The organism is Xanthomonas sp. LF02-5 (assembly GCF_034105325.1).
In the GTDB taxonomy this organism is placed as follows: domain Bacteria; phylum Pseudomonadota; class Gammaproteobacteria; order Xanthomonadales; family Xanthomonadaceae; genus Xanthomonas_A; species Xanthomonas_A sontii.
The window spans coordinates 56,194-104,065 of record NZ_JAXGGF010000011.1 but is presented as its reverse complement, the minus strand read 5'-3'; the positions used below and the strand labels follow the sequence as shown (position 1 = coordinate 104,065).

The following is a 47,872-nucleotide window of genomic DNA, read 5'->3' as shown; positions in this document are numbered from 1 at the left end:
TCTAGCCGCGCAGCAGCAGGAACGGCAGCAGCACCAGCGAAGCGACCAGCAGCATGCCCAGCAGCGTCGCCAGCACGAACAGCGGGCGCTGCCGCAGCAGGCGGGCGAAGGTCTCCGCGCTGCCGTCGCGCAGCGCCGCGGCACGCTCGGCGCGGGCGCGTTCGCCGCGCTGGGCCTGGTACTCGGCCAGAAGCGTCTTGGCCCGCGCCTGCTCGGCGTCCTCGCGCAACCAGATGCCACCGGCGGAGATGCCGAAGGTGCCGGCGCGGGTTTCGTAGTAGCCGATGCCGGCAGCGTCGAGCAGCGCGCAGACCTCGGCGCGTTCGTCGTCGGGCACGTGACGCAGATTGAGCAGCAGTTTGGCCATGCGCCGCATGATAGCCGCTGCGGCGATGCGCTACCCTTGCACGTCCTGCCCGCCGTGGACGTCCCGCATGCGCCGAATCCTGCTGCTGTTGAGCCTGTCGTTGCCGGCGTGGCTGCTGATTGGCTGCACCCCGCCGGGTCCGCCGCCCGGCGGCAGCATCGCCGCGTTCCAGGCCACCGACGAGCGCGTCGGCGACGGCGCCGAGGCCCGCCCCGGCAGCCGGGTCACCGTGCACTACACCGGCTGGCTGTACGACGAGCACGCCAAGGACAAGCGCGGCGAGAAGTTCGACGCCTCCGCCGACCACGGCCAGCCCTTCAGCTTCGTGCTCGGCGCCGGCCAGGTGATTCGCGGCTGGGACGAGGGCGTGGCCGGCATGCGCGTGGGCGGCAAGCGCCTGCTGATGCTGCCGTCGGACTACGGCTACGGCGACAGCGGCGCCGGCGGGGTGATCCCGCCGGGCGCCTCGCTGGTGTTCGAGGTCGAACTGCTCGATGTCCAGCCGCGTTGAGTCGACTGCGCCGATGCCCGCCAGCAAGCACGCCGCGCCGGTGCGCGGCCGTCTCGCCATCGTCGGCGGCGGTCCGGCGGGGCTGATCGCCGCCGAGACCGCGCGCGCCGCCGGCGCCGAGGTCGACGTGTACGAGGCCAAGGGCTCGGTGGGACGCAAGTTCCTGATCGCCGGCAAGGGCGGCCTCAACCTGACCCACTCCGATCCGTTCGAGCGCTTCGTCGCCCGCTATCGCGAGCGCGCGACGGCGGTCGGCGAGTGGCTGGCCGACTTCGATGCCGACGCGCTGCGCGCCTGGGCGCAGGCGCAGGGCGTGGAGACTTATGTGGGCAGCTCCGGCCGGGTGTTCCCGCTGGATCGCAAGGCCGCGCCGCTGCTGCGCGGCTGGGTGCGGCGGCTGAAGGACGCAGGCGTGCGCTTCCACGTGCAGCAGCGCTGGCTGGGCTGGGACGCGGACGGCGCGCTGCGTTTCGCCGGCGCCGACGGCGAGCAGCGCGTGCAGGCCGATGCCTGCGTGCTGGCGCTCGGTGGCGGCAGTTGGCCGCAACTCGGTTCCGACGGCGCCTGGCAGGACACGCTGCGCGCGCGCGGCGTGGAGGTGGCGCCGCTGCAGCCGGCCAACTGCGGCTTCGACGTGGACTGGAGCGCGCACTTCCGCGAACGCCACGCCGGCGCGCCGCTGAAGCCGGTGGTCGCGCATTGGCACGATGCGCAGGGCCAGGCACAGTCGCTGCAGGGCGAGTGCGTGGTCGGCGAGCACGGCATCGAAGGCAGCCTGATCTATGCGCTGGCCGCGGATCTGCGCGATTCCATCGCCGCACACGGCCCGGCCACGCTGTGGCTGGACCTGGCACCGGGCCGCGACCTGCCGCGGCTGCAGGCCGAACTGGGCAAGCCGCGCGGCGGCCGCAGCTTCGGCGAACACCTGCGCCGCCAGGCCGGCATCGACGGGGTCAAGGCGGCGCTGCTGTTCGAGATCCTGGGCAAGCAGGCCGGCCAGGATCCGGCGCTGGCCGCGGCCACGCTCAAGCGCCTGCCGCTGACCCTGCTGCGCCCGCGCCCACTGGCCGAGGCGATCAGCAGCGCCGGCGGCGTGCGTCTGGAAGCGTTGGATGCGCAGTTGATGCTGCGGGCGCTGCCCGGCACCTTCTGCGCCGGCGAAATGCTCGACTGGGAAGCGCCGACCGGCGGCTACCTGCTCACCGCCTGCTTCGCCAGCGGCGTGCGCGCCGGGCGCGGCGCGGTGGCCTGGCTGCAGCGTCAAGCCGCGCACTGACCTCCAGCGCACGCGGCACGCGGCGCTCAGAGCACCGCAATCTGTACCCGCGCCTGCGGATCGCGCTTGGCCACGTACATGGCCTCGTCGGCGCGCTGCGTCAGCAGCACCGGATCGAAACCGGGCCCGGCCTGCACGGCGATGCCGATGCTCGGCTGCAACGGCAGGTGCCGACCACTGACCTCGCAGCCGTCCGCGCATGCCTCCATGATCCGCGCCGCGGCCGCCAGCACTTCGCGCCTGGCGTCGGCCAGACCTTCCAGCAGCACCACGAACTCGTCGCCGCCCAACCGCGCGATGCTGTCCTGCCCGCGCAGGCAACGCTGCAGCAGCCGCGCGAAGTGCACCAGCAGCGCATCGCCGACGTGATGGCCGAAACGGTCGTTGACGCTCTTGAAGTCGTTCAGATCCAGGAACATCACCGCCACCTGGCCTTGGCCACGGCGCTCGTTCATGCGCCGCCGCAGGGTCTGGTTCCAGGCCATCCGGTTCGGCAGCCCGGTCAGTTCGTCGCGCAGCGCGCGCTCTTCCAGCAGCCGCGCCAACCGGGTCTGCCCGGTGATGTCGCTGATCATCAGATGCAGTCCGATCCGCTGCGGCGCCAGGGCCACGTCCGGAATCAGGCTGAAATGCATGATCCGCAACGCATCGGTGGCATCGCAGAGCTCGGCGTCGAACTGCGCCGGCACGCCCTGCAGCGCCGCCGGCAGGTGGGGTTGCAGCAGGGCCAGTTGCTGCGGATCCAGCACCTCGTGCAGGCGGCGGCCGACGATGCGCTCCGGTGCCAGCGCGAACCACTCCGCATATGGCCGATTGACGAACTGGTAGCGCAGGTCGCGGTCGAGATAGGCGATCAGCGCCGGCGCATTGTCGGCGATGGTGCGCAACTGCGCCTCGCTGTCGCGCAGGCGGTGTTCGGCCAGGTGCTGCTCGGTAATGTCCTGAATGTGGGTGACGAAATGCAGCGGGTGCCGCTGTTCGTCGCGCACCAGCGACACCGACAGACGCGCACGCACGGTATGGCCGTCGCGATGGCGGTAGCGCTTTTCGCTGCGGTAGTCGCTGCGGCGGCCGGCGATCAACGCAGCCACCTGTTCCATGTCCTCGGCCAGGTCCTCGGGATGGGTCAAATCCTGGAAGCGCAGTTCCAGCAGCTCCGCGCGGCTGTAGCCGAGCATCGCGCACAAGGCGTCGTTGACGTCCAGCCAGTGCCCTTCCAGCGACACCAGCGCCATGCCGTGCGCGGCCGCCGAGAACGCGCCGGAGAAACGCTGCCCGGCCAGCAGCGCCGCATGCGACGCCGCGCGTTCGACGCTGACGTCGCGCATCACGCACACCGCGCCCAGGCTGCGCCCATCGCCGCCCTCCAGCCGTTCCGCATTGCACAGCACGCTGCGCGGCGGTTGTCCCTTGGCGGCGATCACCATTTCCGCATCGCGCACCGATTCGCCGCGCCAGGCACGGACCAGCGGCACCTCGTCACTGGTCAGCAGCCGCTGGCCGCTGGCGTCGAACAGGTCGAAGTACTTCGCCCACTGTTCGGGCGGCAAGGCGCGCGGATCGGCGCCGTGCCACTGCCGCGCCACCTGGTTGAACTCGCCCAGCGTGCCGTCGGCCTGGCACGACACCACGCCGTCGGGCATGGTTTCCAGCAGCAGGCTCAGCGTCTTGGCCTGGTCGTGGGCGATGCGCGCATCGCGGCGCGCCTCCAGATGCGCGGTGACCTGCCTGGCCAGGCGCTGCAGACCTTCGCGCTGGCGTTCGTCCAACTGCCGCGGACGGATGTCGATCACGCACAGGGTGCCGTAGCTGTAGCCCTGGTCGCCGATCAGCGGCATGCCAGCGTAGAAACGCAGGTGTGGCGCGCCGCACACCAGCGGGTTGCCGGCGAAACGCGGATCCAGCGTGGCGTCCGGCACCTCCAGCAACTGCGGCTCCAGCAAGGCATAGGTGCAGAACGCCATCTCGCGCGGATACCCGGTGGTGCCGGCAGGCAGGCCGCAACTGGCCTTGAGCCATTGCCGGCGCTCGTCGATCAGCGAAATCAGCGCGATCGGCACCTTGCACAACTGGCTGGTCAGCCAGATCAGGTCGTCGAACGCCGGTTCCGGTGCAGTGTCCAGCATCCCCAGCTCGGCCAGCGCGCGCAGGCGCTCGGCTTCGTCGACGGGCAGCGGCGCGGGAACGACGTCGGGGACCGAGGGCTGATTCATGCGCGGCACGCTGAGAAGGAAACGGCACGATAACGGGCGGCGGCAGCGATGGCGAGCATGCGTGACCGATGCGGCGATGCAAAAAAGCGAACGCCCTGCCCCGCCGCTGTCAGAACGCATCGGTTGTGGGATGCCTACCTCACGGCACCGCCGGCGCGGCGCGCTTCTCCATGAACACGCAATCGAGGACGATCCCGCAGGGATGCGGGTAGCTTCCCTCGCTTACCACGGCATAGCCCTGCGCAAGGTAGAACGCCACCGCATTCAGCGCCGCGGCGAGATGGATGCGCGGACACGGCGCCAGGCGCTGCTCCAGCGCCTGCAGCAGGCGCCGGCCGCAACCGCGCCGACGGCGCCTCGCTCATTGCGACTTGCTGTCGCGCAGGCGCCGGATCCTCTCCGGCGGCTGGAACGAATCGCTGCGCGCGTCGCCCCAGTAATCGTGGAAGACCGCATGGTCGGGCACGGTGCGCAGCAGTTCGCCCGGCTCCAGGTAGCGGTACAGCGAGGCCAGCGAGCGGATCTCCACCTGCGAGATGCGGCGCAGGATGTGCTCCGGCCCCAGTTGCGAAGGATGCGTCAACCCGGCGGCGCTGAGCAGTTCGCGCAGGGCCTTGAGCGTGTTGGCGTGGTAGTGCGCGACCCGGGTGGCCTTGTCGGTGGGGTCCAGATGCTGCCAGCGGCGACGGTCCTGGGTGGCGATGCCGGTCGGGCAGCGGTCGCTGTGGCAGCTCAGCGACTGGATGCAGCCCAGCGCGAACATGAAGCCGCGCCCGGCGTTGCACCAGTCCGCGCCCAGCGCCAGGGTGCGCGCGATGTCGAAGGCGCTGGTGATCTTGCCGGCGGCGCCGAGCTTGATGCGCTCGCGGATATCCAGCCCGACCAGGGTGTTGTGGACCAGCAGCAGGGCCTCGTGCATCGGCACGCCGACATGGTCGATGAACTCCGCCGGCGCCGCGCCGGTGCCGCCCTCGGCGCCGTCGACGACGATGAAATCCGGGTACAGGCCGCTTTCCTGCATCGCCTTGGCGATGGCGAACCATTCCCAGGGGTGGCCGATCGCCAGCTTGAAACCGGTGGGCTTGCCGCCGGACAGTTCGCGCAGCCGCGCCACGAACTGCAGCAGCTCCAGCGGCGTGGAGAACGCCGAATGCCGCGACGGCGAGACGCAGTCCTGGCCCATGGCGACGCCGCGGGTGGCGGCGATCTCGGCACTGACCTTGGCCGCCGGCAGCACGCCGCCGTGGCCCGGCTTGGCGCCCTGCGAGAGCTTGATCTCGATCATCTTGACCTGCTCCAGCGTGGCGTTGGCGACGAAGCGCTGCGGGTCGAAGCGCCCCTCCTCGTCGCGGCAGCCGAAGTAGCCCGAGCCGATCTCCCACACCAGGTCGCCGCCGCACTCGCGGTGGTAGGGCGAGATCGAGCCCTCGCCGGTGTCGTGGTAGAAGCCGCCCTGGCGCGCGCCGGCGTTGAGCGCGCGGATGGCGTTGGCCGACAGCGCGCCGAAGCTCATCGCCGAGATGTTGAACACGCTGGCCGCGTACGGCTGCGCGCAGCCGGCGCCGATGGTGACGCGGAAGTCGTGGTCGGCGATCTCGCAGGTGGCCAGCGAATGGTTGATCCATTCGTAGTCCGGCGCGTAGGTGCTGCGCTGGGTGCCGAACGGCACCACGTCCATCACGTTCTTGGCGCGCTGGTAGACCAGGGCGCGCTGCTGCCGCGAGAACGGCGCCTCCTCGATGTCGCTCTGCAGGAAGTACTGGCGCATCTCCGGGCCGACCGATTCCAGGCCGTAGCGGAAATGCGCCAGGATCGGATAATTGCGGCGCAGGGTGCTGCGGGTCTGCAGCAGGTCCACGGTGCCCAGCACCGCCAGCACCGCGAAGGCGGCCACGCCCCAGCCCCACAGCGGCCAGATCGCGCACAGGGCGATGGACAGCGCCAGCAGCACGCAGCTGGCGATATAGGCTAGGTAGCGGTGCATCGCGGTCCTCGCAGGCGTCGTAAGCCGGCGAGTGTAGAGGGTGTCGCGCTCATGGCGTTGCAACCGTCATCGGGGCCGCTTGGCGCAGGTACAGCCAGCGCATGCCAATGCGCCGGTGACACCAGACGGTACGCGCGCCCGAGAACTGCGCTACAGCCGGTCGTCCACCGCCGCGCGCGGCCACACCGACTTGACGTCGTAGACCACCAGATCGGGCGTGCCGAGCGCGCGGATCTGCGCTGCGTCCAGGTCGCGGTAGGCCGCGTGCGCCACCGCCAGCACCACCGCGTCGTAGCGGCCGGGCACCGGCTCGGGCAGCAGGTCCACGCCATGCGCCTGCGCCGCCTGCGGATCGGCCCAGGGATCGCAGGCATCGACGCGGGCGCCGGCCGCGGCCAGCGCCTGCACCAGCTCCAGCGCGCGGCTGTTGCGCAGGTCCGGGCAGTTCTCCTTGAAGGTGACGCCGAGCACCAGCACGGACGCATCGGCCATCGCCACGCCCTTGCCGGCCAGCAGTGCCTGCACCCGCGCGGCGACATGCGCGCCGACCCGGTTGTTGACCTGGCGCGCGGTGTGGATCAGGTCCGGGTGGTAGCCCACGCTCTCGGACTTGTGCAGCAGGTAGTACGGATCCACGCCGATGCAGTGGCCCCCGACCAGGCCGGGCCGGAACGGCAGGAAGTTCCACTTGGTGCCGGCCGCGTCCAGCACGTCCTGGGTATCGATGCCGAGGCGGTCGAAGATGAGGGCGAGTTCGTTGACCAGGGCGATGTTGACGTCGCGCTGGATGTTCTCGACCACCTTGGCCGCCTCGGCCACGCGGATCGACGGCGCGCGCCAGGTGCCGGCCGCGATGATGCCGGCATACAGCGCGTCCACCGCATCGGCGGCGGCCGGGTTCGAGCCCGAGGTGATCTTGCGGATGTCGGCCAGGCGCCGCTGGCGGTCGCCGGGATTGACCCGCTCCGGGCTGTAGCCGCAATGGAAGTCGACGTCGCAGCGCAATCCCGAGCCCTGCTCCAGCAGCGGCACGCAGACTTCCTCGGTGGTGCCCGGGTAGACGGTGGACTCGTAGATCACCAGGTCGCCGCGCTTGAGCACGCCGGCCAGCAACTCGCTGGCCTGGCGCAGCGGCTGCAGGTCGGGCTGCTCGTGCGCGTCGATCGGGGTCGGCACGGTGACGATGTACACGTTGCGGTCGCGCAGCGCCGCCGCGTCGTCGCTGTAGCGCAGGTGCACGCCGGCGCGCAGTTCCTCGGCCTCCAGTTCCAGGGTCTGGTCGTGCCCGTCGCGCAGTTGCGCCACGCGCTGCGCATCGATGTCGTAGCCGAGCGTGTCGTGGCGGGCGCCGAACGCCACCGCCAGCGGCAGGCCCACATAACCGAGGCCGATGACGGCGATGCGCGGCGGCGCGGAGTCGAGCACGGGAGCAACGGGCATGCCAGTCCTTTGCGGGCACCAGCGGCGGCGGCCGTCGGCGCGTGAGGGGGAAACGGGGTGCCCGCGGACGCGGACCTCGTGCATGGTAAGCCGCTGCAGCGGCGCGGACCAGATTGCTCGGCGGAACGCCAGGGTCGCAGATGCGCGCCTCGCATTCACACGCCGCGTCGGCCTCCTTCACAACGCTGCGTGTGAAAGTCGGCGCCCGAGATCACGCTTTGTCGCCGCGCAGGTGCGCGTCTTGTCATGCACACCACATGAGCACCACCTCACCTTTACGCGCCGCGGCCTAGGGTGATGGAGCGGTGGCTGCCAGGGGGGCACCCTCCGCCTCCCTCTTTCCTCTCACTCAAGGAGAACTCGCGTGAGTCACGCTCCGAGCCTGCTCGTGGATGTCGAAGCCGAATTGGCGCATTGGAAGGCGCTGCACGCGGCGGGCAAACTGGGGTCGCAGTCGTTCAGCGAACATGCGCGCCTGATCAAGATGGCCTGCGATGTGTTCCTGCAGTTGCCGCGCGAATCCAACGACGTGCGATTGCAGCGCCTGCGTCAGCGCTACGACGCCGAACACCCCTGGCCGCGCATCGCCTGGAGCGATGCCGAAACCCTGGTCGTCGCCTGCTGGGCGCGCCTCGACGGCTCCGAGCAGCACGACCGCCATCCGGATCCGGCGCCCACCCCCGCCTGATCCAGGAGGTTCGTCATGTCCCCGCCCGCCAACCGCGACAACGCCCACGACTCCCAGCAACGCAGCCACACGCCGGACAAGATCCACAACGACGACGCGCAGTGGAAGGATCGCGACCAACCCGACAGCGACCCCGAGCGCGACCACGCCGATCCCGAACACGACTATCCGCGGCCGGACGGCAGCGAGTAAGGACGCCACGACTCCCGCTGCGGCACACCACGGTCGCCGCAGCGGCCCCCTGCCCAACCGCACCGAACGCCGACGGTCAGCGTAGGCTCGAGCCGCGCACGATGCAGCGGCCACTGAGCACCACCTTGCGGGTCGGCTGCGTCGGCGCATTCATCCGCTCCAGCAGCAACGACATCGCGGTGCGCCCCATCTCTTCCACCGGCTGTTCGATCACGGTGATCCCGGGCTCGACCAGGTCGGTCCAGCTTTCGTTGTCGAAGCCGGCCAGCGCCAGATCCTGCGGAATGCGCAGGCCGGCGCCGCGCGCGGCCTTCAGCGCGCCCATCAGCAGCAGGCTGTTGCTGGCCACCAGCGCGTCCGGTCGCGGCGTCTGCGCCAGCCAGGCCTGGACCTCGGCGATCGCCGCCTCCGCGCTCGGTGCCACCTCGCGATAGTCCGGCGTCAGGCCGTGCCCGCGCATCGCCTCCAGATAGCCGTCGCGACGCTCGGCGGCAGTGCTGCTGGTCTTGCCGAACAGGCCGCCGATGCGGCGCACGCCGCGGCCGACCAGGTGATCGACCAGCGCCGCCATCGCCGCGGCGTTATCCAGCACCACGCTGTCGTGCGTACCGCTCTTGCCGGCGCGGTCCAGCAGCACCACCGGATGATCGAAGCTCAACTTGCCCAGTTGGCTCTGGGTGGTGCGGGTGGGGGCGAAGATCAGCCCGCTGACCCGCTCTTCCTGCATCAGTTGCAGATACAGCGCCTCGCGCTGCGGATCCTCGTCGGTATTGCACAGGATCACGCGCATCCCGGCGCGGTAGGCCACGTCCTCGACTGCGCGAATGGCCGCGGTGAAGAACGGATTGCGGATGTCGGCGACGATCAGCCCCACCACCCCGGAGTGCTGCGAGCGGAGCCGCCGTGCCATCAGGTTGGGGCGGTAGCCGGTCTCGCGCACCGCCGCTTCCACCCGTGCGCGCACCTCCTCGCTGACCGGGCCGTGGCCCAGTGCCCGCGACACGGTCGAGGTCGAGACGCCGGCGACGCGCGCCACGTCGTGGATGCTGACGCTCACTGGCAACGTTCCCGCTTCTTTTCCATGTCGACCCCCTGTCGTGTGGCGCTACCGGATAGTAGCACCAAGCTTTTCCGAAAGAATTGTGCACTGCACATTGACGATAGACTGGGAACGTTCCCACACTGCGCCCACTTGCCGCCCACCCTCAAGGATTCCGCGTGTCCCAGACGCCCGCCTCTCCCCTGGTTTCCAGCGACCTGGTCCGGGTCGATGTCCAGGCCCGCGACAAGGCCGACGCAATCGCCCAGGCGGCGCAGTTGCTGGTCGCCGCCGGCTGCGTGCCGCCGGCCTACGAGGCCAGCATGCTGCGCCGCGAAGCGCTGGCCAACACCTTCCTGGGCCATGGCGTGGCGATCCCGCACTGCACCGGCGAGGACCGCCACCTGGTGCGCCGCGACGGCATCGCGGTGCTGCAGCTGCGCGACGGCGTGGAGTGGAACCCGGGCCAGACCACCCACCTGGTGGTCGCCATCGCCGCCCAGTCCGACACCCACATCACCGTGCTGCGGCGCCTGACCAGGCTGATCCAGGATCCGCCCAAGCTGGAGGCGCTGTTCGCCAGCGACGACCCGCAGGCGATCGTCGCCGCCCTGAGCGAGGATGCGGCCGCCCCCGCGCCCGCCGCCGCGGCCAGCGACCTGGCCGAGCGCTTCGACTGGACCGTGCGCTACCCCACCGGGCTGCACGCGCGCCCGGCCACGCGCTGGGTGGAAACCGCGCGCGGCTTCGCGGCCCGCATCCAGGTGCGCGCCGGCGACCAGGTCGGCGACGCCAAGAACCTGGTGTCGCTGCTGCAACTGGGCCTGCACGCCGGCGACACCGTGACCATTTCGGCCGAGGGCCAGGACGCCGCCGCGGCGCTGGCGCGGCTGCGCAGCGTGATCGACGCGCTGACCGCACAGGAGCAGGCCGATGCCGACGCCGCGGCGCAACGCCGCGCCGCGCCGGTCGCCGGCTGGACCCCGCCGCAGGCGCAGCCGGCCATCGTCGGCATCGGCGCCAGCCCCGGCCTGGCGATCGGCGTGGTGCACAAGCTGGCCGGCCACGACGTCGCCGTCGCGGACACGCCGGTGCCGCTGAGCGACGGCGGCGCCCTGCTGCACGACGCCCTGCAGCGCACCCGCACGCAACTGCAGGCCATCGAAGAGGACACCCGGCGCCGGCTCGGCGCCGGCGATGCGGCGATCTTCCGCGCCCAGGCCGAACTGCTCAACGACACCGACCTGATCACCCTGGCCTGCCAACTCATGGTCGAGGGCCACGGCGTCGCCTGGTCCTGGCAGCAGTCGGTGGAGCGCCTGGCCAACAAGCTTTCGGCGCTGGGCAATGCGGTGCTGGCCGGACGCGCCAGCGACCTGCGCGACGTCGGCCGCCGGGTGCTGGCGCACCTGGATCCGAGCCTGGCCGGCGGCAGCCTGGCGCAGCTGCCGGCCGCGCCGTGCATCCTGCTCGCCCACGACCTGTCGCCGTCGGACACCGCCAACCTCGACACCGGCCGCGTACTCGGCCTGGCCACCGCGGTGGGCGGCCCGACCTCGCACACCGCGATCCTTTCGCGCACCCTCGGCCTGCCGGCGCTGGTCGCCGGCGGCGCCGACCTGCTGGACCTGGAGGACGGCGCCACCGTCATCGTCGACGGCAGCAGCGGCCGCCTGTACCTGGCGCCGTCGGAGGCCGACCTGGCCTCGGCCCGCGCCTACATCGAGGAACAGCAGCAACTGCGCGCGCGCGAGGCCGAGCAGCGCAACCAGCCAGCGCAGACCGAAGACGGCCATCGCCTGGAGATCGGCGCCAACGTCAACCTGCCCGAGCAGGTCGCCGCGGCACTGGCGCAGGGCGCCGAGAGCGTGGGCCTGATGCGCACCGAATTCCTGTTCCTGGAGCGCGGCAGCACGCCCAGCGAGGACGAGCAGTACGCCACCTACACGGCGATGGCGCAGGCGCTGGACGGCCGCGCGCTGATCGTGCGCGCCCTGGACATCGGCGGCGACAAGCAGGTGGCGCACCTGAACCTGCCGCGCGAGGACAACCCGTTCCTGGGCGTGCGCGGCGCGCGCCTGCTGCTGCGCCGCGCCGACCTGCTGCAACCGCAGCTGCGCGCGCTGTACCGCGCCGCCAAGGACGGCGCGCGCCTGGCGATCATGTTCCCGATGATCACCTCGGCGGCGGAACTGCTGACGCTGCGCGCCGAATGCGAGCGCCTGCGCGCGGAACTGCAGGCGCCGGAGGTGCCGCTGGGCATCATGATCGAAGTGCCGGCCGCGGCGATCCAGGCCGATGCGCTGGCAAAACACGCGGACTTCTTCTCGATCGGCACCAACGACCTGACCCAGTACACCCTGGCCATCGACCGCCAGAACCCGGACCTGGCCGCCGAGGCCGACAGCCTGCACCCGGCGGTGCTGCGCCTGATCCGCACCACCGTCGAGGGCGCCGCGCGCCACGGCCGCTGGGTCGGCGTGTGCGGCGGCCTGGCCGGCGATGCGTTCGGCGCGGCCCTGCTGGCCGGCCTGGGCGTGCACGAGCTGTCGATGACGCCCAACGACATCCCCGCGGTGAAGGCGCGCCTGCGCGGCAGCCGTCTGGATGCGCTGCAGGCGCTGGCGCAGCGCGCGCTGGACTGCGAAAGCGCGGCCGAGGTGCGCGCGCTCGACGGAGCCGGCGCATGAGCGTCGATGCCGTCACCGTCACCCTGAATCCGGCGATCGACCTGACCGTGGCGATCGACCGGCTGCAACCGGGCCAGGTGCACCGTGCGCGCAGCGCCCACGCCATCGCCGGCGGCAAGGGCATCAACGTCGCCGCCTGCCTGGCCGATGCCGGCCTGCGCTGTGCCGCGCTCGGCGTGCTCGGCGCCGGCAATGCGCCGGTATTCGAAACCCTGTTCGCCGAACGTGGCATCGACGACCGTTGCCTGCGCGTGCCCGGCGACACCCGCAGCAATCTCAAGCTGGTCGCCGCCGACAGCGGCGCCACCACCGATATCAACCTGCCCGGCCTGGCCCTGGACCAGGCCCAACTCGATACCGTCGGCGCGCGCTTGGCCGAGCTGCTGCGTCCCGGCTTGCCGGTGGTGCTCAGCGGCAGCCTGCCGGCAGGCCTGGCCGAGGACACCTGGCGGCACCTGCAGGCGCAGGCCGCCGCCGCCGGCGCGCGGGTGCTGCTGGACACCAGCGGTGCGCCGCTGCACGCCGCCCTGGATGCGCCGCGCGCGCAACTGCCGTTCGCGATCAAGCCCAACCGCCACGAGCTGGAGGAATGGGCCGGCGCGCCGCTGGCCAGCACGGCCGAGCTGCTCGGCGCCGCGCGCGCGCTGCTGGCGCGCGGCATCGGCCTGGTCGTGGTGTCGCTGGGCAGCGATGGCGCGCTGTTCGTGCGCGGCGAGCAGGCGCTGCTGGCGCAGCCGCCGCAGCTGACCGGCGGCAGCAGCGTCGGCGCCGGCGATGCGATGGTCGCCGGCCTGGTCGCGGCCTTGCGTGCCGACGCCGACCTGGCCACCTGCGCGCGCCAGGCCACCGCCTTCGCCGTGGCCACCCTGGGCAGCGGCGTCGCCCGCCGCCTGCCGCGCGAGCGCCTGGCCGACCTGGCCGCCGCGGTCCGCGTGGAGACCCTGGCATGACTTCCGCCGCGTCGCTGCTGTGCGCCGCGTCCTCTTGCGCTCATCGGGAGCCCGCATGAATCCGATCCTCGTGGTGATCGCCGCCGGCGATCGCAGTACCGAAGCCGTCCTCGCCGCCGAAGCGCTGCGCCATGCCGCCACGCTGCGGGGTGCGACGCTGCAGGCCGAGGTGCGCACGCCGCAGGGCGTGATCGCCCCGCTGGACCTGGCCGCCGCTCCCACCGCCGCGCCGCTGCTGCTGGTCGGCGACGGCGACGTCGATGCCGCCCGCTTCGCCGGCCGCAGCGCGCAGCGCAGCAGCCTGGACGCGGTGCTGGCCGATGCCGGCGCGGTGCTGGCGCCGCTGCTGACCGCGGCCACCGCCACCGCCGGCGCGGCCGCTGTCGGCGGCACCGAGGGCGCCGGCAAGCGCATTGTCGCCATCACCTCCTGCCCCACCGGCATCGCCCACACCTTCATGGCCGCCGAGGGCCTGCAGCAGGCGGCCAAGGCGCTGGGCCACCAGATCCGGGTGGAAACCCAGGGCTCGGTCGGCGCGCAGGACGCGCTCAGCGCCGAGGAGATCGCCGCCGCCGACCTGGTGCTGATCGCCGCCGACCGCGAGGTCGACCTCGGCCGCTTCGGCGGCAAGCGCCTGTTCAAGAGCGGCACCAAGCCGGCGATCAACGACGGCCCGGCACTGATCCGCAAGGCCCTGGCCGAGGCCAGCGTGCACGCCGCCGGCAATGGCGGCAGCGCCCCGGCCAAGGCCCAGGGCGGCCGCTCCGCCGGCCCGTACAAGCACCTGATGACCGGCGTGTCGTTCATGCTGCCGTTCGTCACCGCCGGCGGCCTGCTGATCGCGCTGGCGTTCGCGCTCGGCGGCATCTACGCCTTCGACGACGCGCACAAGGGCACCCTGGCCTGGTCGCTGTTCCAGATCGGCGCCAAGGCCGGCTTCACCCTGATGGTGCCCGCCCTGGCCGGCTACATCGCCTACTCCATCGCCGACCGCCCCGGCATCGCCCCCGGCATGATCGGCGGCATGGTCGCGGCCAACCTCGGCGCCGGCTTCATCGGCGGCATCCTGGCCGGGTTCATCGCCGGCTACGGCGTGGCCGCGCTGAACCGGGCGATCAAGCTGCCGCGCACGCTCGAGGGCCTGAAGCCGGTGCTGATCCTGCCGGTGCTGGGCACCCTGCTGGTCGGCCTGGCCATGCTCTACGTGGTCGGCCAGCCGGTGGCCGAGCTGCTGGCCTGGCTCACCGAATGGCTGCGCGGCATGCAGGGCAGCAGCGCGGTGCTGCTGGGCCTGCTGCTGGGCGCGATGATGGCCTTCGACATGGGCGGGCCGGTCAACAAGGCCGCCTATGCCTTCTCCACCGGCCTGATCGCCAGCCAGGTGTACACGCCGATGGCCGCGGCGATGGTCGCCGGCATGACCCCGCCGCTGGGCATCGCCCTGGCCACCTGGGTGTTCCGCAGCCGCTTCACCCAGGACGAGCGCGGCAGCAGCGCCGCCACCGGCGTGCTCGGCCTGGCCTTCGTCACCGAAGGCGCGATCCCGTACGCCGCACGCGATCCGCTGCGCACCATCCCCGCGCTGATGCTCGGCTCGGCGCTGGCCGGCGCCATCTCGATGGCCGCCGGCGCCGAGCTGAAGGTGCCGCACGGCGGCGTGTTCGTGCTGCCGATCCCCAACGCGGTCAGCCACCTGGGCATGTACCTGGTGGCGCTGCTCGCCGGCACCGTGGTCACCGCGGTGGCGCTGCGGGTGCTGAAGAAGCCGGTTCTCGCCTGATCCCGTCCATGCGCCGGCGCGTCGCCACGCGATGCCCCTCCCCCCGTCGCCGCTGGCGGCGCGCCGGCCTTTCCCTGCTGAGGAGTTCCGCCATGTCCCGTCCCCTCGTCTCGTCCCTGCCCCTGGCCACCCTGGCGCTGGCGCTCGCCGCACCGCTGGCCCATGCCCAGGACGCCAGCGACGCCTTCAAGCTCAAGCTCGCCTACACCGGCGAAGGCGCGGTGTCGCTGGACGGCGGCAAGCATGAGGGCAGCGCCTACGCCGGGCAGCTGATGTTCGGCACCGACGTTGACCTGCAACGGCTGATGGGCTGGAACGGCGCCACGCTGAAGGTCTACGGCATCAATCGCCATGGCACCAACCTGGCCAACGGCAATATCGGCAACAGCACCTCGGTGCAGGAAATCTACGGCGGCCAGGGCACGCGCCTGGCCAACTTCACCATCGACCAGAAGCTGTTCAACGACCGCCTGGAACTGGAGGCCGGCCGCAGCGTGGCCAACATCCACTTCCTGGGCTCGGAGCTGTGCGGCTACTTCCAGGGCAACTCGGCCTGCGGCAACCCGACCTTCGTGTTCCGCACCAGCAACTTCACCTACTGGCCGGTGTCCAGCTGGGCCGCGCACGCCAAGGCCTGGGTGACCCCGAACGTGTATGTCCACGTCGGCGCCTACGAGGTCAACCCGACCCAGGCCGAACGCGGCCAGCACGGCCTCAACTGGAGCACCAACGACCGCACCGGCGTGATCGTGCCCTATGCGATCGGCTACAGCACCCAGGCCAGCGGCGCGCGCCTGCCGGCGATGTACGAGCTGGGCGGCTGGCAGGACAACTCCGACTACCGCGACCCGCTCAACGACCGCAACGGCAATCCGGCGCGGCTGAGCGGACTGGACTATGCCACCCGCAACGGCCGCTCCGGCGCGTTCTTCCGCTTCGAACAGCAGGTCACCCGCCCCGATCCGGACAGCAATCGCGGGCTGGTGCTGTTCGGCTCGGTGCTCAAGGGCACCTCCGGGCAGTTGATCGAAGACCATTTCCTGGAGTTGGGCCTGGTCCAGCGCGGCACCTTCGCCAGCCGTCCGCAGGACAACATCGCCTTCGTCGTCACCCAGCAGCACTACAGCGACGACGCCCTGGAAGACCTGCGCCTGGCCCGCGCCGCGGCCGGCGGCAGCGGCACCCCGCACCGGTCCCAGACCATGATGGAACTGAGCTACGGCATCCAGGTGACCCCGCAACTGCGCATCGCCCCGAACCTGCACTACATCGTGCACCCGGACCAGTTCAACGAGCCGGCCCGTACCCGCGACCTGCCCAATGCCCTGGTGGCCGGGTTGCGGCTGGACTGGGCGCTCTGAGGGGCCGGGATTCGGGAGTCGGGATTGGGGATTCGCAAAGGCGGGCGGACTGCGGCCTGAAAGTTTGCGTGCAGACGCGGCGCGCGGTCTGACGCTGACAGCATCAGTGCAGACCGACCCATCCGCGCAGATGCCGACATGATTCACTCTCGATAGCGGCACGTTGAACGCACGAGGCCCCGGCATGCCGGGGCCTCGTGCGTTTTCTTCCCTTTGATTCCGATCGCAGTGGCGCTGCGCCGATCCGTCGGCGCCTGCGGGAGCGAAACGTGGCCGGCGAATCGAGATCCGTTCGATTCCGTGCGAGCCGTCTCCCTGGCGCGGGAGCGGTGACGTTGCCGACCCGTTCATGATGCCGCGGACCCGGGCGCGTGAGGATCGGCGGATGCCGCGGCCGGCTATAGGGTTTTTCCTACCCGGCGGGGTCAGGACCGGCGAGCGCGCAGCGATGTCATGGATGATAATGGTCATCACCGCATCGCAGAATCTGGATACACACTCCATCGAAGCTACATCGACGTATGTGAACGTAGTGACTTCGCCGCCGCCGATTACGACGGTTTTCCCACATCCCCGTTGCAAGCATTTCGCATCATGCGCATCCTGGTCGCCGAAGACGATACGTCCATTGCCGTTGCATTGCGCGACTCGCTCGCCGAGTGCGGCCACGTAGTGGACCATGTCGGCGACGGTGCCGCCGCCGAGCGCGCGCTCGGTAGCGAAAGCTATCAACTGCTGGTGCTGGACCTGGGCCTGCCGCGCCGCGACGGGCTACAGGTGCTGCAGCGCCTGCGCGCGCGCCGCGACGAGATCCCGGTGCTGGTGGTGACGGCGCGCGATGCCGTGGAAGACCGCATCCACGCGCTCGACCAGGGCGCCGACGACTACCTGATCAAGCCCTTCGAACTGTCCGAGTTCCTCGCCCGCACCCGCGCGCTCCTGCGTCGCAGCAGCAGCGGCGGCGTGCCGGAACTGGTGCTGGGGCAGCTGCGCATCAACCTGGCCGGGCGCCGGGTGTGGCTGCAGGACCAGCCGCTGGACCTGACCGCGCGCGAGTTCGCGCTGCTGGAGACCCTGCTGCTGCGCAGCGGTCGCGTGGTCAGCCGCAGCCAGCTGACCGAAGCGCTGTGCGACTGGCAGCACGAAATCACCGACAACGGCCTGGACATCTCCATGCACCGCCTGCGGCGCAAGCTGCACGGCGCCGGCGTCGGCATCCGGACCATCCGCGGCCTGGGCTATCTGCTGGAGGAGTCGCGCGCCGCCTCACCGGCCGCCGACCACGCACAGATGCCGCAGTGAGCGCGACCGCGGCCGCGCATTCGCCGGCATACCGCCATCCCAGCCTGCGCCAGCGTCTGCTGGCGTTCCTGCTGATTCCGACCGTGCTGCTGATGCTGGTGGTGTCGGCGCTGTTCTACCTGCTGATGCTCAAGTACACCAATCACGTCCACGACATGGACCTGAAGGAGGACACGCAGGGCCTGGCGAATGCGGTCAACGACCCCGGCGAGCGCATGCCGCTGACCCTGCAGGCGCGGCAACTGCTGGAGTACAGCAGCGACGGCCGGGTGTTCTTCAAGCTCGACAGCCGCCGCCACGGGGTGATCAGCGGCAGCACCCAGCCGATTCCGGCGCATCAGGATCCGGCCGAAGTCGGCCGGGTGATGCTGTACGACGACCGCATGGACAACGGCGTGCCGGTGCGTGTGGCCAGCCTGTTGCTGCCTTCGGCGCTGGAGCCGGGCGACTGGCTCACCGTGTCGGTGGCCGAGACCCTGGACGACCGTCACCGCCGCGCCCGCGAGATCCTGGTGCTGATGCTGCCGACCGAACTGCTGCTCACCTGCTCGCTGCTGGTACTGGTCTGGCATGGCGTGCGCGTGGGCCTGCGCATGCTGGAGCCGGCGGTGCGGCGGCTCGACGACAGCCAGCGCGACCTCAGCCCGGTGTCCGGTCCCGACATCCCGGTGGAGATCGTGCCGCTGACCCAGGCCATCGACGGCCTGCTCGGCCGCCTCAAGCACATGATGGCGCTGCAGGAACGCTTCCTCGCCGACGCCGCGCACCAACTGCGCACGCCGCTGGCCGGGCTGAGCATGCACGTGCAGCGCGCCCAGGCCAGCCAGCGCCCGGAAGACACCGCGCAGGCGCTGCAGCACATCCGCCAGCTGACCGACCGCGCCACCCGCACCTCCACCCAGCTGCTGGCGCTGACCCGCACCCAGGCCCCGCGCGAGAGCATCCGCCCGCTGTTGCCACTGGATCTGGCGCAATGGCTGCCGCAGGCGCTGGCCGAGCGCATCCCCGACGCCCTGCACGCCGGCGTGGACCTGGGCTACGACGGCGGCGACGACGACGCGGCTGCGGCCTGGGTCGCCGCCGACGCCTATGCGCTGCGCGAACTGCTCGACAACCTGCTGGACAACGCGTTCCGCCACGCCGCCGGCCGTGTGGTCACGGTCAGCCTGCGGCACGATCCGCTGTCCGTGCGCCTGGCCGTGGACGACGCCGGCAGCGGCATCGACGAGGCCCTGCTGCCGCGCCTGGGCGAGCGCTTCTTCCGCGCCCCGGACGCGCCCGAAGGCGGCACCGGCCTGGGCCTGGCGATCGTCGCCAACATCGCCGCCCGCCACCACGCCACGCTGCGCTACCGGCGCTCGGCGCTGGGGGGCCTGCGTGCGGAGCTGGACCTGCCGGCCGGCGCGGAGCCGCAGGCATGAGCCGGAGCCGGATCCGCCCGGCCAGCGTGCTGGCGCTGGCCGCCGCACTGGCCCTGGCCGGCTGCGCCAGCACGCCGTTGCCGGACCTGCCGCAACAGTCGCTGCCCGCGCGATGGAGCAGCCCGACGCCGCAGGCCGCGGTCCCGCGCCCACTCGGCACGGCCTGGTGGCAGGACTTCCACGACCCGCAGCTCGACGCGCTGGTCGCGCAGGCGCTGCGCGACGACCTCAACGTCGGCCAGGCACTGGCCAAGCTGCGCGCGGCGCGGCGCCTGGATACCGTGGCTGGCGCATCGCAACGCCCGCAGCTGCGTGCGCGCACCCTCGACCCGATCGACCCCGACGCCAGCGCCTCGTTCCTGGTGGTCGGGCTCGACTCGGAATGGGAGTTGCCGCTGTTCGGCCGCGGCGAGGCGACCCGGCGCATGGCCCGCGGCGATCTGGACAATGCCCAGGCCGACCTGGCGCAGGTACGCGCGGCGACCATCGCCGAGGTGACCCGCAACTGGATCGACCTGCGCCACGCGCAGCAGGCGGAGCGGCTGCAGCAGGATGTCGTCGCCGCCCGCCAGCGCCAGGCGACCCTGCAGGCGACGCTGGTCGACCTGCATCTGGCCACGCCGGCTTCCGCGGCGCAGGCGCAGGCCGCCGCACTGCAGGCGCAAACCGCCCTGGACGAGCCGCGCGATGCCGCCGCCGCAGCCGCGCGGCGCCTGGCGGTGCTGCTGGGCCGCGACACGCCCGACCCGGCATGGAGCACGGCCGCGGCCAGCGCCGCGCCGACGGCGTTGCAGATCGCCGCGGTCGACAGCGTCCCGGCCGACCTGCTGCGCCGGCGCCCGGACATCGCCACGCGCGAAGCCGAGGTGCTGAGCGCGGCCGGCGCGCTGGATCTGGCCCGCGCCGATCAGTACGGCAGCATCGGCCTGGGCGGTTCGATCCGCTGGTCGACCACCCTGCTGAGCCATCGCCGCACCGCCACCCACGGCATCGCCTCGTTCGGCCCGGTGATCGACATTCCGCTGTTCGACTGGGGCATCCGCCATGCCAAGGCCAAGGCGCGCGGCGACCTGCTGGAAGCGGCCACCCTGGCCTACCGGCAGACCGTGCTGGAGGCAGTCAACGAGGTCGAGGACGCGCTGACCGCACTGGAACAGCAGCGGCGCAACGTCGAGACCCAGCAGCAGGTGCTGCAGGCACAGCAGCAGGCCAGCGAGGTCGCGCAGCAGCGCCGGCGGCTGGGCCTGGGCAGCGACCTGGACGTGGCCACGCAACAGGCCGCGCGCGACCAGGCCGCCCTGGAACTGCTGGAAGCGCAGCGCCAGCGCGACCTGGCCTACGTCGCCCTGCACACCGCACTGGGCAGCGCCACTGCGCCGATCCGCGGCACAGGCGCCGTCAGCAACCACGAAGGCGCGCAGCCCTGATGGTCGCGCTGGCCCGCCAGACCCTGCGCTACGAGTGGCGCCGCTTCCTGCCGGTAGTGGTGTCGGTGGGCTTCGCCAGCCTGTTGCTGCTGCTGCAGACCGCGCTGGTGCTGGGCATCTTCGGCAGCGCCAGCGTCTATGTGTCCGGCTCCGATGCCGACCTGTGGCTGGGCTATCCCGGCACGCAGAGCGTGGACCAGGGCCGCGCCATCGATCCGGACGCGGCCGCGCCGCTGTACCTGGACCCGCGGGTGGCGCAGGTCGAGCCGTTCATCTGGTTCGACGGCGACTGGCGCGGCCCCGGCGACACCGGCGCGGTGTCGGTCTACATCTCCGGCATCGACACCCGCGACGGCGGGCTGATGTTCTCCCGTCTGCTCAGCCCCGCCCTGCGCGCGGCGCTGCGCGAACCGGACACCGTGGTGGTGGACCGCGCGGAACTGGACAAGCTCGGCGTCGGCGTCGGCAGCAGCGCGCGCATCAATGGTCATCGCGTACGGGTGATCGGGGTCGGCCGCGGCCTGCGCGCGCTCGGCGGGGTCAACGTGCTCGCCTCGCTGGACACCGCGCGCGCGCTCAACAGCGACACTGCGCATCCGGACTGGCCGACCTACATGGTGGCCAGGCTGCGCCCCGGCGCCGACCCGCAGGCGGTGGCGCAGGCGATCGACAGCGCGGTCACGCGGCCGCGCGTGGAGGCCTGGAGCGCGGACGATTTCGCCCGGCGCAGCATCCTGTTCTGGATGTTCGACACCGGCGCCGGCTCCGGCGTGCTGTTCCTCGGCGGCATCGTGCTGCTGGTCGGCGTGGCCATCACCAGCCAGACCCTGCTCGGCACCGTGCTCGGCGCCGCGCGCGAGTACGCCACGCTCAACGCGCTGGGCGTGAGCATGCGCAATCTGCGCTGGGTGGTGCTGGAACAGGCCGCCTGGGTCGGTGCGCTGGGCCTGATCGGTGCCAGTGCGCTGGGCGCGGCGCTGGTCGCGCTGGCCCGTGCGCACGACGTGCCGGTGGCGTTCAACGCCAGCGGCTGGGGCCTGTGCGTGTGTGCGGTGATGCTGCTGACCGTGGTCTCGGCCCTGGCCGCGCTGCGCGGCCTGCGCCGCGCCGATCCGGCGTTGCTGCTGCGATGAGCCGCATCGTCGCCCCCGCCGCGCTGCATCCGGCCGCCGCCACCCTCAGCGGCAGCGGACTGTGCAAGAGCTTCGTCTCCGGCAGCCTGCGCACGCCGGTGCTGCGCGACGTGGAACTGCAGGTGTGGCCGGGCGAGCTGACCCTGATCTCCGGCCCGTCGGGCTGCGGCAAGAGCACCCTGCTGTCGATCCTCAGCGGCCTGCAGCGCGCCGACGCCGGCCGGGTGCTGGCGCTGGGCGAGGAACTGGGCGCGCTCGGCGCCACCGCGCTGGAGCAGTTCCGCCTGCGCCACACCGGCTTCATCTTCCAGGGCTTCAACCTGTTCCCGGCGCTGTGCGCGCTGGACCAGGTGCGGCTGCCGCTGCAGTACATGGGCCTGGCCCCGGCCGAAGTGCGCAGCCGTGCGGAGGAGGCGCTGGCCGAGGTCGGCATCGCCCACCGCCAGCACCTGCGCCCGGCCGAACTGTCCGGCGGCGAGAAGCAGCGCGTGGCGATCGCCCGCGCGCTGGCCAAGCACCCGGCGCTGCTGTTCGCCGACGAACCCACCAGCGCGCTGGACGCCGGCAACGGCCAGATCGTGATCGACCTGTTGCATCGCATCGCGCGCCGCCACAACACCATGGTGCTGTGCGTGAGCCACGACCCGCGCCTGATCCGCCACGCCGACCGCGTGCTGTCGATGGAGGACGGCCGCATCCTCGACGACCGCCGCGTCAACGCGCCGCCCTCGCCCCTGCCCTCACGGAATCCCGCACCATGAAAGCGTTCGCCGCCGCGCCCCTGCTGAGCCTGCTGCTGGCCGCATGCGCGCCCTCGGACCGCACGCCGGCCCCGGCGCCGGCCGCCACCCCGGCCTACCTGGCGGTGGCGCGCGGCCGCATCGATGTGGAAGGCGGCGTGCTCAAGCTCGGCCTGCCGGTCGCCGCGACCCTGCGCGAGGTACCGGTGCACGAGGGCGACGCGGTGCAGAAAGGCGCCGTGCTGGTCGCCGGCGACGACCGCGCCGCCGCGGTCGACCTGGACATCGCCCGTACCCGCGCGCAAGCCGCGGCGACCCACCTGAAACAACTGCAGCAGCGCCTGCAAAGCGCCCAGCAGAAGCAACGGCGGCTGGCCGAGGCTGCGCGCCTGGGCGCCGGCGACGGGCAGACCGCCGACGACGCCAGCGACGCGGTACAGAGCCTGGCCGACGCGCTGGACACCGCACGCAGCGACGCGGCGCTGGCCGACGCGCAGGTGCGCGCGGCCGAACTGCAGCGCGCGCAGTACCGGCTGCAGGCGCCGGTCGCCGGCCGCGTCCTGCAGCTGTCGGCCGCGGTCGGCGCGCGCAGCGAGGCCAACGCGCCGCTGCTGACCCTGCTGCCGGACGCGCCGCGCCTGGTCCGCGCCGAATTGAACGAAAGCTATGCCGGCAGCGTCACCCCGGGCATGGCCGCCGAGGTCATCAGCGACGACGGCCGCCAGACCGTGCTCGGCCAGGCGGTCGTGCGTTGGCTGGCGCCGGCCTACGGCCCGACCCAGTTGCACGACGACGCCACGCCCGCCGGCAACGACCGCAGCGTGGCCTGCGTGCTGGCCTTCACCCAGCCCTCGAGCCTGCGCCTGGGCCAGCGCGTGCTGGTGCGCTTCCGCAACCAGGCCGCGGCCAAGCATTGAGCTTGCACGCCGCCGCCGCGGCGAAAGGCTGCTGAAACGCGCAGCGGCGACCCTGCACGGATTGCCGAGACTGCGCAGCCGCGCCCATTCACATGATCCAATCTGCCGAGTTCCACTTCGAAGGCGGCCGCAATGGCGTGCTGCTGATCCACGGCCTGACCGGCACGCCCAGCGAAATGCGCCTGCTCGGCAAGAGCCTGAACCGCGAAGGCTTCAGCGTCCATGGCGTGCAGCTGGCCGGCCACTGCGGCGACGAGGACGATCTGCTCGCCACCAACTGGCGCGACTGGTACGCCAGCGTCGAGGCGGCGGCCGCGCGCATGCGCCCACAGGTCGACCGGCTGTTCGTGGCCGGGCTGTCGATGGGCGCGGTGCTGGCACTGCGCCTGGCGCAGGAGCGTCCGCAATGGGTGGACGGCGTCGGCGTGCTCGGCGCCACCTTCCGCTACGACGGCTGGAACATCCCCAAGCGCGCGCGGCTGGCGTTCCTGCTGCCCTGGTTCAAGCGCCTGGGCATCGGCAAGCGCCGCATGTTCCTGGAAGAGCCGCCGTACGGCCTGCGCGACGAGCGCATCCGCGCCCAAATCAGCAGCGCGATGCTCGGCGGCGACAGCAGCGCCGCCGGCCTCCCCGGCAACCCCTGGCACGCCCTGGCCGAGATGTACCTGCTCGCGCGCGCGGTGCGCCGCGACCTGTCCAAGGTCGTCGCGCCATGCCTGGTCGCGCACGCGACCGAGGACGACATCGCCGACCTGCGCAATGCGCGGCTGGTGATCGCCAACGTGTCCGGGCCAACGGAGCTGCTGCTGCTGCACGACAGCTATCACATGATCACCCTGGACCGCGAACGGCGCGTGCTCGGCGCGCGCCTGGCGCAGTTCTTCGCCGCCCTGTGCGCGCCGCAGCAGGCCGCCGCCTGATGGCGATGACCGGCTCGGTAGTGGGCATCTGGCTGGCGACGGTGGCGCTCGACACCGCCGGCCAATTGGCCTTCAAGTATGTGGCCAGCCACCCGCAGGGCACCGGCATGGCGCGCTGGCAGCGCATGGCGCGGCAGCCGCAGCTGTGGTTCGGCGTGGCCTGCTACGTGCTCGAATTCCTCGCCTGGACCGCGTTTCTGTCGCTGGTGCCGCTGGGCCGCGGCGTGCTGCTGGGCTCGATCAACATCGTGGCGATCATGCTGGCCGGGCGCTGGCTGTTCGGCGAACGCCTGGGGCGCATGCAGGTGGCCGGCATCTGCCTGGTCAGCGCCGGCGTGGCCGTGGTGGGGCTGGGCTCATGAGCCGGCCGCCGCTGCATCGCTATGCGGTGGGCTTCGCCCTGCTGCTGAGCTTCGACACCCTGGCGCAGATCGGCTTCAAGCTGGCCGGCACGCACGCGTTCCCGCCGCAAGCCGAACTGGCCTGGGTGCTGCGCCTGCTCGGCAGCCCATGGCTGTACGCCGCGTTGCTGGGCTACGTCGGCGCGTTCTTCACCTGGATGAAGCTGCTCGAGCATGCGCCGATCGGCCCGGCGTTCGCCGCCTCGCACCTGGAGGTAGTCAGCGTGATGCTGCTGTCGGCCTGGTGGTTCAACGAACACATCGGCCTGTTGCAGGCGCTGGGCGCGGCGCTGATCGTCGGCGGCATCGTCTGCCTGGCGATCGGCGAGCGCGCGGATCCCGCCGATGCGCACTGAAATCCCACCGACCGCCGGCCTGCCGCTGCAGTGGGGCGACCTGTGGCCAGGCCGGCCGCGCGAACGCCTGGCCAGCGCGCTCGGCCTGCCGCAGGCCCTGCTGACCTGCTCGGGCACCGCCGCGCTGATCGTGGCCCTGCGCACCCTGACCGCGGCCAACCGGCGCCGGCAGGTGCTGGTGTCGGCCTATACCTGCCCGCTGGTGGCGCTGGCGGTGGCGCACTGCGGCCTGCAACTGGTGCTGTGCGATCTGCTGCCCGGCTCGCTGGAACTGGACCCGGTGCAGCTGGCGCAGCGCTGCGGCAGCGACACCCTGGCCATCATCGCCACTCATCTGGGCGGGCGTCTGATCGACCTGGCACCGCTGCGCCGCGCCGCCGAAGGCTGCGGCGCGCTGCTGATCGAGGACGCGGCGCAGGCGCTGGGCGGCGTGCACCCCGACGGCCGCCCGGCCGGCCTCGGCGGCGACATCGGCTTCTGCAGCCTGGCCGCCGGCAAGGGACTCACGCTGTACGAAGGCGGGCTGCTGATGTCGCGGCATGCGCCGCTGCAGCGCAGTCTGGCCGACACCGCCGCGCGCCTGGGCCAGCGCGACTGGCGCTGGGAACTGCGGCGCAGCCTGGAACTGCTCGGCTACGCCGCGCTGTACCGGCCGCAGCCGCTGCGCTGGGCGTACGGCGCACCGGTGCGCCGCGCGCTGCGCCGCGGCGACCGCATCGGCGCGGCCGGCGACCGCTTCGGCACGGCCATCGCCCAGCACGCGGTCGGCGCCTGGCGCGAAGGCGTGGGCGTGCGCGCCAGCGCCCGCTGGCCGGCATTTCTTGCGCAGATCCGCGAACAGGGCCGGCGCCGCAGCGCACGCCTGGCCGGCATCCCCGGCCTGAGCGTGATCGCCGATACCCCCGGCGCCCAGGGCAGCTGGCCGATCCTGATGGTGCTGCTGCCCGATGCGGCCGCACGCGAATCGGTGCTGGGTGCGCTGTGGCCGCGCGGACTCGGCGTGGCGGTGCCGTTCGTGCATGCCCTGCCCGACTACGACTACCTGGACGGCATCGTCGAACGCACGCCGATGCCCAACGCCAGCGACTTCGCCGCACGCTGCCTGAGCATCAGCAACAGCCCCTGGCTGGACGAGGCGCGCTTCGAGACCATCGTGGCCACGCTGCAGGCGGCCTGCGCCGGCGCGGTCGGGCCGGCGCCGCTGGATGTCGACCTGGTGCACGCCGCTGCGCCGAGCGCTTGATCGGGCGACGTGCGACTTCGCCAGCGTCGCGATGACAACGCGCCGGTCGTAACGACGACAAAATCCTGCAGGCGCAGCTTCATCCGCGAGAAGCGTTACCGGTCATGCCCTCGCGGCGGAAGCCGCGCCCACAGAAACAGGCCGCGCTAGCCGACGCTGGCCGCATCCAGCGCCGCCAGCAGCCGCAGGTTCAACGCGTGCTGCTGCGCCTGCCACGCCGCCAGATCCGCCGGCGACGGTTCGGGTTGCGCATCCAGCGCCGCCAGCTTGCGCTTCCACCATTGCGGGTAATGGGCCAGCGAGACTTCGCCGGTGATGTCGCTGCCGCACACCTGCCCGCGCAGCGCCTCGATCGCCTGCAGCAACTGCGGCACGCGCAGTTGGCCCTGGTCCCAGTTGGTGCGCACGTCCTGCGGATCCAGCACGTCCTTGTCCAGCGACAGATAGGTCGGCATCGGCGTGCGCCGCAGGTGCTCGACGAAGGCGTCGCTCAGTTCGCTCACGCTGTCGAAACCGCGCACCGCCTGGCCCAGACCCAGCCGCCGCGCCCAGCCCACGTCCACGCCGCTGCACCAGTAGCGCAGCTTGCCGCGGTACAGCGGCAGCAGATGGTTTTCCCAGGCATGGCCGGGGCCGACGTCGCCGGAGGTGATGCCGGCCACCTCGACCTGCGCCACCTGCGGCAGCGCGGCGATGCGGCGCACCCACGAGCCGCAGTGCACGCCGAACGGGAAGCGCATGTTGTCCGGATGGTTATCGAACACCACCACCCGCAACGGCGCCTGCGCGCGCTGCGCCAGGCGTACGATCAACGGCAGGCTCAGGTGATGGAAATCGCCGCTGCCCAGCAGCACGGTGCCGTACTGCGCCGGCAGCGCCTGCTCCAGCACCGCGCCGAAGCGGCGCAGCCGCGCCATCGAGCAGGCGAAGCGCAGACCATCGCACCAGTCGCGCAGCGGCAGGCGCACGGCATCGGGTACGACGCCCAGCGAATCATCGAGATCGAGCAGGACCGGGGTGCGCATCTCAGTCCTCCTCGGCGGTATCGGCGGCCGGCCCGACGTCGTCGGATTCGAACAGCGGCCGCAGCCGCCGCAGCACGGCGCGCAGCAACGGATTGCGCAGGTACACCGCATGCCAGGTGTAGGTGAAGCTGGCGCCGAGCTGGGCCTTCACCTCCGGATCGGTCCAGCCGGCGACATAGGCGGTCAGGCCGTGGCGGCAGGCGTAGTCGAGGTTCTCGATCCAGCTCAGCGCGTACAGGTTGTGGTCGCGCGCATCCGGGTAGTGCAGACCGATGTACTTGTCGATCAGCCGACCCTCGTGCACGTAGCACAGATTCCAGCCGATGATGCGGCCCTGGTGCCGGTACACGAACACCTGCCCGCCCGAGTCGGCGTCGGTCAGCAGCGCGTCGAAGAACGGTTCGGTCAGCAGGTCGAAATGGATCTCGCTCTGCGCGTACACCTCCTGGTACAGCGCATAGCAGTGCGCGCGCAACGCCGGGTCGGCGAAGGCCGGGCCGGTCGGCAGCACCTCGATCTCCAGATCGGCGCGCGAGCGCAGCTTGCGGCGGATGTTGCGCCGGCGCCCGCGTGAGAGCCGCGCCAGGTACTCGTCAGTGGAGGCGAAGTCGATCGGCACCCAGGCCAGCGCCTGCCCGCGCAGCAGCACGTAGCCGTTGCGCTCGCAGGCGTCCAGGAACGCCTGCGCCCAGGCGTTGTCGGCCTCATCCAGCAGCGGCGAGCGCTGCGGCACGTCCTTGACGATCATCAGCGCGCGGCGCCGGCCCAGTTGCGTACGCCACTGCCGCGGCAGTTGCGCCGGATCGGCCGCGCGCGGCAGCCAGGCGTATTCGCTGACGGTGCTGCCGACGAAGCTGGTGCGCGGCCGCAGCAGGCGCTGCCACAGCCGCTGTAGCGGCAGCCGCGCCACCTTCGCGCGCAGCGCGGGTTCGGCGGTGGTGAGTAGGTCGAAATCGGCCTCGAAGGCCGGCACCCCGTGCTCCAGGGGCTGGATCAGGAAACCGGCTGGCGGGTGCTGCAGGAACTGCCGCTGCAAGGCCTGCGGCTCGAGTTGGTTGACGAAAGGCATCTGCAAGATTGATCGTCTAGCGTGGAGAATGGATGCTGCGGCCCAGGCCGCAGCGTGCGATCCACCGGCGGCGGGCGCCGCACGGTGGCCCTTCATTTCGCGGAGCACTGCCATGACCCCGTCCATCGAGTCGCAAATCCACAGCATCGTCGCCAAGCATGGCGAGATCGACCCGGCGCGCCTGACCCCCGATGCCAAGCTGCAGGACCTGGGCGTGGATTCGCTCGAGGCCATCGAAATCCTGTTCGACATCGAAGAACACTTCGACGTCACCTTCCCGCAGCGCGACCCGAACCTGGACGACGGTTCGCTCGGCAAGCTGGTGCAGGCGGTCGAGGACGCGCTGGCGGCCAAGGCGGCGGCCGGCGCGGCGCAACCGGCGCACTGACGCGCCATGGGCGCCTCCCCGCACGCGCGGCGCGTCGTGGTCACCGGCATGGGCGCGGTCAGCGCGCTCGGCCTGGGCGCCGAGGCGCTGTGGAGCGCGATGCGCGAGGGCCGCAGCGGCATCGCCGCCCTGCCCTCGCCCGATCCGCTCAGCACGTTGAAGATGCGCGTGGCCGCGACCCTGCAAGGGTTCGCTCCGGATGCCACGCAGACCGGCGGCATTGCCCCCGGCCAGCTCGACCGCATGACCCAGATGGCGCTGGTCGCCGCCCGCGAGGCGATCGCCCAGGCCGGGCTGCCGCACGGCGATGCCGCGCTCGGCGCGCGCTGCGCGGTGGTGGTCGGCACCGGCGTCGGCGCCGAACTCAGCCGCGACGAACAATCGCGCCGGCTGTACCGCGACCAGGCCGAACGCCTGCATCCGCTGACCATCGTGCGCAGCATGGCCAACGCGCCGGCCAGCCAGATCAGCATCGCCTTCGGCCTGCGCGGCCCGGCCTTCGCCGTGTCCAGCGCCTGCGCCTCGGCCAATCACGCCTTCGCCCAGGCCGCGCTGATGGTCCGCCATGGCCTGGCCGACGTGGCCATCGCCGGCGGCAGCGAAGCCTGCCTGAGCCTGGCGCTGATCCGCGCCTGGGAAGCGATGCGGGTGGTCAGCGACGACACCTGCCGGCCGTTCTGCGCGCAGCGCAGCGGCCTGGTGCTGGGCGAAGGCGCCGGCATGTTCGTGCTGGAAAGCGCCGAGCACGCGGCCGCCCGCGGCGCGCTGCCGCTGGCGGAACTGGCGGGGTTCGGCATGAGTTCCGATGCCGGCGACATCGTCGCACCCAGCGTCGACGGCGCCGCCACGGCGATGCGCCTGGCGCTGCAGGACGCCGGCCTGGCGCCGGAGCAGATCGATTACGTCAACGCCCACGGTACCGGCACGCAGGCCAACGACCGCTGCGAAACCCAGGCGCTGCGTCAGGTGTTCGGTGCGCACGCCGAGGCGCTGGCGGTCAGCTCCACCAAGGCGGTGCACGGCCACGCGCTCGGTGCGGCCGGCGCGCTGGAACTGGTGGCGGCGATCGGCGCGCTGCGCGAGCAGGTGGTGCCGCCCACGGCCAACTTCCTCGATGCCGATCCCGAATGCGATCTGGACTACGTGCCCAACCAGGCGCGCGCCCGCAACGTGCAAGCGGTGCTGAGCAATTCCTTCGCCTTCGGCGGACTCAATGCGGTGATCGCGCTGCGCGCGGCGGGCTGAAGCGCCCGCCGCCGCAAACAACGGCGGGAGGCAACGCGAACCGCGCGCGTCGTCTCCCGCCCGGCTCATGCGACCTGCTTGGCGCGGGTCAGCAACTGGTCCAGCAAGGACAGGCCCAGGTCGATCTCTTCGTGGCTGATGTGCAGCGACGGCGCCAGCGTGATCACGTTCTTGTAGTAACCGCCCACGTCCAGGATCAGGCCGATGCGCTTGCCGTTGTGGCGCAACTCGCCTTCCAGGCCCATGTCGACCATGGTGTCGAGCAGCTTGCGGTTCGGCGTGAAGCCGTCCGCCTGGCAGATTTCCGCACGCAGGGCCAGGCCCAGGCCGTCGACGTCGCCGATTTCCGGGTGACGCTTCTGCAGGTCGCGCAGGCCGTCCAGGAAGTGCGCGCCCTTGGCCATCACCATCGACTCGTAGTCGGTCTCGGCCAGCATGCGCATGGTTTCCAGGCCGACCGCGGTGCCCAGCGGGTTGGAGGCGAAGGTGGAGTGGGTCGAACCCGGCGGGAACACGGTCGGGTTGATCAGCTCCTCGCGCGCCCAGATGCCGGCCAGCGGGTTCAGGCCGTTGGTCAGCGCCTTGCCGAACACCAGCACGTCCGGGGTCACGCCGAAATGCTCGATCGCCCACAGCTTGCCGGTGCGGAAGAAGCCCATCTGGATTTCGTCCACCACCATCAGGATGCCGTACTTGTCCAGCACCCGCTTCAGGCCGGTGAAGAAGTTCGGCGGCGGGATCACGTAGCCGCCGGTGCCCTGGATCGGCTCGACGTAGAACGCCGCGTACTCGCACTGCCCGGCCTTGGGATCCCACACGCCGTTGTACTCGGTCTCGAACAGGCGCTCGAACTTGGCCACGCACTGCTCGCCGTACTCTTCCTTGGACATGCCCTTGGGGCCGCGGAAGTGGTACGGGAATTCGATGAACTGGGCGCGGTCGAAATGACCGAAGCGGCGGCGGTAGCGGTACGACGAGGTGATCGCCGAGGCGCCGAGGGTACGGCCGTGGTAGCCGCCTTCGAAGGCGAACACCAGGCTCTTGCCGGCGCTGGCGTTGCGCACCAGCTTCAGCGAGTCTTCCACCGACTGCGCGCCGCCGACGTTGAAGTGCACGCGGCCCTTGCGGCCCCACTTGCGCTCGGCGTCGACCGCGATGGTCTTGGCCAGCTCGATCTTGGTCGGGTGCAGGTACTGGCTGGCGACCTGCGGCAGGGTCTCGATCTGGCGGGTCAGCGCCTGGTTCAGGCGCGGATTGGCGTAGCCGAAGTTGACCGCCGAGTACCACATCTGCAGGTCCAGGTACGGCACCTCTTCGGTGTCGTACAGGTAGCTGCCGTCGCAGCGGCCGAAGATGCGCGGCGGCTCGCTGTAGTGCACGGTGTCGCCGTAGGAGCAGTACTGGGACTCGTCGGCCAGCATCTGCGCATCGCTCAGCGCGCGCTGGTGGTCGGCACCGGTGCGCAGCAGCGCCTCCGGATCGGGCGCGGCATCGCCATGCAGCGGTGCGAGCGAGGAAAGCGAAACATTCCGGTTCATCGGGATCAGGCTCGTTGGGTGACGGGAAGCGGGAAGGACACGGTGGTGGTCGCCGGCACCGCCAGGTCGGGCAGCAGGGCGATGGCGTCGTCGAAACCGGTGATCGCGCAATGGGCGATCCCGTTGGCGCGGCAATGGCGCAGCAGACCGTCCTTGGCGAACACCAGGTCGGCCTTGCCGGCCAGGCAGAAATCGGAGCGGCCGTCGCCGATCAGCAAGGTCGCGCGCTCGGGCGGCTGCTGCGCCATGACCGCGCACTTGCAGGTGCCGCTGGGGCAGTCCGGGCGCGCATGCGGCGAGGCCATGCGCCATTCGCCCGCGTCGGTGCGCAGCAGGCGGTTGGCGATGATCGGCAGATGGTGCAGGCCGTGGCGGGCGAGGATGCGGGCAATGCCGTAGTCCAGGCCGTCGCTGACGATGCTCAGCGGGATGCCCAGGCGTTCGGCCAGCGCCACGAAGCGCACGAAGGCCGGGTCGATCCGCACCGCATCCAGCACCCGGTGCAGCGCATCGACGTCGCCGTCGAGCAGCGCGACCTGCTTGCTCATGCACTCGCGGGCCCCGATCCGACCGGCGACCCAGTCGTCCTCCAGCTCCTGCCAACCGGGGCGCCCGAGGTGCTCGAGCAGGCTGTCGGTCACGTCCTGCAGGGACACGGTACCGTCAAAATCGCAAAGGATGTTCCATTGGGCGCGCAAGGTGGCTCTCCGGCTGATGGGGGCAGAGCCTAGGCACGCTGTCTTTCGCACTCCTTTCGGCGAGGTGAAAGAAAGCGGAGCGTTCACATTGGGCGTGGTAGGCCGCCGCCTGCCCGGCACGCACGCACGGAAGCGGCAGCCCGGGCAGGACGCGATGACGCCCGGGTTTGCTCCCAGCGTTCCGGGGCGCAGTTGCGCGTGGTTTCGGCGAAGAATCTTGCAAAGAGGGAGATTCGTCGAAGACGGCGATGCGGCCACTCCGGGGCCCGCCTTCGGGACGTAAAGCGACGTCCATCCCAACGCCAAGGCGCCTCAATGCGTGCCGGGCAGTGGCTCATTGCCATCACGCAATCAAGCCGCACCGCCGCCCACCATCCATTGCGGATGGGGACCGGCAGCGCGTCCGCATGCGAAAACGGCTGCGCCTCCAGACAGACGGCCTCCAGGAAACATCACGCCGCCGGCACCGACCTACCGGCGCAGCGGGCTGACAGACGGCTTGCGCGCAGCACCGCGGTCGAGGCTCGCCACCGAGACCAGCCCCTCCCCTCAGCGATTGACGTCCACCACCAAGCGTCCGCGCACCTTGCCGTCGAGCAGATCGCGAGCGGCGCCGATGGCCTCACCCAGGCCGATGTCGCGGGTGATGGCGTCGAGCTGTGACAGGTCCAACTCCTTCGCCAGCCGCGACCATGCCTCGATGCGCTCGTGCCTTGGACGGGTGACGCTGTTGATCCCCAGCAGGCTGACCCCGCGCAGGATGAACGGCGCGACGGTGGCGGGAAACTCCATGCCCTGCGCCAGACCGCATGCCGCCACTGCCCCATCGGCGCGCGTACCGGCGCATACGTTGGCCAGGGTGTGGCTTCCGACCGAATCGATCGCTGCGGCCCAGCGCTCGGCCTGCAGCGGCTTGCCTGGTTGCGACAGCGTCGCGCGATCGACGATCTCCTGCGCGCCAAGCGCCTTCAGATAGTCCGCTTCCTGCGGACGGCCGGTGGAGGCGATCACGCGGTAGCCGCGGCGCGCCAGCAGGGAAATGGCGAAGCTGCCGACGCCGCCGTTGGCGCCGGTGACCAGCACCTCGCCATGCTCGGGACGCAGGCCGTGGCGCTCCAGTGCCAGCAGGCACAGCATGGCCGTGTAGCCGGCCGTCCCGATCGCCATCGCCTGGCGGGCGTTCAGCGCCTGCGGCAAGGGGATCAACCAATCGCCGTCCACGCGTGCGCGCTGGGCCAGGCCGCCCCAGTGTTTTTCGCCCACGCCCCAGCCGTTGAGCAGCACCGCGTCGCCGACGCGATAGGCAGGATCTTCGCTGTGCAGCACGGTACCGGCCAGGTCGATGCCCGGCACCATCGGGAAGCGGCGCACCACACCGCCCCCTTGACCGGTGATGGCCAGGGCGTCCTTGTAGTTGAGCGTGCTGTACGCGACCTCGACGGTGACCGTCCCCGGTGGCAAGGTCGCGTTGTCCAGCGGCTGCAGCGCGGCGCGATAGCCGGCGTCGTCCTTGTCGATGAGGATGGCGTTGAACGTGAGCACTCCTTGGATGAGAGAAGGAAGCAAGCCGATCTAGCGCGGCAGGCCGGCGAAGTAGCCCTGCGCGAACACCTGCATCGGCGCGACGCTGCACGCCAGCCGTGCGCGCAACACCGCGCCCTCCCAGCCGATCCAGAAGTACGCGGCAAGGGCATCGGCGTCGCCATGCGCGGCCAGCACGCCCTCCGCCTGCGCCGAACGCAGACAGTCGGCCACCCGCTGCTGCCAGCCCAGCAGCACGGCATCCAGACGCGCGCGGAAGTCTCCGGGCAGCGTGGTCACGTCCTGAGCCAGGTTGCCGACCAGGCAACCTCGCTGGAAGTCGAAGCGTTCCATGCCCTCTTGGGCGTCCTCGACGAAGTGGCGCAGACGCTGCAAGGCAGGCACCTCGTCGGCTTGCAGATGACGATCGAGCTTGCGCAGGAAATAGGCGTCGTACGCCTCGAGCACCGCCAGGCCGAAGGCGTTCTTGCTGCTGAAGTAGTGATAGAACGACCCCTTCGGCACCTTGACGCGCGACAGCACGGCGTCGATCCCGGTGGCCGCATAACCCTGACTGGTCAGCACTTCCATACCGGCACGCAACAACAGGTCGCGCGTGTCCTGCAGCGCGCGTTCCGACTTTGGCGGCCGCCCGCGGCGAGGCTGCACTGACGCGACTGGAAGCTCCATGCGCCGATATTAGACCGATCGTCTCAAAAAATAAAAGGCCGAGAACAGGCCGGGCGGACAGGCCAGGAGAGATATGCCTGGAGTTCGCAGGATCGCATCGGTGCGGCCATGCACCGATGCGTGACAAGGCGTACGGGCAGCGCAGCTGCCCGACTGCTCAGCGGGCGAGGCCTGCGATGAAGGCCGCGTCCTGCGCGCCGCTATAGATGCGCAGATCCTGCATGCGGCCCTTGAAGTAGGGATCGTTGCCGTACTGGGAGCGACCCAGCCAGGTCTGCGTGGTCTCGCCCAACTGGAAGGGATTGATCCAGATGCCGTCTGCAGTGGCGACTTGCTTGCCGTCCACGTAGAGCGTACCGACCTTCCCCGAGAGCGCGACCGCCACATGCACCCAGCGTCCGGCAGGCAACGCATCGGCCGTGATCGACTCTTCGTTCCAGAACTGATTGCGCGTACTCGAGAAGCGCAGCTTGCCGCTGCCGTCGCGTGCGAGCAGTGCCATGTACGCCACGTCGTTGGAGCCGAAGTCGAAAATGCGCGCGTAGACCACCGACGCATCCCAGTACACCCACACCGCCACCGTGACATCGCCCAATGCCGACACCGCACCATCGGGCAGCAGCACATGACCGCTGCGGCCGTCGAACTGCAAGGCGCTGCCGCCGTTACGGCCTGCACCCCAACTGGTGCCGCCCTGCAACCGTCCATGCCGCCCGCGGCCGCTGGCGTCGTTGGCATCGCCGTTGAGCGGCAGGTGCAACCACAGCTCACCGGGAACCGCCACGCGCGCAGTCTCCGAACCGAGCATCGGCCCGGCGTCCTTGGTCAGTGCGACGATGCGGTAGTACCAGGTGCCCTGCGCAGGAACATCGGTGTAGGTACATGGATCGACGACGCGCGCGATCGCCGCGAACGGGCCGTTGGGCGATGCGGCCCGCTGCACCACGTACAGCGAAGCGCCTGCACTGCCCCACCACGACAGTTGCACCTTTCCGTGGCTCAGGAAGGCGCTGAGGCCACTGGGTGCGGCCGGCGCGACCGGATCGCGCGCATACAGCAAGGTGCCGATGCCCGGCTGATCGCCACCATCGACGCGCTCGGGCCGGATCATGTCGCGCATCGCCTCGCTCCAGGGAGCCGCCAGTCCCTTGCGGTTCACATAGTGGTTGCAGATGAGCTCCCAGTTGGGCCGCAGCTGATTGGTGCCAGCCGTCGCGGTGCCAAGTCCGAACACCCCGTTGTAAGGCGCGAACGGCAGCGTGAACAGCGCATTGCCGCTGGTATCGGTCAGATTGGTCTTGGCCACGTATTCCGCACCGGCCAACAACCGGTTGCTCCAATGACCGAACAGATCCTCGCCCTGATTCCAGGCCATCTCGCACAACATGCCGGCCAGCGAGATGCCGAGGGTCGAGTGCCCCTGATCGCGATGGCTCTCCTGCCATTGCCCCAGATACCCAGGATGCAGGTAGTAGACGTAGTTGGCGCTCGCGCCATTGCCGCGACCCGTCTTGTAGTAGCCGCTCGCTTCGGCCATCAGGTCGGCGCGGTCGCAGAACACGCCGATCGCATAGATGGAGCAGATGTTGGCCAAGTCCCAGTTGGCCCAATAGTGCGTGACTTTTCTGATCTCCGTGCCGTTGTGGGTGACCAGGAAGTCGTGGCAGTTCGGGTAGAACACGTTGAGCAGCATGGCCTGGAACCGCGCCAGGTCTTGCGTCGCCCAACCGGAGTACGTCCGCATCAGCTCGGCGGCGTTGGCCCACTGGTTGCCGTAGAGGCCCGAGGCAAGGTAGACGTTCGAATTGCCGCCCAGTTCGGTCAAAGTCGACGACCAGGCATTGAGAAACTCGATGGCCTTCTTCGCATAGCGCTCGTCGTTGCTGATCTTCCAGCGCAAAGCAAGGTGCAGCGTGCGCACCATGTCGCCGATCATCTGCCAATAGTTCTCGCCCTCCACGCCGCGCGTCACCACCGCCAGGGGACGCGGCGTCGCGTCGAGGTTGGTGTCGTTGGTCTTGAGCATCATGTTCCAACCGCCCACCCACGGCTCGGCGTTGGCAGCCAACTTGTCGCGGATGCGCTGCAGGTCGGCCTCGGTGACCAACAGGCCGGGATGCACGATGCCGGACATCCCGGACGCAGCGGTGGCCAGTGCATCGGCACCGCCGACGTGACGCAGCCTGGCAGATGCCGGCGAAGCGCCTACGGCACGTGCGGTGATTCCCAGTGCCAGCGCGCCTGCGGTCCCGAGAAGAAAGGTGCGGCGGCGCTGCAGGATGGCGTCTTCGTCGCCGTTCGAGAATTGCATCGCCTCTACCCTCCCGCATCGAAAGATGCGGGCGAGTCTAGAATCAGGCATCGCGCGTATCGGCGATTGGAACTGCGCCAATGACCGGCAATGCAACAAACCATGACGCGATGCCGAAGCTTGCGTGATGCGGCGCGCGCCTTGTCATCTGGCAGACACGCGCGTCGCGAGGCCAAGGCCCGGCGCCTTCCTTCTCAGGAATACAGATGAGAAATCATCCAGTAAGACGGCCTGGATCGACGATAACGAAGATCCGCGAGCGAAATGCTGGCGGATCCATCTGATTACTTCTTACATCACCAGTTGATGGCAACTCCATTTCCATCAACAATCTTGGCATCACCCAACATAGACCTAGCAAAATTAGCTGCCAGCTCGCTTGCCTGGGTCGCATCAATCCCTAGAATTTTTTTATCTTCTGTCAACACTCCAGGCATATGTACGACACAATAAAAGTCATCTTCACCTGAAGGAATCGGCTCCGATATTTTAAGCAAAAAGGGTTCAATACTTCCATTTTTTTCCATAAAAGCATTGACATCTATATTTTCGCTCATTTTATTTTCATCCACACCTAGCTTTGACCTCTATCAATGACGCACGGAGTTGATCGATGTCAAACATGTCGCCAACTAACTGCTCGGTAGTGAGGCATTCCACAGGAGTGCCCGGTTCCGTAGCTGTCAATGCTGAGCCCGTCTCGCAATAGCTATAGACGTACTGAAAATACCAGATATCACCATCCACATCTTCGTCAGAAAGGTTTACCCCAAGAAAAACGTAAGCCGTTATCTCTGGGAAGCGCATTCCTGGATCAAGATAAGTAACTCTATAATAAATTTCATCTACATTTTTCATACAGCGACCTCATTCGCTACGCAACGAAGTCATGGTGGATTATAGAATTCACGTCAGTAGCGCTTGACCCCCGGTCTCTTCCAACAATTCATGGGGCTGATCAGCTCACCTCAATTGACTATGCTTTGAAAAAGACTGAATACGCTCACCAAAAAATCATGATTCCCACATTTCTTTCTTTATCGCCCTCCAAACTCCAGCCCTCTTTCTTAGAAATACATCAGCATTCTTTCCCGTAGGGGGAAACGATATCTCGACAAAAGCCGCATCATCATCAAAATAAATCTTGTCAATATTAATAAATGGCCGACCCTGGCTAAACCCCGGCGTGGTTAGATACACGACCCTAACCCCACGCCCCTCGTCCGAGCACAGCTTTTCACTTAAATTAATCTGACTCGCGAGAAATGGCACATTAGGCGACTTGAAATGTGTAGCACCATATTCAGCAATCTCGGAGTCACTCTTGATTGCGAGCAATATCTCAACACTCTGAGGACTGCACTGCACAACTTTTCCGGCGCGAGCATCCTTTAAATAGGCAAAGCTCACGAGCGCTAGCAATGCCACCAAAACACCGGCGATCAGGCCAGCACGAGATCGGTGCTGCATAGACGAAATCTCCGAATTGTCAGCACTGGCAGAAAGCTCTACCAGTCCGCACAGATGGTCATCGCGACTACAGATCAAGTCTGCAGCCGATAAGAATCCCAGGCAAGACATTCTGGAATCTCATGCAATTCAACTCAGCCACACCAGACGCAGATGCCGCAAGGAAGCATGATCTTCCAAGTCACAACCTATTTCTGCCATCAACCGAATGCTCGAACACCACCCCACTTGATGGCATCTCCACATCAGAAAAAGCTGCCAACTTGGATCCTGGCTGGTCGAAAATCACCATTGCATAGGGAGTTTTACATTTTCCATTTGTTATTTTTGAAAAATCAAGAAGTATGCGCCCATCTTCCGCGTCATACTCCCAAGCACCGCCACCATCAATATCACCCAACACCGTAGAATCTGAACAGGCCACGGCTGCCGGGAACGCCTTTACTTCGAACTTCATATCATGGCCCAGCCGCAACTGCCTAATTTCAGCATCGGCTTTCCTGCTACTCCAGAGCCCGTAATATGCATCTTCAGAGCGAGACCTCCCGCAGCCAGAGATCAGGAACACAGCGGCAATGATTACAAGCAGATTTTTCACAAATTTGCACTGCCATTGAGCACAATCAAAATTTGAGTAAAACGCAAAGATCACCCCAGGATTACGCTTGACGACCTCGTTTTCCCAACACTATTGCGATAGCCCATCATAGCGAATGAGCCACCCGCCACATCCAAGCAGGCTTTAACCAGCCGTCAATGAGGTGATATCAAGCCGATGGAGTTTGGTTCTGATTTCTTCCAACACATCATGGAGCCGATTGGCATCCAGCATATCGCCCTTCAACTCGTCGTCCGTCAGGCATACCACGGGAATGTCTGACTCTGTTGCGGTCAGAGCTGAACCAGATTCGTAATAACTGAAGACGTCCTGAAAATACCAGATATCGCCTTCCACATCTTCATCCGAAAGATTCACCCCAAGACAAACGTACGCCCGTATGACGGGCAAGCGCATCTTTGGGTCCAGATAGGTAACTCGATAGTAGATTTCATCGACCTGCATGCAACCACCTTGTCGGCAGGCAAAGAATTCTTCGGCAGCGCCAGTCCAAGTTCCAGTCTTCAAGACAGCTGCACAGCGGCGAAGCCGATCGAAGTCGCCGAAGCACTGAAACTCTTACACACCCATGGTGCCCGGAGCCGGAATCGAACCGGCATGGGGTCGCCCCCGGCGGATTTTAAGTCCGATGCGTCTACCAGTTTCGCCATCCGGGCCTGGTGGCGCGTAGCGTGCCTGATCGCGAGGCGCTTGTGAACCGCAGGGCGCTGCCGATCCGGCAGACGCGCCGAACCGAGACACCACATGCCGGCATCGGCAGGCTTGCGCACCACCGTCGAAAAGCCCCGGTACCGCCGCCACGGCGGCACCGGGGATGCCAACGGCAAGCGTGATTCGCGGCACTCAGATCGCGCGCGAGTAGCGCGCCGGCTGGTCGGGCTGGCGCAGGTAGCGGTCGAAGCACATGGCGATCAGGCGCAGCAGCGGGCGGCCGCGGGCGGTGGCCTGGACCACGCCGTCGCGGTAGTCGGCCAGACCGTCCGCGCACAGCGGCGCCAGTGCGCGCAGTTCCTCGCGGAAGTAGCTGGCGAAGTCGATACCGTGGCGCTGCGCCACCGCTGCCGCGTCCACCCGCCCCTGGCACATCAGCTGCTGGATCAGTTCGGCGCGCAAGGCGTCGTCGGCACTGAGCTGCAGGCCGCGCAGCACCGGGCTGTCGCCGGCGTCCACGGCCGCTTCCCAGGCAGGCAGGTCGCGCTGGTTCTGGCTGTAGCTGGCGCCGATGCGGCTGATCGCGCTGACCCCCAGGCCCAGCAGGTCGGTGTCGGCGTGGGTGGTGTAGCCCATGAAGTTGCGGTGCAGGCTGCCCTGCCGCTGCGCGCGCGCCAGGTCTTCCTGCGGCAGCGCGAAGTGGTCCATGCCGATGTACTGGTAGCCCGCTGCAGAGAGCCTGCTGACCGCGAGGCCGAGCAGGGCCAGCTTCTGCTCGGCATCGGGCAGATCGACGTCTGCGATGCGCCGCTGCGCCTTGAACAGCTGCGGCATGTGCGCGTAGCCGTAGACCGCCAGGCGGTCCGGGCGCGCCGCGATCACCGTCTCCAGGGTCTGTTCGAACCCGGCCAGGGTCTGCCGCGGCAGGCCGTAGATCAGGTCGACGTTGACCGAGCGCATGCCGTGCACGCGGCAGGCGCGCAGGATGTCCAGCGTCTCGTGCACGCCCTGGCGGCGGTTGATCGCCTGCTGCACCAGCGGGTCGAAATCCTGGATGCCCAGGCTGGCGCGATTGAAGCCCAGTTCGGCCAATGCGGCGATGTCCTGCGGCGTCACCGTGCGTGGGTCCAGTTCGATGGACATCTCGCGGTCCGGCGCCTGGCTGAAGCGGAACAGCCCGCGCAGGCCCTGCACCAGTTCGCCCAGCAACTCGGGAGCGAGGAAGTTGGGGGTACCCCCGCCCAGGTGCAGTTGCACCACCTCGCGCTCGCCCTCGAAACACGCGGCCATCATCGCCGCCTCGCGCAGCAGCCTCTGCAAATAGGTGCGGCCGCGCTGCGGGTCGCGGGTGATCACCCGATGGCAGCCGCAATAGAAGCAGGGATTGCGGCAGAACGGCACGTGCACGTACAGCGACAGCGGCCGCCGCGGATCGCTGGCCTGGACCGCGGCGAACAACTGCGCCGGGCCGAAACCGGTCTGGAAATGCGGCGCGGTCGGGTACGAGGTGTAGCGCGGGCCGGGACGGTCGTAGCGGCGCAGCAGGTCGGCGTCGAAGGTCCAGGCGGCGGAGGGATCGGGCGCGGTCAGAATGTCCATGCCCCGAGCATGCGCGGCGCCCGGCACGGCCGCCTTGACCTGGATCAATCCGCGCACGCAGCCGGCGGCAGCGGCGATGCCGGCTCGAACGGGCGCCAGCTCATCTGGTGGCGGCGCCAGAACGTCTCGGCGATGCGCTGGGCGATGTCGTCGGCCAGCAGCCGCATCGGCATGTTGGGCAGCTCGGCGGTGGTGGCGCGGAACAGGCCCAGCCAGCGCTGGAACAACAGTGCGCTGAGTTCGCGCATGGCCATGTGCCGCGGCATCGGCGCGCCGCGGAAGCGGCGGGTGCCGCGCAGCATCGCCGACCAGAAATCGCACAGCTGCTGCTGGTGCGCGTCCCAGTCCTCGATGTGCGCGGCGAACACCGCCGACAGATCGGCGTCGGCGCGCACGCGGCGGTAGAACGTCTCCACCAGCGCCTGCACCTCGGCCTCGCTGCACAGGTCCGGCCCCGGCAAGGGCATGCCCTCGATCTGGTCCTGCATGGTCCGCTCCACGTCGCTCGACGCCGACAGTCTCCACGCCGCCACCGCGGCGGCCTTGATCAGGATCAATGTCGGCACGGCCGGCACTGCCTAGTCTGCCGCTGCGGCATGCGCCGACGCCGGTGTCGACGGGGGATCGGCGGCCAGGCGGCTGGCAGGCGCGGCGACGTGTGTGGCGCTGCCCCCTTGGCGCATGCCGCATCCTCCTTTCGCGATGGAATCCACCGTCATGGCCTCTCCCGACGATCCGCTGCTCGACCCGCTCGATCCCGGTACGCCACGCCCGCTGGTGCAGCGGCTGGGGGTGATCCTGTGGCCGAGCTTCCTGGTGGCCGGCGCGATGAGCGTGCTGTTCTTCGCCCTGGTCGATCCGCTGGCGCTGCGCGACATCACCTTCCCCGGCCGCCAGCTGAGCCGCGAGCTGGGCTATACGGTGGGTTTCTTCATGTTCTGGCTGGCGACGCTGGCCTCGAGCCTGCTGACCGGCTTCCTGTTGCGTCCGGCGCCGCACGGCGACGCCGCGCCGCTGTCCTGAGCCGGCTGCCGATGCCTCGCCCGATCCACTTGCATGTCGTCACCTCGCCCGCAACCACGGCAGGACCGGCGCCGCCACATCGGTACACGCAGTTCCGACGCGTGGTGCTGTGGCTGCTGTTCGCCGCCTTCTACTTGCTGCCGTGGCTGCGCTGGCAGGGCCGGCAGGCGCTGCTGCTGGACCTGCCGGCGCGGCGCTTCGACGTGTTCGGCTGGACCCTGTGGCCGCACGACGTCGGCTGGCTGCTGCTGGCGCTGGGCGCCGCCGCGGCCTCGCTGGCGGTGCTCACCACCCTGGCCGGGCGCCCGTGGTGCGGTTTCGCCTGTCCGCAGACGGTGTGGAGCCATGCCTTCGCCTGGATCGAACGGCGCTTCGCCGACTGGCCGGCCGCGGCACGGCACCTGCTGTGGGCGACCGTGGCGCTGTGGACCGGGGTCAGCTTCGTCGGCTACTTCGTGCCGATCGCCGACCTGGTCGCGCGCCTGCATCCGTTCGCCTGGAGCGGCGGGGAGACGTTCTGGGTGCTGTTCTATGCACTGGCCACCTGGGGCAACGCCGGCTTCCTGCGCAGCCAGGTCTGCCGCTACCTGTGCCCGTACGCGCGCCTGCAGCCGCTGCTGTGCGACCGCGACACGCCGCTGGTCGGCTACGACGCGATGCGCGGCGAACCGCGTGGCGCCCGCGCATACGGCACTGGCAGCATCGCCCAGCGCGGGCGGCGCCTGCTCGACCCCGTCACCGCCCGCGACTATGCCGTGCGCGCCAGCATCGCCCAGCTCGCCGGCCAGGGCGGCAGCCGCGGCGAGGCCCTGGCCGCGTATGCCGGCACCCTGCCCAAGTTCAGCGCCGAACAACTCGGCGACTGCGTGGCCTGCGACGCCTGCGTGCAGGCCTGCCCGGCCGGCATCGATCCGCGCAATGGTGCGCATTACGCCTGCACCGCCTGCGGCGCGTGCGTCGAGGCCTGCGACCGCAGCATGGATCGCCACGGTTTCGCCCGCGGCCTGTTGCGCCTGGCCGGTGCCAATGCCATCGATCGCCAGCCGCGGCACTGGTGGCGCCGGCCGCGGCTGCTGGGCGGCGCCGCCACGCTGCTGGCGGCGTTGCTGACGTGGTGGTGGCTGGCGGCGTGATCCGAGCCGAGTCGACCGTGGCGACTCATTGGGCGCGGCGGAACCGCTGCCGCCCCCTGGGGCAGCGACGGACATTTTTTTGCAACGAAGGGCTAGCGCACCTGCTGGCAGGCGTGTAGAATGCGCGGCTCCCAAGCGGGAATAGCTCAGTTGGTAGAGCGCAACCTTGCCAAGGTTGAGGTCGCGAGTTCGAGTCTCGTTTCCCGCTCCAAATAGCGTCACTTGCTTTCTACGATGCAAGTGAACCACCGAAAAAAGGAGCCCAGGCTCCTTTTTTCGTTTTCGCGATCTGCGGACTCGACAGCGACGCTGCCCGAATCAGCGCCGATCCGCCAATCCGCCGCGCAGCGAACCTCTTACTTCAGCGGATTCTCTGGCTCCCTGCCCCGCAGTGCCTTGTCCTGCCGGCAGGTCTTCAAGGGCTGGGCCGTCGCCGACTCGATCGCGGTCACCTCGCGGGTGTCGTCACGCGCATGCACCTTCAGGCAGGCGCAGCCGTAGCCGGCGCTGCCCGTCCCGGTCCCCACCCAGCGCGCCTGGGAGAACGTCGGCCATGTGCCCTCGGCCTGGTGCCCGCCCTGCTGGCCAACCGTCCACTCGCCGTCCTTGTCCACGAGCGTGGCGTTGCCTGGCGAGGGATTGTCGAACCAGCCGCAACGCGTGACGGCACCGGCAGGCGGCGTGGCATCGGCGACAGCGCACAGGCCGGTCATGGCAACCAGGGCCGCACCGAACACGCTGGCGAAACGCAAAACAGATCGCGATGGATGCATGACATCAGGATCGAGGGACGAGACCGGCATCATCGCAAATCGGCGTCCGCCGGCGCTGCCGGGAGGCCCTGCAGGCGGCAAGGCGCAGCGCCGATGCCGTCTCTCCTGTTCGATGCGATGCCGCCGCGCGATCGCAGCGCCGTCGTGTGTCCGTTCTACGACCTGTCCTGGTTCGATACCGTCGGCCGCCAGCGGTTCGCGCAGTACAACCGGCGCTTCTGGGCAGCGGCGCCGTAGCGGCGACGCAGCGTCGCCGGCGCCTGGCGCACCGCGGTCGCGGTAGGGAAAACCGCAGCTTGCTCGTCTATCTACCGCAACGTCGCCCTGCGGGAGACGCTGCCGCGCGCTGCTGCCGGGTCCCGCACCGTCTTTCCAGAGCATCCGCTGCATGCAGACCCTGATCCAACGCGGCATGGCCGCCCTTCGCCAGAACGACGTCGACGGCCTGTACAGACTTTGGTCCGGCACGACCGTGCTCAACCATCTGCAGGAGGCCGACCTCGATGTGCTGATGCAGCGCTGCGACGCCCGGATCCAGGCCGCGCCGGGCGACCCGGCGCCATGGCGGCTGAAGTGCCTGATCTACCTCGACCGCAGCGCGCACTTCACCAGCGACCGCCGGCAGGCGCTGCGCACCGTCGCCGAGTGGGCCGGACGCGCGATCGGCCTGGCCCCGCACGACGCCGAGGCGCACCGCCTGCTCGGCAGCGCGCACTACTGGCTGGACGAACCCGCATCGGCGATCAGCGCCTACCGCAACGCCCACGCGCTGCAGCCGCAGGTGGACCTGCAGGTCCGCCTGTTCGAGATGGAATCGCTGCCTGCCGGGCAGTCGCCGCAGCTGCTGCAGCTGGACTTCCGCGACGGCAACGCCTGCCACTACTACAGCGCCGGCGTCTCCATCGGCAAATGGAAACACGCCGGGATGGAGCCGGCCGATGCCGGCTACGTCGACGCGGTGCAGTTCGCCCTCTACGAGCACGGCACCACGCTGTTCCGGCAAGCCCTGGAACTGGGCGAGGCCGCCACCTGCAATACCGACACCCATACCTTCGCGATGTGCTGCAACAACCTCGGCCTGCTGTACCTGGACCGGGGCCTGTACGCGCAGGCGCAGGCCATCCTCGAAGAAGGGCTGCGCCACAGCCAGTTCCAGTTCCTGTACCAGAACCTGCGCGAGGCCTATCGCCAGCAGGGCATGCGCGCCGAGGCCGCGGATCTGGCGCTGACCCTGATGATGGACTACGAACTGGACACGCCGCTGTTCCTGGATTGCGCGCAGGCGGCATGCAGCCATCTCAACCGCGTCGGCCGCCATGCCGACGTGCTGGAAATCGCCGACGCGGCGCAGGAAGAGTTCGAGGCACTGCCCGACCAGGCCCAGGCCGATCCGGAACTGCTGCGGATGTATGCGCTGGTGCAGGCGCACCACCGTCTCACCGCGACGCGTGCCCTGGGCCGGCTGCAGCCGGAGCATGTGGATACCGCCCTGTCGCAGGCGGCAGCGGAGGCGAATCCGCACGACCTGGACACGCTGTTCGTGCACGCCAGCGCACTCGGCGAGGCGCGCGACTACCCGGCCGCGGTCGATGCCTACGCCTCTCTGATCGCCGAGGCCACGCAGCAGCAGGACCTGCAGGCGCTCAAGCGCGCGCGGCACGGACGCGGCTACCTGCTGCTGTACTATCTGCCCGACGCCAAGGCCGCACTGCAGGACTTCCTCGCCGTGCAGCGCGACGGCACGGACGACTTCTACACGCACTACTACCAGGCCAACTGCCATTACGTGCTCAAGGACTACCGCAGCGCATTGCCGGCCTGCGACGCGGCACGCGCCCTGCTCGACCACGAGGGTGTGCAGGCGGACCCCGGCTCGGCGGCGCAGCTGTACATGATGGAAGCCAATTGCCACATGAACCTCGGTGCCTATCCCGCGTCGGTCGCCGCCTTCGAGCGCTCGCTGGCGCTGCACGAGCGTGCGGACGTGCGCGAGAGCTACGAGCTGGCCCGGCAACTGGCCGCCAAGCCGAAGAAGCGGCTGTTTGGGCTGTTCTCGTGATCGCCAGCGCATGAGCCACGCTTCGCACACTGCTCGCGCGAAGGTGCAGTGGCAACACTGCGGCCGCGTGTGGCCGCGCGTGTCCTGACCCGGCCGTCGTGTCGCTGCGCTGCGCGCTGCTCGGGCTGAGTCTGCTGCTTGGTGGCTGTGTGGCGTCGGCACCGGCGCCGCTGGAACACCAGGTCTACGTCTGGCAGCGGCAATGGAGTGGCGCGCACGCGGTGGCGCTGGCGCAGACCCGGGCGGACTTCTCGACGTTGCGCGTACTCGCGCTGCAAGCGCATCCGCGCGCCGGCTGGGGCCGCGCCGCGGTGGATCTGCGGCAGCTCGCCGCCGATGGCCGCCCGGTGATCGCGGTGGTGCGGCTGGACGGGCAACTGCCGCAACTGGACGCGACGCGCATCGACGCCGAGGTGCTGCAGGTGGTGCGCACTTGGCGCACCGCCGGCGTGGCGCTGCGCGGCGTGGAGATCGACCACGACTGCGCCACCGCGCGCCTGCCCGCCTATGCCGCCCTGCTGCGGCAACTGCGCGGCGCGCTGCCGGCCGACCTGGCGCTGAGCATCACCGCCCTGCCCGCCTGGTTGGACAGCCCCGCGCTGACGTCGCTACTGCGCACGGTCGACAGCTCGGTGCTGCAGGTGCATGCGGTGAACGCACCGACGACCGGCCTGTTCGATCCGGTGCAGGCGCGACGCTGGGCCGATCGTTACGCCCAGCGCAGCGCCACGCCGTTCTGGCTGGCCTTGCCGGCCTACGGCGTGGCCCTGGTCGACGGCACCGACGCCGACACTGCACCGCTGATCGAAAGCGAGGTGCCGCTGGCGGCGAGCGGCGCACGCCACGAACTGCGCGTGTCGCCGCAGCAGCTCGCCGCCTTCGTCGATGCGCTGCGCGCCCGTCGCCCGCCGCACCTGGCCGGCATCGTCTGGTTCCGCCTGCCGCTGCCGGGCGACCGCCGCGCCTGGCCGCTGGCGACGCTGCAGGCGGTGGTGCACGGACGTCCGCTGCAGGCGGCCGTGCAGGTGCAGGCCAGCGGCACCGGCCCGGTCTACGACCTGACGCTCGCGAACGATGGCACGACCGCCGCCACGCCGCCGCAGCGCGTGGTTCTGCGCGGCAGCGCCTGCGAAGCCGGCGACGCACTCGGCGACTACCGGCTGCAATGGCCGGCACCGTCGCCCCGCTTCGAACGCACTCGCGCATCCCAACCCCTGGCCGCCGGAGAACGCCGTGCGCTCGGCTGGGTCCGCTGCCGCCGCCTGCACACAGGTGCCATCGATGTCCTGCCGTGATCCCCGACCCGCGGCCACGCCTGCCGCCGCGCTGATGCTGCTCCTGCTGCCGCTGGGCGGCGCCCGCGCCTGCGGCCCGGAGTTCCCGTACCGCCTGCTCGACGATCGTGCCGGCGCGCTCGCGCAATTGCCCGAAGGCAGCTTCGCTCGCGAAGTGCAGCGCCTGGGCGCACCGATCGCCGGCCTCGGCCGCGCCGGCACCGCGACCCTGCCGCGCTACTGGGACGCCAGCGCGCAGTTCCCGCAGCAGCGCGACGACGTCGAACGCAGGCAAGTGGGCACCGCGCGGTTCGCCCGGATCGAACAACTGCGCGCGCTGGACGATGCGCAGCAGGCCGAACGCGACGGCGCCGACCTGCCACCGGAACTGCGCCTGTACACCGCCGGCGCGGTGGCGTTCGCGCAGGGGCATTA

General features: G+C 69.7%; 46 protein-coding genes, 2 tRNA genes and 1 pseudogene (1 of these 49 cut by a window edge). 27 read left to right on the top strand and 22 right to left on the bottom strand.

Annotated elements, in window-relative coordinates; all coding sequences use genetic code 11:
- Nucleotide 1: 1 nt before the first annotated feature.
- Nucleotides 2-367, bottom strand: a complete 366-nt coding sequence (locus tag SLW52_RS20670; RefSeq protein ID WP_026144771.1) for a DUF6164 family protein — start codon at nucleotides 365-367, stop codon at nucleotides 2-4.
- A 67-nt stretch (nucleotides 368-434) separates the two neighbouring features.
- Here SLW52_RS20670 and SLW52_RS20665 point away from each other — a divergent pair, with 67 nt between their 5' ends.
- On the top strand, nucleotides 435-878 hold the full coding sequence (locus SLW52_RS20665) for an FKBP-type peptidyl-prolyl cis-trans isomerase (RefSeq protein ID WP_017911084.1): 444 nt from the start codon (nucleotides 435-437) through the stop codon (nucleotides 876-878).
- A gap of 13 nt (nucleotides 879-891) precedes the next feature.
- Complete coding sequence (locus SLW52_RS20660) at nucleotides 892-2,154, top strand: TIGR03862 family flavoprotein (protein WP_320741179.1); 1,263 nt, start codon at nucleotides 892-894, stop codon at nucleotides 2,152-2,154.
- Between the two features lie 26 nt (nucleotides 2,155-2,180).
- Here SLW52_RS20660 and SLW52_RS20655 read toward each other — a convergent pair whose 3' ends face one another.
- The 4 genes and pseudogenes from SLW52_RS20655 to SLW52_RS20640 form a co-directional block, all read right to left on the bottom strand.
- The gene (locus SLW52_RS20655; RefSeq protein ID WP_320741177.1) at nucleotides 2,181-4,367 is read right to left on the bottom strand and encodes a diguanylate cyclase; all 2,187 of its coding nucleotides are present in this window, start codon (nucleotides 4,365-4,367) and stop codon (nucleotides 2,181-2,183) included.
- Between the two features lie 139 nt (nucleotides 4,368-4,506).
- A pseudogene (locus SLW52_RS20650) lies at nucleotides 4,507-4,707 on the bottom strand (GNAT family N-acetyltransferase); the annotation flags it as partial.
- A 21-nt stretch (nucleotides 4,708-4,728) separates the two neighbouring features.
- Nucleotides 4,729-6,351 carry an FMN-binding glutamate synthase family protein gene (locus SLW52_RS20645; RefSeq protein ID WP_017917473.1) on the bottom strand — a complete coding sequence of 541 codons (1,623 nt, stop codon included), beginning with the start codon at nucleotides 6,349-6,351 and terminating at the stop codon, nucleotides 4,729-4,731.
- Nucleotides 6,352-6,501: 150 nt separating this feature from the next.
- Nucleotides 6,502-7,791 carry a nucleotide sugar dehydrogenase gene (locus tag SLW52_RS20640; protein WP_039729525.1) on the bottom strand — a complete coding sequence of 430 codons (1,290 nt, stop codon included), beginning with the start codon at nucleotides 7,789-7,791 and terminating at the stop codon, nucleotides 6,502-6,504.
- 364 nt (nucleotides 7,792-8,155) lie between these two features.
- Between SLW52_RS20640 and SLW52_RS20635 the strand changes: the two genes are divergently transcribed.
- Both SLW52_RS20635 and SLW52_RS20630 read left to right on the top strand, forming a co-directional pair.
- Entirely contained in the window at nucleotides 8,156-8,479 is a 324-nt protein-coding gene (locus SLW52_RS20635) for a hypothetical protein (protein ID WP_017911090.1), read from the top strand.
- Between the two features lie 15 nt (nucleotides 8,480-8,494).
- Nucleotides 8,495-8,671 (top strand): hypothetical protein, encoded by a 177-nt coding sequence (locus SLW52_RS20630; protein WP_267084269.1) that lies wholly within the window; start codon nucleotides 8,495-8,497, stop codon nucleotides 8,669-8,671.
- Nucleotides 8,672-8,747: 76 nt separating this feature from the next.
- Here the strand turns inward: SLW52_RS20630 and SLW52_RS20625 are convergent, their stop codons facing one another.
- Entirely contained in the window at nucleotides 8,748-9,728 is a 981-nt protein-coding gene (locus SLW52_RS20625) for a LacI family DNA-binding transcriptional regulator (protein ID WP_017911092.1), read from the bottom strand.
- Nucleotides 9,729-9,889: 161 nt separating this feature from the next.
- Between SLW52_RS20625 and ptsP the strand changes: the two genes are divergently transcribed.
- The 14 genes from ptsP (at nucleotide 9,890) to SLW52_RS20555 (ending at nucleotide 26,351) form a co-directional block, all read left to right on the top strand.
- Nucleotides 9,890-12,400, top strand: coding sequence for a phosphoenolpyruvate--protein phosphotransferase (gene ptsP, locus SLW52_RS20620; RefSeq protein ID WP_320741171.1), 2,511 nt, complete (start codon nucleotides 9,890-9,892; stop codon nucleotides 12,398-12,400).
- Complete coding sequence (gene pfkB, locus SLW52_RS20615) at nucleotides 12,397-13,350, top strand: 1-phosphofructokinase (RefSeq protein ID WP_267099405.1); 954 nt, start codon at nucleotides 12,397-12,399, stop codon at nucleotides 13,348-13,350. The genes ptsP and pfkB overlap by 4 nt, the downstream gene beginning before the upstream one ends.
- A 55-nt stretch (nucleotides 13,351-13,405) precedes the next feature.
- Complete coding sequence (locus SLW52_RS20610; protein ID WP_267099404.1) at nucleotides 13,406-15,130, top strand: fructose-specific PTS transporter subunit EIIC; 1,725 nt, start codon at nucleotides 13,406-13,408, stop codon at nucleotides 15,128-15,130.
- 92 nt (nucleotides 15,131-15,222) lie between these two features.
- On the top strand, nucleotides 15,223-16,491 hold the full coding sequence (locus tag SLW52_RS20605; protein ID WP_267084265.1) for a carbohydrate porin: 1,269 nt from the start codon (nucleotides 15,223-15,225) through the stop codon (nucleotides 16,489-16,491).
- A 594-nt stretch (nucleotides 16,492-17,085) separates the two neighbouring features.
- Complete coding sequence (locus SLW52_RS20600) at nucleotides 17,086-17,793, top strand: response regulator transcription factor (protein WP_017908858.1); 708 nt, start codon at nucleotides 17,086-17,088, stop codon at nucleotides 17,791-17,793.
- Nucleotides 17,790-19,214 (top strand): sensor histidine kinase, encoded by a 1,425-nt coding sequence (locus tag SLW52_RS20595; protein ID WP_320741168.1) that lies wholly within the window; start codon nucleotides 17,790-17,792, stop codon nucleotides 19,212-19,214. The genes SLW52_RS20600 and SLW52_RS20595 overlap by 4 nt, the downstream gene beginning before the upstream one ends.
- A complete protein-coding gene (locus SLW52_RS20590) occupies nucleotides 19,211-20,641 on the top strand; it encodes an efflux transporter outer membrane subunit (protein ID WP_320741166.1) in 1,431 nt (476 codons plus the stop codon). Before SLW52_RS20595 ends, SLW52_RS20590 begins: the two co-directional genes overlap by 4 nt.
- Nucleotides 20,641-21,774, top strand: a complete 1,134-nt coding sequence (locus SLW52_RS20585) for an ABC transporter permease (RefSeq protein WP_017910964.1) — start codon at nucleotides 20,641-20,643, stop codon at nucleotides 21,772-21,774. The genes SLW52_RS20590 and SLW52_RS20585 overlap by 1 nt, the downstream gene beginning before the upstream one ends.
- On the top strand, nucleotides 21,771-22,535 hold the full coding sequence (locus SLW52_RS20580; protein ID WP_017910965.1) for an ABC transporter ATP-binding protein: 765 nt from the start codon (nucleotides 21,771-21,773) through the stop codon (nucleotides 22,533-22,535). The genes SLW52_RS20585 and SLW52_RS20580 overlap by 4 nt, the downstream gene beginning before the upstream one ends.
- Nucleotides 22,532-23,431: an HlyD family efflux transporter periplasmic adaptor subunit gene (locus SLW52_RS20575; protein WP_267120992.1), complete on the top strand. Its 900-nt coding sequence runs from the start codon at nucleotides 22,532-22,534 to the stop codon at nucleotides 23,429-23,431. The genes SLW52_RS20580 and SLW52_RS20575 overlap by 4 nt, the downstream gene beginning before the upstream one ends.
- A gap of 92 nt (nucleotides 23,432-23,523) precedes the next feature.
- Nucleotides 23,524-24,351 carry an alpha/beta fold hydrolase gene (locus SLW52_RS20570; protein WP_152181107.1) on the top strand — a complete coding sequence of 276 codons (828 nt, stop codon included), beginning with the start codon at nucleotides 23,524-23,526 and terminating at the stop codon, nucleotides 24,349-24,351.
- Nucleotides 24,351-24,713, top strand: a complete 363-nt coding sequence (locus tag SLW52_RS20565; protein WP_017914162.1) for an EamA family transporter — start codon at nucleotides 24,351-24,353, stop codon at nucleotides 24,711-24,713. The genes SLW52_RS20570 and SLW52_RS20565 overlap by 1 nt, the downstream gene beginning before the upstream one ends.
- Nucleotides 24,710-25,108 carry a DMT family transporter gene (locus tag SLW52_RS20560; RefSeq protein WP_152181106.1) on the top strand — a complete coding sequence of 133 codons (399 nt, stop codon included), beginning with the start codon at nucleotides 24,710-24,712 and terminating at the stop codon, nucleotides 25,106-25,108. The genes SLW52_RS20565 and SLW52_RS20560 overlap by 4 nt, the downstream gene beginning before the upstream one ends.
- Nucleotides 25,098-26,351 (top strand): DegT/DnrJ/EryC1/StrS family aminotransferase, encoded by a 1,254-nt coding sequence (locus SLW52_RS20555; RefSeq protein WP_295928014.1) that lies wholly within the window; start codon nucleotides 25,098-25,100, stop codon nucleotides 26,349-26,351. The genes SLW52_RS20560 and SLW52_RS20555 overlap by 11 nt, the downstream gene beginning before the upstream one ends.
- A gap of 146 nt (nucleotides 26,352-26,497) precedes the next feature.
- On the opposite strand, the gene SLW52_RS20550 is transcribed toward SLW52_RS20555, so the two are convergent.
- Together SLW52_RS20550 and SLW52_RS20545 are read right to left on the bottom strand one after the other, a co-directional pair.
- Complete coding sequence (locus SLW52_RS20550; protein ID WP_320741162.1) at nucleotides 26,498-27,376, bottom strand: arginase family protein; 879 nt, start codon at nucleotides 27,374-27,376, stop codon at nucleotides 26,498-26,500.
- Nucleotide 27,377: 1 nt separating this feature from the next.
- Entirely contained in the window at nucleotides 27,378-28,445 is a 1,068-nt protein-coding gene (locus SLW52_RS20545; protein ID WP_267104365.1) for a GNAT family N-acetyltransferase, read from the bottom strand.
- Between the two features lie 112 nt (nucleotides 28,446-28,557).
- Here SLW52_RS20545 and SLW52_RS20540 point away from each other — a divergent pair, with 112 nt between their 5' ends.
- Together SLW52_RS20540 and SLW52_RS20535 are read left to right on the top strand one after the other, a co-directional pair.
- Entirely contained in the window at nucleotides 28,558-28,833 is a 276-nt protein-coding gene (locus SLW52_RS20540) for an acyl carrier protein (protein ID WP_320741160.1), read from the top strand.
- 6 nt (nucleotides 28,834-28,839) lie between these two features.
- Nucleotides 28,840-30,078, top strand: coding sequence for a beta-ketoacyl-[acyl-carrier-protein] synthase family protein (locus SLW52_RS20535; protein ID WP_152244288.1), 1,239 nt, complete (start codon nucleotides 28,840-28,842; stop codon nucleotides 30,076-30,078).
- 65 nt (nucleotides 30,079-30,143) lie between these two features.
- Here SLW52_RS20535 and SLW52_RS20530 read toward each other — a convergent pair whose 3' ends face one another.
- The 13 genes from SLW52_RS20530 to SLW52_RS20470 all read right to left on the bottom strand — a co-directional run bounded on the left by SLW52_RS20530 (nucleotide 30,144) and on the right by SLW52_RS20470 (nucleotide 41,750).
- Nucleotides 30,144-31,499 (bottom strand): aminotransferase class III-fold pyridoxal phosphate-dependent enzyme, encoded by a 1,356-nt coding sequence (locus SLW52_RS20530; RefSeq protein WP_198526533.1) that lies wholly within the window; start codon nucleotides 31,497-31,499, stop codon nucleotides 30,144-30,146.
- Between the two features lie 122 nt (nucleotides 31,500-31,621).
- Nucleotides 31,622-32,314 (bottom strand): MtnX-like HAD-IB family phosphatase, encoded by a 693-nt coding sequence (locus tag SLW52_RS20525; protein ID WP_026143941.1) that lies wholly within the window; start codon nucleotides 32,312-32,314, stop codon nucleotides 31,622-31,624.
- Nucleotides 32,315-32,863: 549 nt separating this feature from the next.
- On the bottom strand, nucleotides 32,864-33,856 hold the full coding sequence (locus tag SLW52_RS20520; protein WP_267104362.1) for an MDR family oxidoreductase: 993 nt from the start codon (nucleotides 33,854-33,856) through the stop codon (nucleotides 32,864-32,866).
- Between the two features lie 30 nt (nucleotides 33,857-33,886).
- Entirely contained in the window at nucleotides 33,887-34,504 is a 618-nt protein-coding gene (locus SLW52_RS20515; protein WP_267093960.1) for a TetR/AcrR family transcriptional regulator, read from the bottom strand.
- A 178-nt stretch (nucleotides 34,505-34,682) separates the two neighbouring features.
- Nucleotides 34,683-36,917 (bottom strand): LamG-like jellyroll fold domain-containing protein, encoded by a 2,235-nt coding sequence (locus SLW52_RS20510; RefSeq protein ID WP_320741157.1) that lies wholly within the window; start codon nucleotides 36,915-36,917, stop codon nucleotides 34,683-34,685.
- 215 nt (nucleotides 36,918-37,132) lie between these two features.
- The gene (locus SLW52_RS20505) at nucleotides 37,133-37,393 is read right to left on the bottom strand and encodes a hypothetical protein (protein ID WP_267093958.1); all 261 of its coding nucleotides are present in this window, start codon (nucleotides 37,391-37,393) and stop codon (nucleotides 37,133-37,135) included.
- Nucleotides 37,394-37,400: 7 nt separating this feature from the next.
- Nucleotides 37,401-37,694, bottom strand: coding sequence for a hypothetical protein (locus tag SLW52_RS20500; protein WP_320741156.1), 294 nt, complete (start codon nucleotides 37,692-37,694; stop codon nucleotides 37,401-37,403).
- A gap of 156 nt (nucleotides 37,695-37,850) precedes the next feature.
- A complete protein-coding gene (locus SLW52_RS20495) occupies nucleotides 37,851-38,306 on the bottom strand; it encodes a hypothetical protein (RefSeq protein WP_267093956.1) in 456 nt (151 codons plus the stop codon).
- 181 nt (nucleotides 38,307-38,487) lie between these two features.
- Nucleotides 38,488-38,904: a hypothetical protein gene (locus SLW52_RS20490; protein ID WP_267104361.1), complete on the bottom strand. Its 417-nt coding sequence runs from the start codon at nucleotides 38,902-38,904 to the stop codon at nucleotides 38,488-38,490.
- Nucleotides 38,905-39,048: 144 nt separating this feature from the next.
- On the bottom strand, nucleotides 39,049-39,369 hold the full coding sequence (locus SLW52_RS20485) for a hypothetical protein (protein WP_267093954.1): 321 nt from the start codon (nucleotides 39,367-39,369) through the stop codon (nucleotides 39,049-39,051).
- Between the two features lie 125 nt (nucleotides 39,370-39,494).
- Nucleotides 39,495-39,581: transfer RNA gene (locus SLW52_RS20480), tRNA-Leu, on the bottom strand.
- A 187-nt stretch (nucleotides 39,582-39,768) separates the two neighbouring features.
- The gene (gene hemN, locus SLW52_RS20475; protein ID WP_320741151.1) at nucleotides 39,769-41,175 is read right to left on the bottom strand and encodes an oxygen-independent coproporphyrinogen III oxidase; all 1,407 of its coding nucleotides are present in this window, start codon (nucleotides 41,173-41,175) and stop codon (nucleotides 39,769-39,771) included.
- A gap of 44 nt (nucleotides 41,176-41,219) precedes the next feature.
- Nucleotides 41,220-41,750: a group III truncated hemoglobin gene (locus tag SLW52_RS20470; RefSeq protein ID WP_295973594.1), complete on the bottom strand. Its 531-nt coding sequence runs from the start codon at nucleotides 41,748-41,750 to the stop codon at nucleotides 41,220-41,222.
- 142 nt (nucleotides 41,751-41,892) lie between these two features.
- On the opposite strand from SLW52_RS20470, the gene SLW52_RS20465 reads away from it, so the two are divergent.
- From SLW52_RS20465 to SLW52_RS20455, 3 genes are all read left to right on the top strand, one after another.
- The gene (locus tag SLW52_RS20465) at nucleotides 41,893-42,198 is read left to right on the top strand and encodes a hypothetical protein (RefSeq protein ID WP_051067605.1); all 306 of its coding nucleotides are present in this window, start codon (nucleotides 41,893-41,895) and stop codon (nucleotides 42,196-42,198) included.
- Between the two features lie 101 nt (nucleotides 42,199-42,299).
- On the top strand, nucleotides 42,300-43,331 hold the full coding sequence (locus SLW52_RS20460; protein WP_320741149.1) for a 4Fe-4S dicluster domain-containing protein: 1,032 nt from the start codon (nucleotides 42,300-42,302) through the stop codon (nucleotides 43,329-43,331).
- 135 nt (nucleotides 43,332-43,466) lie between these two features.
- Nucleotides 43,467-43,542 (top strand) — tRNA-Gly (locus SLW52_RS20455).
- Between the two features lie 145 nt (nucleotides 43,543-43,687).
- On the opposite strand, the gene SLW52_RS20450 is transcribed toward SLW52_RS20455, so the two are convergent.
- Entirely contained in the window at nucleotides 43,688-44,134 is a 447-nt protein-coding gene (locus tag SLW52_RS20450; RefSeq protein ID WP_320741147.1) for a DUF4087 domain-containing protein, read from the bottom strand.
- Nucleotides 44,135-44,197: 63 nt separating this feature from the next.
- Here SLW52_RS20450 and SLW52_RS20445 point away from each other — a divergent pair, with 63 nt between their 5' ends.
- The 4 genes from SLW52_RS20445 to SLW52_RS20430 all read left to right on the top strand — a co-directional run.
- A complete protein-coding gene (locus tag SLW52_RS20445) occupies nucleotides 44,198-44,341 on the top strand; it encodes a hypothetical protein (RefSeq protein ID WP_320741145.1) in 144 nt (47 codons plus the stop codon).
- A gap of 151 nt (nucleotides 44,342-44,492) precedes the next feature.
- Complete coding sequence (locus tag SLW52_RS20440) at nucleotides 44,493-46,163, top strand: hypothetical protein (protein ID WP_320741143.1); 1,671 nt, start codon at nucleotides 44,493-44,495, stop codon at nucleotides 46,161-46,163.
- Between the two features lie 98 nt (nucleotides 46,164-46,261).
- Nucleotides 46,262-47,458 (top strand): DUF3142 domain-containing protein, encoded by a 1,197-nt coding sequence (locus SLW52_RS20435; protein WP_267093948.1) that lies wholly within the window; start codon nucleotides 46,262-46,264, stop codon nucleotides 47,456-47,458.
- On the top strand, nucleotides 47,445-47,872 hold the 5' end (the start) of the coding sequence (locus SLW52_RS20430; RefSeq protein WP_320741141.1) for a hypothetical protein. The gene runs 1,786 nt beyond the window's last position; only the first 428 of its 2,214 coding nucleotides appear in the window; its start codon is at nucleotides 47,445-47,447; its stop codon lies off the right edge, out of view. Before SLW52_RS20435 ends, SLW52_RS20430 begins: the two co-directional genes overlap by 14 nt.

What these genes read in the sequence shown, in the direction of transcription:
- SLW52_RS20670 (WP_026144771.1), bottom strand. Translation starts at nt 367, where the DNA reads ATGGCCAAACTGCTGCTCAATCTGCGTCACGTGCCCGACGACGAACGC.
- SLW52_RS20570 (WP_152181107.1), top strand. Translation starts at nt 23,524, where the DNA reads ATGATCCAATCTGCCGAGTTCCACTTCGAAGGCGGCCGCAATGGCGTG.
- SLW52_RS20545 (WP_267104365.1), bottom strand. Translation starts at nt 28,445, where the DNA reads ATGCCTTTCGTCAACCAACTCGAGCCGCAGGCCTTGCAGCGGCAGTTC.
- SLW52_RS20565 (WP_017914162.1), top strand. Translation starts at nt 24,351, where the DNA reads ATGGCGATGACCGGCTCGGTAGTGGGCATCTGGCTGGCGACGGTGGCG.
- SLW52_RS20580 (WP_017910965.1), top strand. Translation starts at nt 21,771, where the DNA reads ATGAGCCGCATCGTCGCCCCCGCCGCGCTGCATCCGGCCGCCGCCACC.
- SLW52_RS20640 (WP_039729525.1), bottom strand. Translation starts at nt 7,791, where the DNA reads ATGCCCGTTGCTCCCGTGCTCGACTCCGCGCCGCCGCGCATCGCCGTC.
- SLW52_RS20500 (WP_320741156.1), bottom strand. Translation starts at nt 37,694, where the DNA reads ATGAAAAATGTAGATGAAATTTATTATAGAGTTACTTATCTTGATCCA.
- SLW52_RS20575 (WP_267120992.1), top strand. Translation starts at nt 22,532, where the DNA reads ATGAAAGCGTTCGCCGCCGCGCCCCTGCTGAGCCTGCTGCTGGCCGCA.
- SLW52_RS20505 (WP_267093958.1), bottom strand. Translation starts at nt 37,393, where the DNA reads ATGAGCGAAAATATAGATGTCAATGCTTTTATGGAAAAAAATGGAAGT.
- SLW52_RS20450 (WP_320741147.1), bottom strand. Translation starts at nt 44,134, where the DNA reads ATGCCGGTCTCGTCCCTCGATCCTGATGTCATGCATCCATCGCGATCT.
- SLW52_RS20440 (WP_320741143.1), top strand. Translation starts at nt 44,493, where the DNA reads ATGCAGACCCTGATCCAACGCGGCATGGCCGCCCTTCGCCAGAACGAC.
- SLW52_RS20495 (WP_267093956.1), bottom strand. Translation starts at nt 38,306, where the DNA reads ATGCAGCACCGATCTCGTGCTGGCCTGATCGCCGGTGTTTTGGTGGCA.
- SLW52_RS20585 (WP_017910964.1), top strand. Translation starts at nt 20,641, where the DNA reads ATGGTCGCGCTGGCCCGCCAGACCCTGCGCTACGAGTGGCGCCGCTTC.
- SLW52_RS20485 (WP_267093954.1), bottom strand. Translation starts at nt 39,369, where the DNA reads ATGCAGGTCGATGAAATCTACTATCGAGTTACCTATCTGGACCCAAAG.
- SLW52_RS20610 (WP_267099404.1), top strand. Translation starts at nt 13,406, where the DNA reads ATGAATCCGATCCTCGTGGTGATCGCCGCCGGCGATCGCAGTACCGAA.
- SLW52_RS20660 (WP_320741179.1), top strand. Translation starts at nt 892, where the DNA reads ATGCCCGCCAGCAAGCACGCCGCGCCGGTGCGCGGCCGTCTCGCCATC.
- SLW52_RS20605 (WP_267084265.1), top strand. Translation starts at nt 15,223, where the DNA reads ATGTCCCGTCCCCTCGTCTCGTCCCTGCCCCTGGCCACCCTGGCGCTG.
- SLW52_RS20465 (WP_051067605.1), top strand. Translation starts at nt 41,893, where the DNA reads ATGGCCTCTCCCGACGATCCGCTGCTCGACCCGCTCGATCCCGGTACG.
- hemN (WP_320741151.1), bottom strand. Translation starts at nt 41,175, where the DNA reads ATGGACATTCTGACCGCGCCCGATCCCTCCGCCGCCTGGACCTTCGAC.
- SLW52_RS20540 (WP_320741160.1), top strand. Translation starts at nt 28,558, where the DNA reads ATGACCCCGTCCATCGAGTCGCAAATCCACAGCATCGTCGCCAAGCAT.
- SLW52_RS20665 (WP_017911084.1), top strand. Translation starts at nt 435, where the DNA reads ATGCGCCGAATCCTGCTGCTGTTGAGCCTGTCGTTGCCGGCGTGGCTG.
- SLW52_RS20560 (WP_152181106.1), top strand. Translation starts at nt 24,710, where the DNA reads ATGAGCCGGCCGCCGCTGCATCGCTATGCGGTGGGCTTCGCCCTGCTG.
- SLW52_RS20600 (WP_017908858.1), top strand. Translation starts at nt 17,086, where the DNA reads ATGCGCATCCTGGTCGCCGAAGACGATACGTCCATTGCCGTTGCATTG.
- SLW52_RS20655 (WP_320741177.1), bottom strand. Translation starts at nt 4,367, where the DNA reads ATGAATCAGCCCTCGGTCCCCGACGTCGTTCCCGCGCCGCTGCCCGTC.
- SLW52_RS20550 (WP_320741162.1), bottom strand. Translation starts at nt 27,376, where the DNA reads ATGCGCACCCCGGTCCTGCTCGATCTCGATGATTCGCTGGGCGTCGTA.
- SLW52_RS20555 (WP_295928014.1), top strand. Translation starts at nt 25,098, where the DNA reads ATGCGCACTGAAATCCCACCGACCGCCGGCCTGCCGCTGCAGTGGGGC.
- SLW52_RS20530 (WP_198526533.1), bottom strand. Translation starts at nt 31,499, where the DNA reads ATGCTGGCCGACGAGTCCCAGTACTGCTCCTACGGCGACACCGTGCAC.
- pfkB (WP_267099405.1), top strand. Translation starts at nt 12,397, where the DNA reads ATGAGCGTCGATGCCGTCACCGTCACCCTGAATCCGGCGATCGACCTG.
- SLW52_RS20645 (WP_017917473.1), bottom strand. Translation starts at nt 6,351, where the DNA reads ATGCACCGCTACCTAGCCTATATCGCCAGCTGCGTGCTGCTGGCGCTG.
- SLW52_RS20590 (WP_320741166.1), top strand. Translation starts at nt 19,211, where the DNA reads ATGAGCCGGAGCCGGATCCGCCCGGCCAGCGTGCTGGCGCTGGCCGCC.
- SLW52_RS20630 (WP_267084269.1), top strand. Translation starts at nt 8,495, where the DNA reads ATGTCCCCGCCCGCCAACCGCGACAACGCCCACGACTCCCAGCAACGC.
- SLW52_RS20445 (WP_320741145.1), top strand. Translation starts at nt 44,198, where the DNA reads ATGCCGTCTCTCCTGTTCGATGCGATGCCGCCGCGCGATCGCAGCGCC.
- SLW52_RS20535 (WP_152244288.1), top strand. Translation starts at nt 28,840, where the DNA reads ATGGGCGCCTCCCCGCACGCGCGGCGCGTCGTGGTCACCGGCATGGGC.